This window comes from Desulfovibrio sp., from assembly GCF_047607245.1.
Classification (GTDB): domain Bacteria; phylum Desulfobacterota; class Desulfovibrionia; order Desulfovibrionales; family Desulfovibrionaceae; genus Desulfovibrio.
The window spans coordinates 1-40,945 of record NZ_JASGDK010000093.1 but is presented as its reverse complement, the minus strand read 5'-3'; the positions used below and the strand labels follow the sequence as shown (position 1 = coordinate 40,945).

Genomic DNA, 40,945 nt, shown 5'->3' with positions numbered 1-40,945 from the left:
CTGCCCTTGGGCCTCATGACAACGAAAAGCGTTCCTTCAATCCACGCTCCCGCACGGGGAGCGACAAAAGCTCCGAAGGAAAGGACGGGCGCATCTTCTGCCTTCAATCCACGCTCCCGCACGGGGAGCGACTGTGGATCTGGATACGAGCACCCCGCGTCAGCAGATCTTCAATCCACGCTCCCGCACGGGGAGCGACCCCTCACTGTAATAGACCATCGCAGCAGCGTATTTCTTCAATCCACGCTCCCGCACGGGGAGCGACCTGGCCTGATGTCCCACGATGGCGGGATGTGTGTTCTTCAATCCACGCTCCCGCACGGGGAGCGACTTCCTTCAGCCAAGCGAAGCCACACGCAAAATAGATCTTCAATCCACGCTCCCGCACGGGGAGCGACCCGCCCGTGTGTTGTCGCTTATTGCTGGACGAGTCTTCAATCCACGCTCCCGCACGGGGAGCGACGTGACGTTAACAGCCATAGTTTCTCCTCTTGGATTTCTTCAATCCACGCTCCCGCACGGGGAGCGACCAATTTTCGATGACAAGACGGTGTTCGACGCTGCCTCTTCAATCCACGCTCCCGCACGGGGAGCGACTGTGCCCCTTGTTTTGCTTTGGCCAGCAATGATTTGCCAGCCCTGTTTCGAGCAGGTCACAAGACTCGAAACGCAATGGGGTTTAAACACGGTGAACATAAAAATATCGTAATTAATTTCAATATATTATAAAATCGAGAACCTCCCGGTAATTACCTGTGCGCTACAGGTTCTCGCAAAACATTGGCCGCACTTTTCACACACTGCCACACGCTCTTGTCCTTCTAAGGATAGCCATTGTTAGATGATGCTGCCCTTCTTCCAGTTCACAAAGGTGTAAAGACATCGCGGTGTGCGTGGTAAAAAATTGCCAGAGCATGCCGCTGTAATATTTTCTGGCCTGCGATTGTATCAATCTGTTTTCGTTTATAAATTAATACAGCCACATCGATAAAAATAAATATTTCTATTCAAAACCAATGCACGGTGCATTGCCTATAAAATCAATGTTCCCTGCGGATCATAAGAGGGTTTTGCACCCACATGCTCAACACGATTTTTCCAACTTGCGCCCAAAAAATAAAATCGCAGGCTGTCTTTCTCCTCATCCATACACCCTAGCAGATTGTTTCGCAGAATTACCCATTGAGCGGGATCCACCACGCACTCAAATACCGAAAACTGCACTCGTTGCCCCCAGTTTTCGCAGTGGCGGGCAATTCTGCGTAAACGGCGTTTACCCGCAACATCCTGAGTATTTACATCATAGCTGACGAGAACTAGCATAGCATCACCGGATCACAAAAGGTGGATATGCATCCAAATCACCACGCAGATATCGAGCCAGCAACCGCGACTGACAATGGTATAGCAGGCCTGATGACATTTTTTCCTGCAAAAATGGATGTTCCACTGTTTCCTGTTTTCGTTCTTGCCAGGCGGTGATCACATCCTTTCTTGTGGCTTCATCCATAATAACAGCGCCAGATTCCGTACGCCGAAAGCCTTTGGCCTTCACCTGCCCCCGATTAATAAGCGTGCAGGCAAGTCTGTCAGCCAGATATGGACGAAACTCTTCCATAATATCCAATGCCAAACTGGGGCGTCCGGGCCTGTCGCGGTGCAAAAAACCTACAGCAGGATCAAGCCCACTACTTTCAAGTGCTCCACGAACGTCGTGCGCCAATAACGTGTATAAAAAGGAAAGAAGACAATTAACGGCATCCAGTGGTGGGCGGCGGTTACGTCCTTCAAAGCGGAAAGCTGGATCTTTAGCCTGGATAAGATGAGAGAAAACGCCAAAGTACGCCTGAGCGGCTTCACCTTCAATTCCACGAACCAGATTAAGTGGCAAAGGTTCACGCAGCCGCAAAAGGCTTTGGGCCAGCCGGGCAATGGCTGCATCAAGCTCAGCATGGGGGCGTTCACGCGCGGTGCGCATAAGCACTGTGCGGCAGTTGGCTACTTTTCCAATAACCATAGAAGCAGCAATGGCGGCAGAAGAATCGTCTTCATCCGCTCTGCGATACTGCTCTCGCCGCAGCAGCACATTGCCGCTTACTGGCCCGTGCATGGATGCCAGAAATCGTCCGTTTTGGGTCAGCCACGATACTGTCACGCCGTTTTCCGCACAGTGGCCCAACAAAAAGGGACTGCACGAAATTTGCCCAAAAAGCACCAGACCGCCGAGCGTGTGGATGGGGATTTTTCCCTTGAGCATATCCCCCTGATAAACAGCTACACATTCGCCATCCTTAGCGAGATAACTCTCTTGAGTAGTAACAAACAGCGTATTGAGGAGCGGTTTCATATGCCCTCCATCACGGATTGCAGATAGCTCGCAGCAGAAGTCTGCGGAGCAAGGGGCAAGCAGACATCACACAGCGAGCACGCCGGGCAAATGTTGTTGGCAACTTCGACGGGGGGAGGCGGAGGGGTAGCCCCCTTGCTCAGCAAATCCTGCACGGCAAGGATGGTGGCGCGGGTTTCATCCCGAAGAGCTTCGTTGAGTGTCACTACCTGCCGCCGCCGGGTTTTGCCGTAAAAAAGCGCTCCTTCAGAAATGAAAACGTGCAGCATTTCTTCCAGGCAGAGAGCCTGCGCGCAAAGTTGAATGCGGTCTGCGGCCATGCTTTTTGGGCGGCCGCGCTTGTATTCTACGGGATACGGCTGCCAGGCCTTGCCGAGGCGATGGAACTCCACAACATCAGCTTGCCCGGTCAATCCAAGTGTATGCGAGCACAGCAGCAAACCTGAAACGGTTTTGCAGTCGCCGCGGGTTTCCGCTTTATTGCTGTGGGCTTTTTCGTGCAGTTGACGCCCCTCGGCAGTGTACACGTTCTCTGTCCAGAGTTGCTCCAGATGGATAAGCGCGCACTGCCGGGGGCAGAACAGATAATGCTGCAATGCCGATATAGGTATGAAATCGGCTGGGGGGTGGTGATGCATGGTGGCTTCCTTGACAAAGGATTAGTGCCCCCTCCCGAAGGGAGGGGGCCTGTCTGCCACAACTAATCAGGCTATACTCGCTTCAATCCACGCTCTAGAGTCCAGAGCGACTCGCAATCCAACAAGGGCGCTAGCGAGCTACATTCGTGGGAACACATTCCAGTTCAAAAATAAAAAAATTAGGTGTGTTTGCCCGCACATTGACAGATTAGGCAAACACACTTAAAAAACAGGAGCTTCTAGAGCCTTCCGTATGATCGATCAAAACCTTACCGGAAGGCTCTCTTTCTTATACGGTGACTGCCACGCTCCTTGAGAACAGTCACCTGCTACTAATAAAATACGCATATCACAACCCTCCGAAACTTTATCCCAAATTAAAAACGAATCCCTCGTTAGGATTTTTTAGCAGAGGATCGGATTTATCGCAATCATTATCTTTGAGTATAGTCTAGTTAGGTGTAGAGTTAAAAACCCAGAATAGTTTCAGCCTTCAAGCCCGGCGTGGCCTCATTATTCAACATGTAACTGCCATCGGGATTAACCGTAAGGCTTTTATGCACCTTTGCCGAGGAATATTGCCCAGAAGCGCAGTTATGCTGCCACCAGAACACATGATTGACGGCCATGCTGCCCTCTGGCCGGGCAGAAGAAGCATCGTTTTCAAACAATCTGGGCAAAATGGCCTTAATCACGGCTGCATCTTCATCACTAAAGCCCGTACGAACGGCAAGCTGTGGATTGATGCTGCCGTAAAAAACATACACGCCCTTGTCCACACGGTGCTTCATGCCCATTGTGTCAGAACCGCGTTTGCTGCCATCACCTTCGCCACTGACGCTTTTAGTAATCTGGATGCTGGCCACGCTGACAGGCTCAACGCTAAAGGCGGAGTGAATGCTTACCGGGCCGCGCACAGCAATGGAAACCCCCGCAGCGTCACCATCTTTGCCGAAGGCAAAAAGCTGACCAAACGCGCGCACGTCAAACCACTTTGCGCACGCTTTTTGAGCGGTTTCTTCCTTGCTGCATTTTTTGGGGTTAAAGGCATCCTTGCCAAGACCATACTCTGCGGATTCAGCCCTTTCCTTAAGTGAAGCCATAGTGTCCAGCTTACGGTCGTCGGACTGTACAAAAACTTGCGTCCCTTTGTGCTCCATAAGCCGATCACGAATCTTGCGCTTAAGGCAAACGTCGCTGATTTCACCGTAACCGTCGTAGTCAGTACGGGGGCGGTTGCCGTTGAGCGGGTCGCCGTTGGGGTTCGCGTGATCTACGGTGAGAATAACGGCGAAATCGATCTTGTGCTGCAGGCTCATGTTACACTCCTTGCGGGTCATTGGCTTCAGTGGCGTTTTCTTTGTTTGCCTTGGCATACAAGGCCGACAACTGACAATGGTAGCCCAGCAGAAATTCCCCGCTGAGTTTGTCGGAAGAAGTAAATTCATCAGGAACAAAATTTTCGTAAATTTCTTTCCAGATTTTTTGTGCCCGGCTAAGCAGCGCAACGCGGGAACCGCTTTTCAACCTCTGAATATACGGCTGTAACTGCAGTTCGATCTGCCGCCAGGTAGCAAAAGGATGGTCGGCAAAGCGCTGCATCAATCGCTCGGCATTGGTTGGGCGTTTTACCTCTGCGCTATCCAAAGCTGTGCGCTCAATATATTCTGCAACTGCCAGAAGCCGACCAAAGAGGTAGTCACGGGATTTACGCGTTTCATCAAGTGACATGCTGTATTCCTTTTCTATAATGTGCCTAGCGAAGTAGCCCCTGTACATGGCGCAAGCAACGCCCAGCACCTCAGCCCATTCCCAGGCTTCATGCGCCGCACGGTTGCATGCCCGGCGCACGCAGCTTTCAACAATATCACGCGGCAAAGATGCCCCATCAACAATACACGGCAACAGCCTCTCTACCGTGGCTTTGAGCAGCTTATCGTCAATACGTCTGCCGTAAGCAACGCGGGCAATAACTTCTGGCGTAGGAGCCTGGGCTAGGTAGAAGGTGCGCATTTTGCGTCTGCTCTGGCCGTCGCCCTCTTCGGCAATCCGTACTGGCAGTACCCATGCGCAGTCTTCTTGCCATTTTTCCAGATTATGCAGGTAGTCCCTGACCATCTGCTCACGATAAAATGTTACGGAAAGCCGACCGGGACTGGCGGCATCCATAGCCATAATGATTATGCCATCTGTTTCTGTAAGATCAGCCTTGTACCCCAGCATAGCCCTGTTCAGCCTTTTGGCAAAAGACAGCGCCATATTTGCTGGAGGAACAAAGGGCTGTGAAGCGGTATCCACATCTACTTGAACCGAGGGAGCGTCGTCACGCAAAAGATCATCTTCATCCAAGTCGAAAAAATCTTCACACGGATTGGGCACAGATGTGCCGCTGACAGCCCAAGCTACAACAGCCTGATCGCCATTGCGGTAGCCTTGCCGCGCGATAAGCCAGCGCAGTGCGTTGTGGGCCTTGTGACTTACCTCATAGCCGACAGTGCAGGCCTGTTCCGGCTCCAGAAAACGTCCACGGTAGGTAAAATTTGCGGAATCATTGGAAGAAATAAGTTTTGCGCCATCACCAGGGCGGCGAATATTGCGCGGGTGCTTTGTAGCAACAGCGCAATCCAATCCCTGCACCATGCAGAATCCCTTTTGGTCCATCATAGATGCATCGTATGCCATCCAAGCCTGCTGCAAGCTGACGTCCTTCCAGGTGCGCGGCTCCATATCATCAGGCAGGTTGACCACGCTCCATATAACCAAGGCATCGCCTTGATCGCGTACTGTGAGATTGCCAATTTTTTTGGGTTGCAGTCGGTTAAATATACTGTCTTTACCGCTTTCTTTGTCTGCCTCGGTCGGCTCAGTTTGCAGATTTTGTGAAGATTCACCGCGCAATACGCCGCATTGCAGCAAATCTTCTACCAAATGCCCCTTTGAAACGTAGGCATATACAGCCTTGGCTTTTGGATGACTGTAGGAAGAGTCGCACCATGCCTGCAACTGAGCAGCATAAAGATTATAAAGATTTTTTTTGCCACCTGAATAATCTTTGGCGCAATAGTGGATTTTGTCACCCAGTGGATGAGGGGAATCACCACTGGTACGCCCGGCTGAATCTTCCGTTGCCGGAATAATAAACTGCATCTTTAAAGGCAGAAGCTCCGCCCGCACAAAAGTACCATCCCCATCAATCACAACATGGATATGCGCCTGCTGGCTGGTATGGCTCACAGGCATAAGAGCAGGGGCTTCTTTGCCTCCGTTCTCCGCCTGTGGCGGATCTATAAAAGCGGGATTTTGGGAGCAAACCTCATAGGTTTCAAAAAGTTTTTGCATCCAACTCACAGTGTACCCCCTTGTGCCCCCTCAGAAAGCAGATCTCGGGCGTCAGGGTAAGCCACGGTTTCGGGCTCCTGCAATAGGCGGCGCAATTCTTCTTCATCACAACCCGCATAGTTCTTGTCGGGGTGGAAAACCTTGGGCTTCATCTCACGAATTTCTTTGCGCAAAAGTGATGCGTCATCTGGCGGGGGAAATTCAATAACCCCTTTGCACATCACAGGTATCCAGAATCTGGCGCCAAAGTTGGAGGTTCCTGTTTCATCAGGGTAGTCAAAGCCGTGAAACATGAGACCAAACGCCAGCTCTTCCAGATCGTCGTACGCACCCGTGCCTTCGCCAAACCTGCAAGGCTCAACATATCCTTGGCACTCGCGCGTTCCCAAAAAAATATCCTGTCTGCCGCCGCGCGCAAGCATGCGCTTGGCTATCTCATAATGCTTGCCTTCTATGCGGTCTTGCTTCAATTCCGGCCTGTGCTCGTTCCAGATAAAGCGGGCCTTTACCTGATACGCAACGTCTGACAGATAGGTATAGATGGAAAGATCATTCCCACCTGTTGTGGGTCTGATTGGCTTTACGCCTTTGGTTTGCGTGCGAAAAGGTTGCAAAACACGCACCTTTTCAATCACCCAAATCAGGGTAGGCTTCCAATATATAGATTTTACTATACCTTTAAGAGCTTCATATGTGGGGATGTGATAAGAACACTTTTCTCCACCAACTCGAGTTACCGGATCGGAAAAAAGGGCGTAACGCCCATAAACAGTAAAGGATATGTCGTTATTCACTCAATCCTCCTATCAAAAATTACAAAGATCGAGATTATGCACTGGTTGCGTGACTACGCCTTGATCGTTGCAGTAAAAGTTTGGCTTCAAAGCAAACATGCCACTATCCTGCACCGGATACAAGGCGCCTCTCTCAATAAGTTCACGCTCTGTATGAGGAAAGATGTTTACAGAAAACCGTTGCGCTCTACGTAAAAGCTCATACTTTTTATACAGCAAATCTGATGAACAAAGATCAGCAATAATGGCCTTGCCCTCTCCATAGGGAACGAAAATACTTTTGGCTATTGAATCTATTGGCTTGAAGAGTTTTGCTGCTGAGCTGAATGACTGACTCAGCATGGGGAAACGGCTTTTACCTGTAGCAAGCCTGTTACTTCCCAGCATATCAAGCAATGAATTGCTATCCCCGGCAGCATAAGAAAGCAGTGCTCCCCTGCGATGAAAATAATAGTCAAAATATGTTGCAACCAACTGCGGCATGGTGAGGTCATACCCTGATGCCAACAGCTCATCGGCATACCTCACACGCACAGTATCAAGAAAAGTATCCCGTCCTTCCTTTATGTCGTTAAGCCAGCTCAAATTTTCCAAAGCAGCGTCCACACGCACCACATGCACTCTACCCGGTTCGCTTTCGCCATGCCTGTTACAACGACCTGCCGCCTGTAGGATGGAATCCAAGCCAGCAGCCAGACGGATAACAGACCGAAAACTGATATCGACACCGCACTCGATAAGTTGCGTGCTTACGCAAAGCACAGGATGGCCGTTCTTCAAATCAGCGCGCATGGCCTCAAGCTTTTCCATACGGTGCGCTGGGCACAAATTAGTGCTCAGATAGTAGTAAGTTACGCCATCTTCTTTCTTACAGAGCGTATAAATTTTTTCTGCCAACCCCTTGGTGTTGCAAACCACAAGGCACGAACCCTGCTCCCGCTGCTCTTTCTGCGCAAGGGCGACAATGTCTTCGGCGGTCATATCGGTATGGCAGTGATCAAAAAATACTGTGCGCTTCAGGTTTGTAAACAACTCTGGAACGTCTGGCACAATTTCCATGTGGGGCTTCAAGTTTAAACTGCCGCGCAGCGGGTGCGGCAAACTACCCAGGCGGGGTTGCGTTGCGGTGCAAAGCACTGCGGTAGAACCACACTGCCCGGTCAAAAAATCCACCGCATTGCAAAACATGCGTAAACAGCGCACAGGAACAGTTTGCACCTCATCAAAAATAATCACGCTGCGCGCGAGATTATGCATCCGGCGAACAGAGCTGGTGCCTGCACCAAACAGACTTTCCAGAAACTGCACCATCGTGGTGAAAACAACAGGAGCATCCCAATTTTCAGATAATTTTTCCCATTGGCTGGCGACCTCTTCAGCATTCGCGCTCTCATCGGGCATGAAGTTGGAATGGTGCTCAAGCACTATTGACCCGGGTGGTTCATCCTGCTCAAGGATTTTTCGGGCTACATCGGCATTTTGGTCAATAATAGAGGTGTATGGGATAATGTAGATAACCCTGTCCATCTGATGCTCTTGAGCATGCAGCAAAGCAAATCTGAGGCTGGCCAGCGTTTTTCCACCGCCAGTGGGTACAGTGAGAGAAAAGATTCCCGGCGCATCCTGGGCACGCCGGGCACAATGGGCAGAAATGTCGCCCCGAATACGATCAATGGCATGTTGCTGACTTTTTTGAGCCAGGTCTGCTTCCAGCCGCTGCACCAACACATCCCAAGAGCGGCATGGCCTGCCTGCCCGGATAGCTGCGACATTTGGGTCTTCAAAATCGGCACTGTCAGTACGGTCTGCGTCAATCAGAGAGCTGAACAAAAATCGCACCAGCAGGCCCAGCTGAAAATCACGGCTGTTCTCACAATCAGATTGATCATTGCTGCCTGCTTTGACTTGCTGCCTGCCCATTACCCTGTGTTGCAACTTTTTAAGGCCAGCAAATACTTCCAGCAATAACGCATCTGAAATTTCACTTTCTATTGCTGAAAAAATTGCGGGATCGCACCGTTGCTCGCACTGGTCATGATGCGTTTTGCTCTCTGGGCGTACCATATAGTCATTGGTAAAAGCATGTTTACCATCTGGGGTTACGCAATCTTTTAAGCCGGAATGGTGTGACAGAATGCACAGGGCGAGCATCTGAGCAATCGCTTTTTGGGTATCATTGCCTTGCAGAGACTTCCAGAGGTGCTGTCCCCCTGCAAAGGCATGATTTATTTTACCCTTGAGAGCGATGTAATCGGTATAGCCTGGTTCATCAGATGTGATATTGCCAGCAGCAGAAAGGATATAGTTTTGAAATTCAATTGAATATTTACCAAAGTCATGCAGTAAGCCCACAAGATGACCTGCCAGAGGTAATCCGGCCTTGGCTGCTGCAACAGACGTTAACTCCGCCACGTTACACAAATGCTCAGAAAGAGGTTGTGCCCGAACAGAAGTATCAGCTTTGAACTGAGCAACATGAGCTACACAGCAACCTGGCAAATCTGCCATAATGCCCCCTTAAGCCCCTTTGAAAAACGTGTCATGCGACGCAATAAATTTATTTAAAATGCTATTATCTTTATTGTGTTAGTGTCAATTAACAAGGCTAAATTTCCTTCAAAATGTGAGGGGCAGATGCCCGGAAACAAAAAAACTCTTAAGATATATCATTAGAGACTAACTTTATTAATTTACATTTCAAAAATGTATTTATCACCCGGCGCGTCCTAAGTGACGGCATCAAAACTTTGATTCAATTAGCTGATAGTATCAGACGAGATCCAATATAGCTAACGACGTCCGCAATGAATCAAGCCAGACGCAAAATTCTTCCACCTTCTTTAAAAACAGAACTTTCATTTCCTGCATGGAATATTAACGGTATGAAGCATAGAACTGCTGATGCAATTGCCCAAGCTTATTCCATTTAATGCCGGGCTCGGGCATTTCCGGGATGCGCCCTTCTTGTTCCTCTTTTTCCCACTGTTGAATGAGGTTCATCCAACCTAACTGGTAGGCAATGTTCTCATAAGGAGTTCTTTCTCCCTCTTCCTAGGTACATTTTTTTCTGATTCACCAACAACATCAAACTCCTTGATATACAAAAAAGCGCTGCTTTTAATGGAGTCAATGAGTTGCTGCTTGCCAGCATATTCAACCATAGTATTCTCTTTCACTAAACGGGATAAAGCACTGTTGTAACACAACTAATCTCCCTCAGCTAGTCGATACACTTCTGGTCTGTTTAAATGCCCCTTTCCGCGCCTTTTATCACTCCCGGTTCATTGGCGAACAGCCTGAGTAACGCTGCTAATGAAATTTGAGCGCAGCTCTCCAGTTGATCCCTTCAGGGCCTTAAACCCTACCTTGGCTATTCAGGGTACAGAGCCCGACAAATGCACATTTGAGCCAGCAGGTTGAGATTAACAAAAGGCAAGCAACTGACATAACCCACACAATAGAAATTGAAATTCATTTTTAATTTGGGGCATAAAAAATCCCCTTACGGGCAGTCATATCCAGCAGCCTCGTGTAGTTTCTGCATCACACTTTTCATACACGCACTCTAAAACCCGCAGAGAAGTCGAGCTATAACATGATTGAAATTGTTAGATCAAAGCTGCACGGCCTTCATGTAACTGGTTGTGACCTTGAGTATCATGGCTCAATAACACTTGATCCGCTCATATGCCGCCAGGCTGGCATGTACCCAATGGAATTCGTTTATATATGGAATAAAAACAGTGGTCAGCGTATTTCAACCTACGTCATTTATGGTGAACCAGGATCACGCTGCTGCGTCCTCAATGGCGCGGCAGCCCGTACCTGCCAGAAAGGCGATGCCGTAATTATTTGCGCATCCATGCAGGTTCAGAATCCTGATGAACTTTATACCGTCAGACCCAATGTTCTTACATTCGACAATCAAAACAATATTATTGAACATTTTCAGTATAATGTATTCAAGTCAAAAGAGTTCGAATACGACTTCAGAATAGACAGCGTTTCGTAGCACAACCCGTGAAAATTGTTGTGGCAAATGTATACGAAGTTCTGGGAGCATCCACAGCCCTCCTTCATGCAGAGTTGAAAAAAAGTATCGCGAGCGCCCACCATAACAGCCGGATTGCGCACGCCTTCCGTCAGGCAAATGTTTGCCTCAGCTTGGAGGAGCAGCAGAAGGCTCTGCGGTTTCGTTTCGCCCGCGACAGCCTGCTGTATGCGCATGCCCACGCACTGCTCCGCCACGAACTCAGCAACAAGCATCCTGAGACTAAACCGGCGGCATGGCATTTTTGTGCGGGAAACTGCGGAAAACCATACCTGACAGGACGTTACAGACCCCTATGGTTCAACCTGTCACACGCATGGCCGTTCATAGCTGTGCTTACCTGCTCCGCAGGGCGGTGCGGTGTTGATATTGAGTGTGCGAAGACGCCGCCAGCATACAACGAAATTTCAAAACACGCTTTACATGCCGACGAACATGCTGCTGTCCATAAAAGCAGCAAGCCCGGCACGCTTTTTTTGCAATACTGGACCATGAAAGAGGCTGTCTGCAAGGCTATTGGGTGCGGAATGCCACGAGGTTTTCCCGCGTTGCGCGTTCAGCCGGACTTTCAAACCGTAATACTTAACGGGCGAAGGCTCTTCGCACGCCTCGCTTCCACCGTGGATGCAACAGCTGGCTATGTTCTGGCGGGTTGTTGCCTGACAAGGCGAACAGGCACCTGTGAAGTGACAAGCGTACGCCTTGAGTGCCTTGGAAGAACATAATTCACTTTTGAGGGATGTAACTACACTCTGCACCATTTGCAGCACAAGCTGTTGCGCGCGGCCTGCCGCCGCCAGTGCAATTTCGCTTAACCCTCTTTAAATGATTCTTAACCTTTCCGGGGGTGCATCTTGAGTGATCAGCCAGCCTTTTCACCTCTGCTGCGGCGACTGGACCGCATCGTTACGGAATACGGCGCTACTCCTGCTGTTATCGATGACAAGTTCACGCTGAGCTATGCACAGCTGGATCAGGCAGCCGATGCTCTGGCCCAGGAACTTGTTCGTCGTGGCAGCCCCGTAACAGGGCTCTACCTTGAACGCTCCGCAGAAAGCATATTGGCGGTGATGGCAGCGGCCAAAGGGGGTATCACCTATGTTCCACTGGGGCTTGACTGGCCGGACGCCCGCATTGAGCGCGTCATCACCCGTTGCGGCATCAAGGCGCTGTTCGCCAACCCCGAGAACATGAAGGGACGCGACTGGAGCACGCCCCTTTGGCAGTGCGCGCCTGGTACATTTTTTGACAAGAAACCGCACGCTGCCCCCTTGCCGAATCCCGACGCAGATGCCGCGCTGTATATCATGCATACCTCTGGTTCCACAGGAGAACCCAAGGGCGCACGCATTTCGCATGCAGGCATATACTCCATATTTAGTGATGTGGAACGTATCGGCTATTGGCCGGGACGGATAATGACGCATGGCGCTTCTATGACCTTTGATATGTCTATTATGGAGGTATGGGGAGGCCTGCTCAACGGCTGCTCCCTTGTAATCACCGACACGCAGAGCATGCTTGACAGTGCAATGCTTGAAAAACACCTCATCAGATACGGCGTGGAATTGCTGCTTTTACCTACCAGCGTTTTCAACGTGGTTAGCGCGCAAAATCCCCAGACGTTCCGGCGGCTAAAATCATTGTGCTTCGGCGGCGAAATGCCCAACAGAGAAACCATCCGCCGGGTGCGTGAGGCATGCCCTGGCCTGGAGCTTCACAACTGCTACGGTCCGACAGAATGCAGCGTAATGGTAGCTACGGAGACCATCACTGAAGATTCTTTAAGCGCCGCGCGCATCCCGGCGGGGCGAGCCCTGGGCGACACGAACTTTCTGATTATGGACGACACGGGGCGCACTTTACCCGCCGGAGAGGAAGGCGAACTCTTCATCTGCGGAACTTGCGTCGGGCTTGGCTATGTCAAGGGCACGGCAGACAGCTCCCAGGCGTTTACCAGCCGGGCGGATACCGGCGAGCGCCTTTACCGTACCGGAGACAGGGCGGTGCTGGACGAAGCTCATGTGCTGACCATACTTGGCCGCAATGACGACCAGATAAAAATATCCGGCTGCCGCGTAGAGCCTGGCGAAATCAGCGCCGCCATTATGGCATTTCCTGAAGTGCATGCCGTGCATGTGGGCATTGTCAAAGAACCGCACCCGGAACTGGCGGCCTACGTTGTACCCGGGCACGAAACAACAGACGACAACGCCTTTATCGCACGCCTGAAAGCATTCCTGACTTCGCAGGTTCCCGAGCATATGATTCCACGGCACATCCTGCTGCTGGACGAACTGCCCCTGCGTGCCAGTGGAAAAGTCGACACTTCACGACTCCCGGCTCCTCACAAAAAGCAGACAGTGTCTGACGACGCCGTTCTCGACATTTTTCGCACAGTGCTTGCGGACTCGTCTTTTTCCTCCGAGGACTCGTTTCTTGAAGCTGGGGGAAGTTCCATTATGGCTGCCAGACTCATCGCGGCCCTACGCGAATTTTCCGGCGTTGCCGTACCCTTCCATCTGATCATGGAGCCGCGCACAGCTGCCATTGCCAATCTGTATATCGAGAATGCCAAACTGGGCATGCGGCAACATGCCCTCGATGCTGCGGCAACAGGGTTCTCCTCCGGCTCAGAAATCACAGCGAGAATATAATGTCCGCAGTTCCAACCTATACAGATTATGACCATCTGGCATTTATGCTTGAGCTGCGCCGCCAGGGCGTTACCCTGCATGCCGAGAGCGGGGAGCTTGTTTGCCGGGGCAATGCGTCTGTTCTGACAGATCACGTGGTGGAGCAACTCAGATGCCATAAGCAGGCTATCCTTGCCCAGCTGGCGTCAGAACAGACGAGTGAGGGCATGGACCTGCCCCGCCTCGTCCCCAGGCCGGAAGAAAAGTATCTGCCCTTCCCTCTTAATGAAAATCAACAGGCGTACTGGATGGGCCGCGATGCGTCCGTGGCCTTTGGCAGTATTGGCATACACGCATACTTTGAGCTGGAGATACGTAAATTTGACGCCCAGCGATTTGAATACTGCTGGAACACGCTTCTCCAGCGGCACGACATGCTCCATGCTGTTGTGCTTACTGACGGCACCCAGCGAATCTTGCGAGATTTTTCAAATTTTTCCCTGAAAATTAATAATCTTACACACATGAACGCTGTTGACGCTGAGCAGGTTCTTTTTGCGGAACGCGCAACGCTTTCCCATTCCTGCTATCCTCTTGAAGCCTGGCCCCAAACAGAATTTCGTGCTTTCGCCCTAAAGGATGGGGCTACCGTGCTTATGGGCAGCCTGGACTGCTGGTGCCTGGACGGGCACAGCCTTCAGGTTCTCATGCGGGAACTCACCCTCCTGTACGCTGGTGAAACGTTACCGCCCGTCGCTGATTTTTCTTTTCGGGACTACGTGCTTGCACTCGCTGACTTCAAAAACAGCCCCACCTATGCACGAAGCCTTGCCTATTGGCGGGAAAAGGTGCGCACTCTCCCCCCAGCGCCCGCCATCCCTTTGCGCTCAAACAGAGGCTACGGAGCTGCTGTGGAGCCGATTTCCACTATGCCAGTTCACACAGCGCCCTGTTTCAAACGGCATGAGGTTCGGCTTGAACCCCAGACGTTCGCCCAGCTGACAGAAAAACTGAGACAGAACGACCTTACCCTGTCCACGCTTTTGCTTGGGTGTTATGCGGAAACCCTCGGGCACTGGAGCTATGAAAGCAGATTTACCATCAACGTACCACGGGTAAACCGCCTGCCAGTTCACCCTGACATAGAGCGCTGCGTTGGCGAGTTCGCCAGCTTTTCCCTCACCATTGTAGATAATACGCAAGCAGACCGCCCCTTTGCCGCAAGGTGTCGTGAACTGCAACGGCAAATCTGGCAAGATCTCGAACATGAGCATGTTTCCGGCGTAACAGTTTTGCGTGAATGGCGGCAGGCCACGGGCGTAGGCCCGGAAACCGGCATGCCCTTCGTTTTTACCAGCGAGCCGGAGAGCAACGCACGTAGCCATGCCTCTTCCTGGGTAGGTTCTCTGGGAAGTCTGGGTACAGTACGCCAGACTCTGACGCAGACGCCGCAAGTCTGGGTAGACGCCCAGTACGGTATGATCGACGGCGCACTGCATCTGTCGTGGGACGTTCTGGAAAACATGTTTCCCGAGAATCTGCCCGAAACCATGTTCGATACCTTTGTCCAGCTGGTGCAATCCATTGCGGCTGACACAGCCGCATGGCAGTCTCCTCTGCCCCTATACCAGATACTGACGCCCCGGTGCTCATACAGTACCGAATACGGCCCCAAGGTGGATATTGGCGGCGATGACGCCTTGATCCGCCTTGAAAAACAGGCTCAAAAAATGGGACGGCAATGGGCACTGGTGGACCATCAAGGGCAAATGCTTTGGCAAGATGTATACGAAGCCGTGACCCGGCTGGCAGCCCGACTGAAGAAAGCAGGGCTGCCCCGGCATGCGCGCGTGGGCATGGCCCTGCACAAAGGCCGTTGGCAGGTGATCGCGCCCTTCGCAGTGCGAGCCGCCGGGGGTGTTACCGTTCCTCTGGACCCCGAAGCCCCGTCAGAACGCTTGCGCGGCATCCTGCACGACTGCGGTGCAAGCCTTGTACTGACAGACGGCTCGGCCACGGCCCGAGCAGCAGCCTCGGGAATTCCCGTCATGGATCCCCGCATGGATCAGGATGGTGATAACGTCCTGTTGCCGCCGTCAACTGCCATGTCTGCCTTTGAAAATGATATTTTCAGCGTCATATATACTTCTGGCAGCACAGGCGTGCCCAAGGGTGTTCTTGTTCCCTACAAGGGAATTCTCAACTGCATATCGCAATTTTCTTCCTTCTGCCCCCTGGGGCAAGAAACTCCTTCCCTGGCGCTGTCGCCCTTCCATCATGACATGGCCGTTCCCGATTATGCGGGCAACGTGCTTCTGGGCATGCCCACGGTTTTTCCGGAACACTCGCGCCGCAAGGACCCCGCCCACTGGCTTGAACTCATGCGTGAACACCGTGTGAGGTTCTGGAACAGCGTGCCCTCCATGCTGACCATGCTGCTGGATTTTTGTGCAACAGATCCAGCCCCGGGCTTGGAAAATCTGCGTCTCGTCTCCCTCGGAGGCGACTGGATACCCCTATCCACGGCACGCGCCCTGCTTCAACGCGCCCCTAGGACACGCTTGGTCAGCGTTGGTGGCCCTACGGAAATTTCCGTGGCCAATATCAGCTATCAGGTGCGCGACATCGCGCCCCAGTGGGACAGCATCCCCTATGGCAGGCCCTTCCAGAACGCCGGGTACCATGTGCTGAATCAGTTGGGGCAGGTTTGCCCGCGGGGAGTGGCCGGTGAACTGTGCTGCACAGGCCCCTATATGTCGGCGGGGTATCTGAACGACCCCAAGCGCAATGGTGCCGCCTTCGGTTTGTTGCCCGGCACGGGCGAACGCCTTTACAAAACCGGCGACATGGGACGGATGCATGAAGACGGCGTCATAGAATTTCTTGGCCGTCGGGACAGCCAGGTAAAAATACATGGTTTCCGTATGGAACTCAGCGAAATCGAGGCACAGGTACAAAGGCATCCAGACGTCAGACAGGCCGTAATTTTTCTTTCGAAAGGCAGCAAAAAATTGTGCGCCTACGTTGCCCCGCACCCCGGCAGCGACCTCAGCGTGGAAGACGTCAGGGCTTTTCTGAAAAAACGCCTGCCCTCCTATATGATTCCGTCCTTCATCGGCCAGTGCGAAACCTTTCCACTTTCCGCCAACGCCAAGGTAGACCGTGAAGCCGTCAAACAATGGCCTACACGAGCCCAGCGCACTGATTTTATTCCTGATACTCCTACAGAAAAGGCGGTCGCCCAAGCTTGGAATGCCGTGCTCGGTGCACCGCCGGAAAATGCCGATGCCAATTTTTTTGAATCTGGCGGCGACTCCATTGCGGCCATTCGTTTGCTGAATCTGCTTCGCGGGCAGGATTTTAACGGGCTGGGCGTTATGGACATCTTCCGGCATCCCACGCCAACGGCACTTTGCAGCCACATGAACGACCTGCGCGGCAACCACGAAAATAACATCCCTCCCGTGCTTCCCTCAAGACGGCGCAGCCAGCCCTCTGCCCCTGACGGAGGAAAGGTCTTTCCAGCCTCTCACGCGCAAAAACGCCTGTGGATAGAAGAAACTCTGCATCCCGAAACGGCCAGATACATTCTCGCTTTTCGCGTGAAAATTTCAGGACACGTCACAGCAGGTGTCATTGAAAATGCCTTGCAGAGGGTTGCCGACAGGCACGAGGCGCTTCGCACCACTCTGCATTGCCGTCACGACGAGGTACACGGTGAAACCGCCGACACGCAGGTATGGCAGCGCGTCCATCCCCGCCTGGCCGTGCCCTTCGCCCATGTGGACGCACACGGTCGTGCCGCGGAGGCACAACAGACGCTTTCTGACAAAGCATACCGCGAAATCTCGCAACAGACTTTTGATCTCGCTGTCGGCCCCCTGCTGCGTGCATGCCTTGTGGAACGGGATGCGCCAGAAACGGGAGCAGATCTGTATCTGGCCTTCCACCATGCCGCATTTGACGGGTGGTCCATGCGGCTGTTCATGAACAGTCTGCACGAAGCCCTCGATGACAAAGGCGTTCTGACCATCTGCCCAAGCATTGATTACGCTGATATGGCCGATTGGGAGCAGTCACAAAGTATGACGCGGCTTGTTGCCGAACGTCTGAAGGGCATGAAGAAAGAACTGGCGGATGTCACGAGGCCAGAACTTCCCAGTTTCGCGTCTATTTCACAATATGTAAAATCAACGACACAACACGGCAAAGCTCCAGCCGAAGCCTACATTACCTATCCCCTGCCGGACGACCTTGCCGTTGATTTACGGCAACGGGCCGTAGCCAGCGGCGTCACGCCGTTCATACTATGCTTTGCAGCCTTTTCGCTGCTTATTTCGCGCTATTCGGCTAGCAACAATCTTCTTCTTGGCACCTATGCCGCACAGCGGTTCACGCCGGAACTGGAAAATGTTGTGGGCATGATGGTCACCCCCCTGCCGCTCGCAATTCGTCTGGACAGGGCGAGCACCTTTCGAGAATTGCTGACCGTTTGCCGAGAATCCCTCATCCGGGCTGGAGAAAACTCCATTGTGCCTTTTGACAGTCTGGTCAGGGAAGTTGAAGCCCACCGCCAGCCCGGACGCCATCCGCTGTTTGATATTGCTTTCAGCCAAGACAACACAGAAGAAACCGCATTTTCAGTCAACGGCATGGCTGTACGATTGGAGCCAGGGGGCAGGCATGAAAGCGCTATGAGCCTGGATATCTCAATGCGAGATGGTCAGGGCGCTCTTGTTTTTGAAGTCACGGCTGATGCTTCCGTGTGGCCTCTCGCTGCCTTGACAGTCATGCTTGACCGCCTGCGGTGGATACTCCGGCAGGTAACGGACGCGCCCGGTCTTGCGCTGGAAGAAATTTCCCTGATCCCTCCAGAAGAGCAAGCCCCCCTTGCTCAATGGCGTCAGGGTGAAACTCCCGGCCTGTGGCCCTCTCTCTGGCAGCGCTTTGAGGATATTGCCGCCAGCCATGCCGATGCCCCCTGCCTGACCTACGGTTGCGGCCAAATGCTGAATTTCGGCCAGCTGCACAAATTGAGCACTGCCGTTGCCGGATGGATTGACGCCGTCTGCCCTCAACGCAAGCCTGTAGCTCTTTGCCTTGAGCGCGGACCGCTATGGGTGGCCGCTATACTTGCGGCCTGGCGTGCTGGCCGGGCTGTGACCCCTGTGAACCCCGGCATGCCACGCGAGCGCTTGCGTGACATACTTGCTCAGTCCCGCGTTGCAGCCGTGCTTATGGATACGCGGTGGCACGAATGGTTCGAGTTCGACTCACAAAATACCCCTATATGCCTTGATGTAGCTGAATTTGAAAAAAACTCTGCCATCCGCAGCGCCAATACTTCACCTGTGATGCAAAGCGATGCGGATACACCGATGCTCACGCTGTTCACCTCTGGCTCAAGCGGGCGTCCCAAAGGAGTATCCATCGGGCAGGGGGCACTAATAAACCGCTTGCAATGGGGTGGCGAAGCCATTCCCTTCGAGCCGGGCGAACAGTGCTGCGCCAAAACCGACACAGGATTTGTCGATGCGGTCACGGAACTTTTTACGCCGCTGCTGCACGCCGTCCCCGTGCACATTGTACCCGATGCCGATATACGGCGCATGGATGCAGTCTTGCACGCTCTGGAACAACACGGCGTGACACGGCTGGTGGCCGTACCAAGCGCTCTGCATGCCCTGACCGGGCTTGCCAGCCACACCCGTGTGCCCCTGCCTGCCCTGCGCCATATCATTTCCAGCGGCGAACCTTTGTCCGGCCATCTCGTCAGCGAATTGCACAAAGCCTTTCCCAACGCTGTTATCCACAACTTTTACGGTAGTACCGAGGTTTGCGGCGAAGCTGTCTGGCGCACAGTTTCCCCCCACGATGCCGAAGGCATGGCCGTGCCGTTGGGTAAGCCCATTTCAGGTGCAACCGTCATGATACTGGACGCAGACGGGCAGGAACTACCCTGGGGTCTTCACGGAGAAATAGCTGTTCAGGGAAAAGTTCTGGCCCAAGGATACCTCAACCCGCAAACCGGAAGCCTGGAGCAAAGCGGTGGCTTTACGCCACAGAGCATCTCCGCAAAAAACGCCAGCCGGACGTTCCGTACTGGCGACAGGGGCGTATGGACTGCCGACGGCCTTCTGCTGGGTCTGGGCAGACTGGACAGGCAGATCAAGATCAGGGGGCAGCGCATTGCACCGCAGGAAGTGGAGCAGGCTCTTCGGTCCCTCCCTGAAGTTCATGACGTTGTGGTGGTAATGGTAGGCGCAGATGAAACAGCCGCGTTGGCAGCTTGCGTTATCCCCGAATCCAACCTTTCTTTCGATGCTGCCACAGTACAGTGCAAGCTGGGAGCATGCCTGCCCCCGGCATTCATACCCACCATCTTTCTCACGTGCGCCACCTTTCCCCTGACCTCAAGCGGAAAAGTGGATGTGACTGCTTTGAGAAAAGATCTCGAGCAACAGGCAAAAATCAGCCAGGCGGAATCCGCGTGCGCCCCCGTATGCGAAGATGCGCATGGCATAGGCGCGGTACTGGCCGATTTATGGTGGATACTGCTGCACCGCAAGCCCAAAAGTAACAGCAATTTCTTTCAAGAGGGCGGCCATTCGCTGCTGGCCATCAAACTGGCGGTGCTGCTTGGTCAGCGCCTGGATGCGGTTGTCGATGTGCGCGTAATTTTTGAACAACCGGTTTTCGAGCATCTGGTCAACCGCCTTGCGGGAGTGATCCTCCCGGCTGAAGCGAACGCGGAATGGGAAGAACTCTAATGCAGATTGCCAAACTTCTGGACCTGTGCGCCCGAAAGGAAGCCTCGCTTGCCCTTCAAAACGGCAGGCTACGCATCAGCACGCCCAAGGGGGCTCTGAACGAAGATGAACTTCTGGAACTGCAACGCAACCGGCGCGCGCTGGTCCGTTCTCTGGCAGGTGCAGAGACACGCCGCCTCCTGACAAAAAAATGGAAAGATCGCCTCCCAGCTTGCCATGAGCATGCGCACCATACGCTCACGCCCTATCAGGATGTTTTCCATCTGCTGAGCCGCAATCAGGAAAACATCACAGTAGTCAATCAGGTTGGCGTGTTCCAGTTGGATGACCTGCCGTTAAAAATGAGTGATGCCATGCACAACGTGTTCGGCATACTGATGGCGCGGCACGAGATGCTGCGGGCTTTTTGCAGCACACCGCAGGGTGGGGCTCCTCTACTGCACATCAGCAAAGAATGCGCCATACCGCTGGCCGTTCACACCATACCTGACGCCCACGAACGTGAAAAAGCCATTGCCGGGTGCGTTCATAACTTTCGCTTCACCCCCTACGACCTTGCCGCTCCTCCACTATGGCGCGCGGCCGTGTTCACGGGACAGGCCAATGAGGCCGTTCTGGTTCTAGGGCTGCACCATCTGATCATGGACGGCTGGTCTATGGGTGTACTTGCCAGAGAGGTAGGGGCTTTGCTTAACGCACATCTGCAAGGCACAGAGCCAAACCTTCCCCCCCTCGTCGCCAATTATACGGAGTACGCCGCGTGGCTGCACGCCAGCGCCCTGCCCGCCATAAAGGAAAGACAAGCTGCCTTCTGGCGGAATACGCTTGCGGGCATTCCCCCCAGGCACGCCCTTCAGCCTGACTTTGTGCGTGGCCCCATTCCTCCCGTACCAGATAAAGAGGGAACTGCCCTTTCAGACTCTCATCCCCGTCATGCCCTGTGCGCCGTCGACATAGACGCGGCTCTTGCAAAAAAGATCAACTCATGGGCCGCCCGGCACGGATGCAGCTTTTTTTCGGCCCTGCACACGGCCCTGCGGCTGTTTCTTTACCGGGAGGAGGGAGAAGCCGAAACGCCCATTCTCACTGTGGTGGCCAACAGGCCGTTTTCCGGCCTTGAGGATATTGTGGGCTGCTTTGTCAATGTGCTGCCATTGGTCGCACCTTTTGACCCGCAAAAAACAGCGGTGGAAACGCTGCTACAAAGCCATGCCTGCCTTATGGAAGCTCTCGACAATCAGACGCTTCCCTTTCAGGATATAGTTGCCGCCAGCGGCGTACGACGGCACAGCAACAGGCATCCAGTCAGCCAGATATTTCTGACGCTGCAAAACGCCTTCGGTATGTCCGGCGCGATTTCTATGACGCCGCGCATCCCGGATTACCCCATCTCAGCCTATGATTTGGCCTTTGTTGTCTGGGATTTCGGCGAAAGAGGGCACAGGCTCCATCTTGAATATGACACAGCGCTGTTCACCCGCGCCCGCATGGAAGCATCGGCGGCGGCATTTCTGCAATGCCTGGCAACGCTGACGGAAACCTCGGGAACTCTGGAAGCTGCGCTCAACCCAATCTATGCAAAGGCCCCAAGCCGAATCGGTGCGGCCCAAAAACTGGCAGAACTGCTTAATTTTAGCGCTTATGACGGCATTGTCTTTGAACAAACCGCTGCTGATCCTGACGGTTTGCTCAGTCTTGCAGCCGCCGAAAGCGGTGTCCCGGTTCTTGCATCGCTTAGCAAGGTAACAGCCAGCAGCCTTGTATGCCTGACCCGCTGGCCTGCGGAAAAAGTATGGCCCGAAGCGGCCCATGTCTGCATTGTAAACCACCTGCCTTCAGGCCTGCCCATTTGCGGGGCGAACGACAATATACGCCTGCTATTGCAGCTGCCGGAAACAACTGTTTTTGCTCTGGTTGACCGCTTCAACCCCGTAGAGGCAGACGCTACGGTGGCAGCACGGCTGCACAGGGATTGCCTGCCCGCTGAATCCGCACCCGGCGGAACTGCGGCCTTCAATCCCCAACTGCGCCTTCGCCTCCTGACCCGCGACACCGTAGCCTTGCCACTTCCCGGCTATGGCAGCCCCCTGCTCTGGCGTCAGGGATATGCCGTCAACCTGAACCATGTCGCCTCAAAGCTGACTGGAAAAAGCCTGCCGGAGCTGGCATTGGGCATTGTTGCTCCTGCCCGCCGCGAAGGGCAGAAATCCCTGCTGCATGATGAGGGAGAGTTAGTCGCCTGGTACGGAGACGATTTTCCTGCACTCTCATCCAAAAAACTTGAAGAGGGCTTTACAGGCCTGCCGTTGCCACTGCGCCCGCAACACCACATGCGTGTGCGCCGCCTGCCAAGGCATGCGGACGGCAGGCTGCGGCGGGATCTGCTTCAGGAACTGCCACTGTATACCGCAAGCATGCTTCAACGCGCTTTTGCCGCAGGGCATGCTGACCTGCGGGAGACCGCCCCGCAACCGGGCAAGCATACGCAAATATACACGCCAAGCGGTCCGTCTGGAATGAAGCTGGCTTTTCCAGACTGCCCCGCGCCGGACTGGGACATTCCCTTTGCTCCTGACAGGTGCTGCATGGTGCTGCTCTCCGGCTCTGATGTGGATGCCCCCTGCATTGCCGCACTGTTACGCAAGCCTGAAACGCGGCTGTGGCTGTACGGCGCGAATGCGCACGAAGTGTGCCGCCTTTTGGACCAGCCCGAACGGTTACAGTACGGCGGAGAGCTGCCGGACCATACTGCGGCCCGCGCCGCCTTCGGAGTATCACCGGGAGGTCTTGTTCATATTCTTTCCCTCAATGCAGCAACCATTGAGCCTGATCGTATTGCTCAAAAAAGCAAAACCGCGGCACAAACTTTTCATGCCCAACTTCCAGGGGTGCCCCTTGTGCGCTGGCTGATAATAGATACGGACGCCGTATTGCCAGCCGCCACACTATTCCAATACCTGCACGGCGACGCCGTTCGGCATAACACCAGGGCTCCGCATACGGATATCCTTGTAGCCATGCCCCTGCAGCAAGAACATCACATGCTTTCCATGCTGGAGCTAGCCCTCAAGTCCGGAAAGGACGCACTTCTTGCAGGGGCCGATCCGTCACGGATCGGCAGACACCTGCTCTCCCCACACGTACCTCAGCCTTCCTGCACGCTGGTTCTTTACCCGGAAGCCGCCGTAGTGCCGGGCCGCCTTCCGCATCCTTTGTGCAACATATGGGGAGAGCCCGGGCCGTATGAGGTTCACGCGCCGTCACCCGGCACCGCTGAAAACACGCACCAGAGCCACAAGGCGGAAGCGCTACGCGCCACAATGGCAAACATTTGGGCCCAAACCTTGTGCACGGACGCCGCCGATCCCGAAGCAAACTTTTTTGACCTCGGCGGAACTTCGGTCATGGCCCCGCAACTGCGAGAACGCATACAACAGGCCTTTGGTGTGGACATGGGCGTTGCCGCCGTTTTTCTGCACCCCTGCCTGAGCGAATTGACAGACGCAGTACTGGAAAAACTGCCTTTAAACGCCCACTCGTCTGCGCCGGAAGCTACCCCCGATTCTCTGACCACACTGCCACAAAATGAAAAAACGCGTTCCGACGCCCAACGTGACGCCCGCAAAAGACGTAAACAGCAAGCGAGTATGCGCCCATGAGATCATCCCCCTGGCTTGACGACGCCTATAGCAATGCGGTTGCCGTTGTCGGCATGTCCGGCCGTTTTTGCAACGCGCCGGATTTGGAACAATACTGGCAAAACCTGTGTTCCGGCTTTGAAGCCGCGCGCCGCCTTTCTCCTGAGGAAATCAAAACCAACGGTTGCCCGGCGTCCTACGCTTCGCATCCTTCCTATGTTCCTGTATGCGCCCAGATGGAAGATGTAGACAAATTTGACGCTGCGTTTTTCAACCTGAGCCCTGGCGAAGCCCGCGAAATGGACCCCCAGCTGCGTCTGATGATGGAATCTTCGTGGCATGCCTTTGAAAATGCGGGCTATGTGCCCGGTAACCCCGACATGCAAAACTTGCGAGTAGGCGTGTTCGCCGGAGCCGCTCCCAGTTCTTACTGGCTGTGCAATGTAGGGCCGGACGCCTTCAACAACACGGGTACCGCCTTTCACCGCTCCGCCATCGTCAACGGGCAGGATTTTCTCAGCTCCTGGATCTCGTACAAGTTCGGTTTCACCGGCCCCAGCCTGAATATTCAGACAGCCTGCTCCACCGGGCTTGTTCTTGTGGCTTCGGCCTGCCAGCACCTGCTCGATTACAGTTGCGACATGGCTTTGGCCGCAACGGCCTCTGTTATCAACCCTCGCGGTTGGGGTTATGTGGCGGAATCTGGCGGCATTCTGGCTCCAGACGGTCACTGCCGCCCCTTTGACGCCGCCGCCGGGGGAACCCTGCCGGGCGAAGGAGCAGGCGCGGTGGTACTGAAACGGCTGGCCGACGCCATTGAAGACAGGGACCACATCCAGGCCGTGATCAGGGGATACGGCATCAGCAACGACGCCCACCGCAGAGCCGGATTCGCAGCCCCCTGCGCAGAAGGACAGGCAGCAGCCATTCGTATCGCGCAAAGCATGGCCAATGTAGAAAGCCGGGATGTTGGCTATGTAGAAGCACACGGAACAGGCACCTATCTTGGCGATCCCATAGAAATCGCAGGACTTTCCCAGGTATTCGGCGAACGTTCGGAACCCTGCGTTATTGGTTCGGTCAAAGGAAACCTGGGGCATCTGGGGAATGCAGCGGGCATGGCCTCACTGCTCAAGGTCATACTAATGCTCCGCCACAGATATATTCCGGCCACAATCAACTTCAACATGCTCAACCCGGCCATTGATCTTGATGTACGGCGCTTCCGCATCGCACACGGGGCGGCGGCATGGCCCGAAGGGCTGGGAAATATGGCTGGTGTCAGCGCATTTGGCTTTGGCGGTACGAATTGCCACGTGGTTCTCGAACGTACCCCCGAGTGGGCGCAAGCAGAGGCATCTGCCAACATGCGCCACGGCGTAATGGCTCCTCTGTGTTTCAGTGCGCCTGACGCTAACGGGCTGCACCGTCTTATGAAACGTTGGGGAAAGTTGCTTGAAAACGGGTCAAAAACCGCACTTGAAGAAATGGCCTGGAACCTGCGCCACACGCGCAAGCTGTTTCCTTGCCGCTATGCCGTAGCTGCCAGTTCCGCCAATGAAGCCGGAACTATTTTGCGTGAAAGAGCCTATGAAAACACGCCTTGCAGCGATGCACCGCAACTCGTGCTCCTTTTCACCGATGCCGTCGACGCAACATTTTTAAAAAGCATCACTTCCCGGCTGCAACGGCATCATCTTTGCCCCGCAGTTGTGGCCGCTTATGGCGAGGGCAGCGCTTCAGCCAAGGCGGCACGTGACCTTTTTGCGGAAGCGCCGCTGTATCTGTATCTGGACGTTGATCATGCCTCGAAAAATGCACCATGCAGCAGCACGAATATTTCAAACTGTGTATGCCTGCACATACCGGGGAATGCCCACATTGCCCCTGAAATCATCGACACCCTTGCGGCACGGGGTTTAAGGCCATTCCGCTGGCTGCCCTTGGAAGCACCGACCCCAATTGACGGCTTGGACGATATTTTTTCCGGGCTGGTCGCTGAATTTTTCATGGCAGGGCTTAACCCAATCATCCCTCGCGACGGCGCACGTCGACTGGTGCTGCCGGAATATCCATTCACTCGCGAATCTCACTGGCTTTCGCTTAAGACGAACCAGGCCGCAATGCAATCTACGCAAGACGACACAACTGAACCGCAACAGAACTCGGCAGAAGCCCTTGTGCTCGACATCTGGCGCGAAGCATTCAGTGTTCCCTCGTTACTTGTTGATGACGATTTTTACGTCATGGGCGGAACCTCAATGACAGCCGTGCAAATTCTGGCCGATGTCGAAAACGTTTTCGGAATCCGCATTTCCATGACGGAATTCAGCAGCATCAGAACGGCATCCCAAATGCTTGATACCCTTGTCAGGAAGGCAGAATGAACAGCCATCTTACGGAGGCACAGCCCTCACCCGATTCTTGCCAAGCCAACAGCGCTACGCCTGCCCGGAACCGCCAAAACAAGCTCGGCGCGCTGGCTGCCAGGGCCGCTGAGCGCAAGGCTAGTACGGCAGCGTATCCACACGTTATGGCTCAACCGGAACTGCGGCACGAGCCCTTTCCTCTCAGTGACATGCAGCAGGCATACTGGATTGGCCGTGCTGCCGACCTGCGCGGCGGCGGCGTGGCCATGCAGAGCTATGTGGAAATTGAATGCCAGGCTCTGGACCTGCAACGCTTCAAAACGGCGTTAAATGCCCTTGTGGAACGCCACGAGATGTTACGTGCAGTGGTAACGCCTGAGGGGGAACAGCGAGTGTTGCCCCTGCCCCTGCTTTTCCCCGTCGCCGTGACAGACATGTCTGCCCACGACAGCGCCGCGCAACAACGGCACATGAATGAACTGGCCGCACACATGACTGCCACAGTCAGCGATCTTGAGCACTGGCCTCAGTCAGAAGTACATTTTACCCGGCTGGCGGCCAATCCTGATGGCACCGATAACGGCGTGCTGCACTTCCGCTGGGACATGTGGGCCACAGACGGCCGCAGCTTCCAGATACTGTATGAAGATCTGGCCGCGTTGTACCTTGATTCTGAAGTGTCGCTGCCTGAGATTCAGGCCAGCTTTCGCGATTATATGCTTACACTGAAGAAGTTTGAGCAGAGCCAGGCATACACAAACAGCCTCCAGTTCTGGAAAGAACAGTTACGCACACTTCCTCCGGCACCCACATTTCCCAAACCGGCAGAAAAATCCCCAGCCGACAGCATCATGCAGGAGCCCGGCGTTATAAAACGCTACGAAGCCGTGCTCACCGTCCAGCAAACCACTAATTTACAAAAAGAATGCGCCCGACGCGGATTTTCACTGACGGCACTGCTTGCTGCCGCCTATGCCGAAGTCATTTCCCTGTACAGCGGTTCAAGACATTTCACTTTGAATATGCCCCGCTTTAACCGCAATCTGCACTGGCATGAATCCATCAATCACATCATGGGGGAATTTGCCACTTTTACTCTGGTTCCCGTTGATTTGACAGGCGACCACATGGCGGCACATGCGGCTGCCCTGCAAAAAACGCTCTGGACAAATCTGGAACATGCCGAAGTTTCCGGCGTGCGCCTTCTGCGCGAGATGGCGCAGATGCGCGGCGAAATGGAGACTGAAGTCATGCCTGTGGTTTTCACGGCTATGCCCGACAGACGCGCCGACGACACTGGCGTGGAAAAGGTGCTGCAGGCCTTTGGGAGCGTGCGGCGCACGCACGGCTCCACCCCGCAAACCAAACTCGACTGCCAGTACACCATTTTTACCAACGCCCTGCACATTTACTGGGACGGCAAAACATCCGTCTTTCCTTCGGGCATGGTGGACGACATGTTTGACGAGTATATGCGCATACTGCGTCTGCTCGCGGACGATCCGAAATACTGGGAGCATGGCCGGATTGCGGCACTGCCCCTGCAGCAGGCACAGCGGAGGGCTGCACGTAACAACCGCCCCATGCCTCTTCCACAGGGGACTGTTTGCGATATTTTTTTGAAGCGCGCGGCGGAAACTCCAGAAGCCGCGGCCATCATAGCCCCGGACAAAACCCTGACCTACGCGGAGACACTCGGCTACGCGCTGCTTGTTCGGCAGCGCATACTTGAACATACAGGCGCTTCGCAACCCCAGCCGCACAATGATGTGGCTACGGTGGGTATCGTTCTTGAACGGGGTTGGCAGGCCATTGTCTGCATCCTTGGCGTCCAGCTCGCGGGCATGCCCTATCTGCCACTGGACAGTGGCAACCCGCCATCACGGCTCTGCACAATGCTCGAGGCCGGAAGAGCTGTCCTGACTATCACGCACGGTCACATGGGCAAAAGCCTGGCTGGCGCTATTCCCATACTTGACGTGGACGCCCTGCTCGAAGACTGCCCAGAAGCGGTTCCCCATAGCGACGCCGTGAATGCCACGCTGCCTGACCAGAGCGACCCTGCGTATGTGATGCTGACATCCGGCACCACTGGAACCCCCAAAGCTGTTATCGTCAGCCACCAGAACCTGCTAAATCTTGTGGTCTACACCAATGAGCGCTTCGCCCTGAAGCCCGAAGACAGGATTATGGGCGTCACATCGCTGCACCACGACCTTTCGGTATATGACGTCTTTGGGACGCTTGCCGCAGGGGCCGCTCTGGTGATTCTGCCGCATGAAGACGCCCTGCGCCCGGACGTATGGGCTGACACCGCACTACGCCATAACGTTACCTTCTGGAACAGCGTGCCCGCTTTCATAAAAGCGCTTGCGCGGCACAGCCTTGAGCACGACGTTACGCTACCCATACGTATTTTTGTGGCAGGAGGGGACTGGGTAGAAGCCAGTTTGCCTGGTGAAGCCCAAAAAGCGGCTCCCGATGCGGAATTTTACTCCATCGGCGGGCCCACGGAAACCACAGTATGGAACATCATGCACAAGGTTGAGGGCCTGCCCAAGGGATGGGGCGTCATACCCTACGGCGCGCCCATAGCAAACAACAGCTATTACATTCTGGATGAAGATCTGCGCGATGTTCCTGACTGGGTTACAGGTGAAATGTACTGCGCGGGTGCCAACGTTTGTTTGGACATCCTTGCATCGGACGCCAGCCCGAGGCTTATCCATCACCCTGAAACGGGCGAAAGACTGTACCGCACGGGTGATGCTGGCCGTTATCATGATGACGGGCTTATTGAAATTCTTGGCAGAACAGACTTTCAGATCAACATCGGCGGCTTCCGCCTCGACCCTGTGGAGGTGGAAACTGTTATCGCCAGGCATCCCGATGTAGGCAGGGCTGTTGTCATTCCCGTAAAAACTGGCAGCGATGTTCCCGGCGGGCAGATACTGGGCGCTTTTGTGCTTGCCCGACAGAACACTGCCGGAGGTCCCGTTGACGCAACAAGCCTGCAGGCTTGGCTGCAAGACCGCCTGCCGCCTGCCATGCTGCCACGGATCTGCCAGTTTGTGGACGAATTGCCCCTCACAGCCAATGGCAAGATAGACCGCCGTGCCCTGATTGAAAAATACGCACATGAACAGCCTGAAAACGAAGCGGCAAAAGACGTTTCTCCTATCGACGATCATGCTCCGCAAACTCCGGTGGAATGCCTGCTTGCCTCACTATGGCAGGAGGTGCTGCACGTAGAGGTCACAGGCGTGCGTTCCAACTTCTTCCGGCTTGGAGGTGATTCCTTGAAGGCAGTGCAGGTACTTGCCCGGCTTAAGGAAAAACTTCCAGTTCCTCTGCCGCTGTCAGCATTTTTCACAAATCCGACCATTGAAGGTCTGGCCAAAACCCTGCTCACCCTCATACGCGCACGCACAAGCAATGCGGCAGGAGACACCAGCCGATGATAACAGCCGTCAATACCGCATCGGTGACACCAGACGAAGCGCTTCCAGAAGAAACTTTTTCGGGTATGGCCGATTCTCTGGAATCTCTGGACATAGCACAACTGGCCCAGCTGTTGCGCGAGGCGGACACGCAATCGCCCAGCGCTCCTGAAGACGGCATGGAAAGTATCCACGCCATCAGAGCCGACCCTCCGCGCCTGTCGCTGGCGCAGGAACGTTTGTGGTTTATGGACCAGCTGGCGCCGGGCAATCCCTTTTACAATATTCCGTTTGCTTTCCGGCTCGGGGGAACAATTGATGTTGAACTCTTTCAACGCGCGTGGCTGGCCGTTATGGAGCGGCATGCCGCACTGCGGATAAACATTCGGCCGGACACCAAAGGCAAAATTTCCGTCATAACACGTCCCCATACGCAATATATTCTTGGATTCAGAAGCGCCCCGTCCTTCTCTCTTGTCCAACAGGCCATGCGGCATGAGGCCGAAAAAGGATTTAACCTCACGAGCGATCTTCTTATCAGGGGATGCCTGTTCCGCGAGACGGATGACAGCCATGTGCTGCTTTTTACCGCCCACCATATAGTGTTTGACGGCTGGTCCATCGGAATTTTCCTGCAAGATCTGATGCAGGCCTATACAGACCTTGCCCGGAACACGGTTCCCGAGTGGGAACCTCTGCTTGTCACGTATGAACAGTACGCCGTGTGGCACAGAGACCGCGTACTGCGTTCGGCAGAGTCCGAGTCCTTGTGGTGGCGAGAGCGACTTGCGAATCTTCCTGATCTGGCATTGCCCACAGACTTTCCACGCCCCGCTGCACAAAGCTTCAAGGGCAGCATGCACCAGTTCGTCGTGCCACGCGAAATTGTTGACGGCATTGAATCTCTGGCTGCCCAAGAAAACACAACCCCTTACGCGGTCTGGCTTACAATTTTTTCAATGGCTGTATCACGGTTTTCGGCTCAGCGCGATTTTGCCGTTGGCAGTTCATTTGCCGGGCGTTCACATGCGGCCATCGAACCTCTTGTGGGGTTTTTTGTTGAAAATCTCAGCATACGCATACAGACAGACCCGCAGCAAAGCCTGCGCGCCCTCATACAAACAGTACAGCGGGCGATTCTTGAAACGTTGGAACACGCCGATCTGCCCTTCCAGATGCTGACCGAAGCACTTGGCCGTCAGCGCGACCTGAGCCGAAACCCCATATATCAGACGGCCTTCACCTACCAGAACATGCTTTCGGGTGATATGGGCTTTGATGGTATAAGTATCGAAAATCTACCCATGCCCTCATGCTCAACGCATATGGACATGGAAATTCTTGCATGGCCAGGGGCTTCAGGTCTGGACTGCACCCTGCTGTATGCCTCAGATCTGTTCCGCCCTGAAACCATGCACGGATTTGCCAAAATGTTTACCGCGCTCGCCCGCGAAGCGGCACAAGGCAAAAGCGCTCTGGACGCGCCCTCAGCGCGGTTCGGCTTCAACACGGCGGTCTCGCTGACGCACGGGGCCGCACGCGCGCACCACGCAATTGCACCCTGGAAAACCTTCACCGAACTTTGCAACGCAATGCCGGAAGCAACCGCCGTAGTGTCTGTTGCCAAACCCGGCACATCCGCTGCTGAATACCGAATGACCAGACACGAACTGCTGAACGCAGCTGATAGCCTGGCCTCTCACCTGGCGGCGCAGGGCGTAAAGCCCGGCTCCTCCGTACTTCTTCGCCTGGAACAGGGGCCGGAATTACTAGCGGCAATACTCGCTGTATGGAAGCTCGGCGCGGTCTGGACTCCGCTTGCTCCGGGCTATCCGGAAAGTCTGGCGCGCTGGATTGCTTCTGACTGCGGGGCTGTCTGCATCCTCACTGCCGACTCGGCATGGAAAGTGGACGGCCCTGCCGTGCTGAACATCAGGGAACTCCCGGCGGAAATGGGGGGTCAGGTGGCCCCGCAATCTCCGTATTACCCCGAAAAAGAAGATACTGCCTGCCTGCTTTATACATCTGGTTCAACAGGTAATCCCAAGGGTGTGCGCCTCAGCTATGCCGCTATTGCCAACCGCCTGCGCTGGATGTGGGAACAGTTCCCTTGGGGCGCAAGCGAGGCGTGCTGCCAAAAAACCTCTCCAGTTTTTGTGGATTTTATTTGGGAGGCCCTTGGCCCGCTGCTTTCGGGTATCCCCCTGCTCAGCCTTCCCGACGGCTCCGCAGCTGACGTTCCGTGGCTGCTGGACCAGCTGGAACGGCACAAAACCACACGTCTTGTGCTGGTTCCCTCGCTACTTGCAGAAATGCACCGCACTGGCCTTGCCGGGCGTCTGCCCGCCTTGAGGATACTGACGGCCAGCGGCGAAATTCTGCCCCCTGATATTGCCTCAGCAACTCTCAAGGCCTTGCCGTCCATACGGTTGCTCAATCTGTACGGTTCGACAGAAGTAACGGGCGACGCCACGTTTTACGAGGTGACGGGACAGGAAAAGGGGGCGGTGCCCATTGGCGCTCCCGTACACAATACCACGCTGGCCGTGGTTGATGAGCAGGGCTCCATACTGCCAGCCGGAGCCGTGGGCAGACTTTTTGTAGCGGGCGGCTGCCTGGCCTCGGGATACCACGGGGCAGCGGCGACTTTCAGTTCTGCATGGGTGGACGAACAGCGCCATGAGGGCATGACTGACGAGGATTTTCAGGATCTGTGCCGTGTGGGCGGGCACCGCAGGTGGTTCAATACCGGCGACATGATCAGGCTCGATACTTCGGGCATTGCGCATTATTATGGCCGGATCGACCGACAGATAAAAATCCGGGGCATCCGTATTGAACCGGAAGAAATTCAGACGGTTCTGGAGGCGCACCCGCTGGTGGAAGAAGCGCGGGTACTGGCCGTTTCCGGCCCTTCGGGCGGTGATGCCGCCGTCTGGACAGAACAACGCCTTGCTGCCTACGTTATTCCCGGCAGAGAAGACGCCTCCAGCGAAACAGCCGACGGCAGCCGGGCACGGTGCCTCAACCAGTGGGAATCCCTGTACGACAGCATGTACACTTCTGTACGGCGCGAGGGACAAATACTGGACAACTTCCTTATATGGGAAAGCAGTTACACCGGACAGAAAATTCCAACGGATGAAATGCGCGAATGGCTGGCTGCAAGCCTTGCGGCCATACATGAGCACGCGCCGCGAAGCGTTCTTGAAGTGGGCTGCGGCCAAGGTTTCCTGCTCATGGACCTTGTGCGCACCTGCGAACGCTACGTGGGCCTGGATATTTCCGCACAGGCTCTCGCCTGCCTGAAAGATATCCTGCCCGGCGGGGAGCACCCGTCTACATCCGGCACGGACGACATCAAGGCGAAAATACTTCTGGCCCAAAGCAGCGCCACAGAATTGCCCCCACTGGAGGCGATAGGTGGAAAAGCCTTTGACACCGCCATATTCAACTCCGTTCTTCAGTATTTTCCCGACCGCGAGTACTGCGTTGAAGCCGTGCGACAAGCCGTTGAACGTCTTGATAGGGGCGGGCGCGTCATCCTTGGCGACATACGCAATTTCGACAGCCTGGATATGTTGCATACAGCTATCCAGATTTATCGATGCGATGGAAAAAACACGGCACGGGAGCTTCTTGACCGCGCCAATAGCAGAAAGCGCATGGAGAGCGAACTGCTGCTTTCACCTGCGTTTTGGCACGCGTTGCCACGCCTTATCCCACGTATCTGCCATGTGGAGGTACGCCCGAAGCGCGGGCACAGCCATAACGAACTGACAGAGTTCCGCTATGAAGCAGTGCTTTATTGCGATCACAACCCATTCCGGCCCTTTTTCGGTCCTGTACTGTCGTGGGGCGATACGGGTGCGGCGTCCGCTGAAGACCTGCAAGCCCTTTTAACAACGTTGCGGCAGGAGGCGTCTTCTGGCGAGCAGGCTTTTGGCGTGTCGGGCATTCCGCATGCGCGCCTTGCGGTCTATCAGGCCGTACGGCAACTGGCGGAGGAAAGCTGCCTTTCCGGCATGCAAACCAATCTCGACTCTCTGCTGGGCGAAGCACAGGCCCTGAAGGAAACAAACCAGACTGTGCGGGGGCTGAACCCGGAAGACATTCATGCAATGGCGGAATCCCACGGCCTTGAAGCCGCAATTTCGATCGACCTGCGCGACGGCGTGAGCTTCAACGTCCTGTTCCATACCCCGGGAAGCGCCCCCTGCCTGAATATACCTTGGCCTGGAGCAGAGGATGCCTTGAACCGTCCCCTGGCCTATCTGGCCAACGCTCCTGCCTCAAGCCGTGATGAAACGATGCTGCGTTCGCACCTGCGGGACTACCTCAAGGAGCATCTTTCTCCAGCGATGGTACCCGACGTTATTCTCACGGTTCCGCAATGGCCGCGCACCCCGTCAGGAAAAATAGACTGGAAGCGCCTGCCCAGCCCCAACATGCGCCTGTTCGCAAGCACAAGCGGCATGCAGTTGCCAGCCACGCCAGAGGAAACCCGCATCGCGGATATCTGGAAGCTGGTCATTGGCCTGGATGAAGTCAGCATTCACGACAACTTCTTTGAAATCGGCGGCACCTCTTTGCTGCTGACCCAGGTGCATCAGATGATTCAGTCCGACCTGGGCAAAACGTTTCCTCTTTCCACCCTGTTTCAGTACCCGACCATCCATGCGCTGACCGAATGGATGCATGCCCCGGAAACCCCGCCGGGAAAAAATGATGCCCCACCGAACGCGCGCGAATCCCGCATGGAAAGGCAACGCCTTTCGGGTGAAAGACGCGCACGCCGCCAGAGCCCCAACGCAACCAGCCTGTAGCAGAGCGCTATGCGCAATCTGCTCTTTCGGCAGGACAATCCAAGAGGAGCAACCAGCCTGTGAACAAAAAATATGAATACGATGAAGGGTGCATCGCCGTTATCGGCATGGCCGCGCGCCTGCCCGGCGCAGGCGATGTCAATGAATTCTGGGAAAACCTGACGGCCGGGCGGCAGAGCATGGAGCCCATACCAGACGAAGCTTTGGCTGCTGGCCTGCACGCCCAAAGCAGACACGCACCGGACTATGTGGCCATGCGCAGCACATTGAAGGACTACGACCTTTTTGACGCTGATTTTTTCGGATTTTCGCCCCGCGATGCCAGTGTGATGGACCCGCAGCACCGTCTGGTACTGGAATACGGCTGGCGGGCATTTGAAAACGCCGGGTACGAGCCACGCGACAGTAACGGCCTACGCACCGGCGTTTATGCCAGCTCCGACATGAGCGGCTATCTCACTGGCTATCTGTACCACCATATTTTGTCTGGCGCCGTGGATGTAACCGAAGCGGTTATAGGCTGCGACAAGGATTACCTGGCCACGCGCATCGCCTACAAATGCGACCTCAAAGGTCCGGCCATGGCGGTTCAGTCTTCCTGCTCTTCCTCTCTGCTCAGCGTTCATGTGGCTTGCCAGGCCCTGTTGGCGGGAGAGTGCGACCGCGCTCTTGTGACGGCCTGCACTGTCATGCTTCCGGAAAATCTTGGCTATATTTACCTGCCCGGTGGTATGCGTTCGCCCGATGGCCGTTGCCGCCCCTATGACGCGGATGCTAACGGCACCATTTTCGCCAATGGCGTCATCGCGGTTCTTTTCAAGCGCCTCGCCGATGCTCAAAAGGATAAGGACAATATTCTCGCCGTGGTACGGGCCACTGCCGCCTCCAACGACGGTTTTGACAAGGTGGGGTACGCTGCCCCCAGCGTCAATGGACAGGCAGACGCCATCAGCGCGGCACTCTCCCTGGCGGGAGTTGCCCCGCAGGATGTCGATTTTGTCGAAGGGCACGGCACAGCTACGCCCCTTGGCGACCCAATCGAAGTTGCCGCGCTTAAAAAAGCCTATGGGCCACATCATGACGGCCAGCAGCACCCCATTATACTCGGCTCACTCAAGGGCAACATAGGCCATCTGGACGCGGCGGCAGGCTTGGCCAGTTTCGCCAAAGCCACCTTGTGCCTGCGGCACGCCAAGGTACCTGGTACTGCCAACTTCATCACGCCCAATCCCGCCTTTGGCGACCTGGGCCCATTCGCCATCCGTCAGGATTGCGTCAATCTGCCCCCCGGCGGCGCTTCCCTGCTCGGCGGCGTCAGCGCCTTCGGCATCGGCGGAACAAACGTGCATGCCATCCTTCAGGATGCGCCCGCAGTTCCAGATAGAAAACCGAACCGTGCCCGTCTGCCCCTCCTGTTCAGCGCCCACAATGATGCAGCATTTGTCCTGACCCGCGAACGGCTGGCCGCACATTTCTCCGGCGTGGCCGATGGGGCCTCTCTTGAAGACTCCGCCTTTACACTGGCTGTTGGCCGCAGGCACCAGACACTGCGGGGAGCACTCATGGTTCGCACTGCGCAAGAGGCCTCCCAGGCACTCGCCGCAAGCCCTGTACATCCTCGCGTGGTTGAAGGATCCGGCCAGCCTGTGGCCTTTCTTTTTCCCGGTCAGGGAAACCTGCATCCACGTATGGCGCAAACATTTTACGCCGAGGAAGCGGACTTCAGACGCAATATGGACGAACTTTCGGCATTGTCCGTTGCCGCCGGCGGGCCGGACCTTGTAGACCTGCTCGAGCGCTGCTGGAAAGAGGATCCCAAGGCTGTTGACGCCCTGACGGAAACGCAAACCGCACAGCCCCTGCTTTTCGCTCTGGAACTCGCTCTGGCACAAACGCTTCTTGGCCGGGGCATCCGCCCTGCCTGCATGATCGGCCACAGCCTCGGCGAATACACCGCCGCCTGCGTTGCCGGAGTTTTTTCAGCCGAAGACGGGATGCGGCTTATTGTGCGCCGCGGAACCCTGATGCAAAGCGCTTCGCGCGGCAAGATGCTCGTCGTGTCCCTTCATGCCTCGCGCGTTCGTGAGGTGCTTGGCCCAGCCTTTGACGGCATTGAAATCTCGCTGATCAATAGTACCGCCAACTGCGTCCTGACTGGACCTGAGGAGCGGCTTCGCGTCTGCGCCGAGGTGGTCGCCGAGCACGGTCAAAGAGCCACCTGGTTAAAAACGTCACACGCGTTCCATTCCGCCTCAATGGAATCTATCATGGAGCCTTTCCGCGAAATGATGCGCGGCATGAATCTGCGTAAACCGGAAATACCCTATGTCAGCAACCTTACCGGAACATGGATCGGCGACGAGGCAGCCAATCCTGACTATTGGGTCAAGCATCTGCGCGGCACCGTGCAGTTTGCCGGAGGTCTTAGCGTTCTTCACGAGCGTGCCCAGGTAGGCATTGAGGTCGGCCCGGGCAACGTTCTGCGCTCTTTGGCCTCGCAACAACTCGGGGGCAAGCTGAAAATAATTCCCGGGCTGGACCCACTGGGAGTCTCCGCAACTGGAGTTACGCCCACAGATCTGCCTGAAAGAACGCTTGCAGACATTGGCGCAGATGTGTGGCTGCTTGGCGGAGACGTTGACTGGCAGGCGTATTACGCCCCAATGGATGTGCATCGTGTCCCACTGCCCGAGACTTCCTTTACCCCCCGCAGATACTGGATCAACCCCGGCGGAAGCGATGTACCGGGAGCAAGTGAGACGGGCGAAATGGACAAATACGCCCGCTCATGCCGCGACGCCTGCATCCCCCCCGATACAGAAGTTGAACGCACCCTGGTAAAACTCTGGCAGGAATTATTGTTCGTAGATCATATCGGCATCAGGGACGACTTTCTCGAACTGGGCGGCAACTCCATCCAGGTTATGCAGATGGTTCGTCAGGCTGCCGGAATGGGACTCAACTTTACCTCCAAGGATGTTTTTGAAGCAGGAAACATTCAGGAACTGGCAAAGCGTGCGCATACTGGAAAAATCCTTCGGGAAGCCACGCCCGGGCCTGTGCCCACTCCCGCCTATCTTGCGTCCCTGCTTGCTGACGGGAAGGATCAGGCCTGCCACTACCGCCTTTTCATCTGCCCGGACAATTTTAATCTCACACAAGCAGGAGAGCTGGCGCAGGCGCTCGCCGCACGTCACGACGCCTTGCGTATGAGTTGGGCGAACGGCAACCTCAGACTGGCCGGAACAAAAGAAGTTGACTGGGCTCTGAACAACGTTGACGACCTCCGTGCCGTGGCGGCCGAAGCTCCCGACTTGCCCAATGATATCATGCGCGGCGATTGCGCAGCGCCCGCCACGCGGCTTCAACCAGAACGCCTGAAAGCCTGGAGCCTGACTCTGCTGCCTGGCGAAAATGGCGGAGCACCCCGTCTACTTCTGCTGATTCGTGCGGCCATAGCCGATATGCCCTCTCTGAGCCTGCTGGAGCAGGATGTCCTCCAATTTATGCGCGACGGCTCTTTGCCGCCCCAGACTTGCGGGTCGTGGAAACTCTGGCTGGAAGACCTGCCTGCCGCCGAAGCACCGGACAGCAAAAAATCAGCAGAGCATACCTCTGCCAACAAGGATGCGGCCAAACCGGGTCGCCGCATCTTTGGGGACCCGGGGCAGGAATGCGACCGCAACCATATCGACGCCACCTCTCTTGACGGAACATATCTCCGTCTTGAAAAAGCGGCGGCAACCTGCCGCTCTTCGGTAGAAGAACTACTGGCGGCGGCCTTGGGTCTGTGCCTTGGCAGCGACGAACTCACCTGCCCCGTTGCACATTTTATGAGCGATGGCCGCCACCTCATCACCGACTCGGCTAACCCAGTGAACATAGTCGGCTCCTTTGCCCTGCGGCATGCCGTGCCCGTAACTTCGGGCATGGGAGCCAGTGAGGCCATCCCTCATTTCAAGGAAATTCTGCGGGCTATTACCCAAAGAGGATCCGCACCTTGGCTGGATGTGCAGAATCAGTACCCCGCGGATGTCACATTCTTCTGGATGGGGAACCAGGCTCTCGGACATGCCGAACCAGACACCGGACCTGCCCTGTTGCGGGCCGGATCCTGGCGGCCGCCTTCCTCCACACGCGACAGCGCAATCGAGCTCATCTGCTGGGCAGAAAAAGGCAAACTGCACGCGCGCGTCGCATATCCCGCCCCGGCGGAAGAACAGGGGAACGCCTTTCTGCGGGTTTTCATGACAGCGGTAGAAACAGTAGCCGAATCCGGCATGGGTGACAGTCATGCCGCACGCTACGTTGTTGCCGATTTCGCCGATTCGGATCTTTCCGAGTCCGACCTTGATGTCATCCTCAGCCAAATCAATGGATAGCGTATGTCAGCCAGCCAAAAAGAACTTCAGGAAATATTCTCTCTCACACCTGTGCAGCGGTTCATGCTGGACTGCTCAGAGCATACGCCCAGCGGCCTGGCCTTTCAGCAACAGTATTCCTACTACCTTGAAGGAAAGGTTGACCCTGAGCTGTGCCGTAAAGCCTGGGAAGTGGTGATCACCAGACACCCCGCCATGCGCACTTCCATCCATCACAAAGACACCAGCCAGGCCTTTCAGGTTGTGCATGCCGAACCCACTATGTTTTTTGAACTTCGCGATGTCAGCCTGCTGGATGAGGACGAGCGCAATGGACGCGTACTGACCTTTCTGAGTGAAGATGCCAGAACGCCCTTTGACATCAGCAGGCCACCCCTGATGCGGTTATGTCTGCACAAAATGCGGGACGACCTCTTTGTTCTTACACTCACCCTGAGCCATCTCATTTTTGATGGATGGTCACTGGGCGTGGCCTTTCGTCACTTTGCTCAAGCCTACGACGAACTTGCGCAAGGGTTTGCGCCAGATGTGACGCCGCTGCCTTCCATGAGAGACTATGTTTCGTGGTTTAAAAAGCGCGATCAGAGTGAAGATCTTGCATGGTGGCGTGAAAAACTGGCCACTGCACAGATGCAACCGCTCCCCTTCATGCGCCTGCCAGAAGAATCGCGCCCTGTGGAAGCCGACCAGATATACCATATGGTGTTCAGCGAAGAAGAGACAGCTTCCCTTGATGCGGCGGCTCGCAAACTGGGGGTCACCCTCAATGTTCTGTATCAGGGTGCCTGGGCTCTGATACTTTCACGCCTTTCACCGCAAAGACGGGCTCTCATGTTGACCGTTGCGGCCTCACGGCCTGTTGAAGTATCCGGCATTGAACAGGTTTTTGGCCTGTTGATTGACGGCGTACCTTACAATGTCGACTGCGCTGGTAATCAGACGGCTTCAACCTGGCTTGAAGGGCTGCGCGGGCTGCAACTGGAAAGTCTGGAGCATCGCCACGTACCTGTGGATACATGGCTGCGCCCCTGCCAGAATTCGGACATGATTCCGTACAATTCCTATCTCATCTTTGAAAACATGGCCACGGGCGAAGGCGGTGATACGAAGGCGGATTTCTCTATCCGGGCGGCCTATATGAATTCCAACCTCAGCTTTCCTCTCTCCATGATGGTTTTCCCGGGCCCGGCCCTGCGTGTGGCCTTCATCTATTGCAAAGATTTCTTCACGCACGAGACCATCATTAAATTTTCCGAACTTATCCGGCGCACACTGATCACCCTGGCCGAAAATTCCGGCGAAACGCTCGATCGCATCAGTGAACTAGCCGACCTCAACGAAGAAACCATACGGTGACCCCTTATGGACATGCACTACCAAAAAACCTTTGTAGATACTGCCAGCACCCCCGCCAGAGCTCTGTCAGGTTCCGTCGGCCCGTCCCCTTGGCTGCCCGGCTATGAGCAACAGCAAAATAGCCTGCCGCTGCTTTTCTGCTTTTCCTATGCAGGAGGTACAGGCGAACTGTACCGTCAATGGCAGCGCCCCTTGCAGCAGTCTTGCCGCGTATGCCCGGTGGAACTGCCGGGCAGGGGTTCGCGCTTTGGCGAACCCTTTATCAAATCCATACCTGAAGCGGCGGCATCCATTGCTGCCGCCATAGAGCCGCATTCACACGTCCGCTACGCATTGTTCGGGCATAGCCTGGGCAGCGT

20 protein-coding genes and 1 CRISPR repeat array are annotated in these 40,945 nt (G+C 55.2%); of the genes, 11 read left to right on the top strand and 9 right to left on the bottom strand.

Translation table 11 applies throughout. The features are described from left to right. Positions 1–33: 33 nt before the first annotated feature. Positions 34–597: a CRISPR direct-repeat array (repeat unit 32 nt; unit sequence TCTTCAATCCACGCTCCCGCACGGGGAGCGAC). Between the two features lie 435 nt (positions 598–1,032). From cas2 to QM579_RS07505, 9 genes are all read right to left on the bottom strand, one after another. Further along, positions 1,033–1,323, bottom strand: a complete 291-nt coding sequence (gene cas2, locus QM579_RS07545) for a CRISPR-associated endonuclease Cas2 (RefSeq protein ID WP_414998556.1) — start codon at positions 1,321–1,323, stop codon at positions 1,033–1,035. 4 nt (positions 1,324–1,327) lie between these two features. Further along, positions 1,328–2,347 (bottom strand): type I-C CRISPR-associated endonuclease Cas1c, encoded by a 1,020-nt coding sequence (cas1c, locus tag QM579_RS07540; protein ID WP_414998555.1) that lies wholly within the window; start codon positions 2,345–2,347, stop codon positions 1,328–1,330. Further along, positions 2,344–2,985, bottom strand: a complete 642-nt coding sequence (gene cas4, locus QM579_RS07535; RefSeq protein WP_414998554.1) for a CRISPR-associated protein Cas4 — start codon at positions 2,983–2,985, stop codon at positions 2,344–2,346. Before cas4 ends, cas1c begins: the two co-directional genes overlap by 4 nt. Before the next feature lie 467 nt (positions 2,986–3,452). Further along, complete coding sequence (gene cas7c, locus QM579_RS07530) at positions 3,453–4,304, bottom strand: type I-C CRISPR-associated protein Cas7/Csd2 (protein WP_414998553.1); 852 nt, start codon at positions 4,302–4,304, stop codon at positions 3,453–3,455. A 1-nt stretch (position 4,305) separates the two neighbouring features. Then, positions 4,306–6,324: a type I-C CRISPR-associated protein Cas8c/Csd1 gene (gene cas8c, locus QM579_RS07525; protein WP_414998557.1), complete on the bottom strand. Its 2,019-nt coding sequence runs from the start codon at positions 6,322–6,324 to the stop codon at positions 4,306–4,308. A 5-nt stretch (positions 6,325–6,329) separates the two neighbouring features. Continuing rightward, positions 6,330–7,118, bottom strand: coding sequence for a type I-C CRISPR-associated protein Cas5c (cas5c, locus tag QM579_RS07520; RefSeq protein ID WP_414998552.1), 789 nt, complete (start codon positions 7,116–7,118; stop codon positions 6,330–6,332). Between the two features lie 12 nt (positions 7,119–7,130). After that, positions 7,131–9,626, bottom strand: coding sequence for a CRISPR-associated helicase Cas3' (gene cas3, locus QM579_RS07515; RefSeq protein WP_414998551.1), 2,496 nt, complete (start codon positions 9,624–9,626; stop codon positions 7,131–7,133). Between the two features lie 366 nt (positions 9,627–9,992). Next, a complete protein-coding gene (locus QM579_RS07510) occupies positions 9,993–10,118 on the bottom strand; it encodes a ClbS/DfsB family four-helix bundle protein (RefSeq protein ID WP_414998550.1) in 126 nt (41 codons plus the stop codon). 5 nt (positions 10,119–10,123) lie between these two features. Beyond that, positions 10,124–10,279, bottom strand: a complete 156-nt coding sequence (locus QM579_RS07505) for a hypothetical protein (RefSeq protein ID WP_414998549.1) — start codon at positions 10,277–10,279, stop codon at positions 10,124–10,126. A gap of 434 nt (positions 10,280–10,713) precedes the next feature. On the opposite strand from QM579_RS07505, the gene panD reads away from it, so the two are divergent. From panD to QM579_RS07450, 11 genes are all read left to right on the top strand, one after another. Further along, positions 10,714–11,130: an aspartate 1-decarboxylase gene (panD, locus tag QM579_RS07500; RefSeq protein ID WP_414998548.1), complete on the top strand. Its 417-nt coding sequence runs from the start codon at positions 10,714–10,716 to the stop codon at positions 11,128–11,130. A gap of 8 nt (positions 11,131–11,138) precedes the next feature. Next, positions 11,139–11,894 (top strand): 4'-phosphopantetheinyl transferase family protein, encoded by a 756-nt coding sequence (locus QM579_RS07495; RefSeq protein ID WP_414998547.1) that lies wholly within the window; start codon positions 11,139–11,141, stop codon positions 11,892–11,894. A gap of 129 nt (positions 11,895–12,023) precedes the next feature. Then, entirely contained in the window at positions 12,024–13,826 is a 1,803-nt protein-coding gene (locus QM579_RS07490) for a non-ribosomal peptide synthetase (protein ID WP_414998546.1), read from the top strand. Beyond that, on the top strand, positions 13,826–20,575 hold the full coding sequence (locus tag QM579_RS07485; RefSeq protein WP_414998545.1) for an amino acid adenylation domain-containing protein: 6,750 nt from the start codon (positions 13,826–13,828) through the stop codon (positions 20,573–20,575). Before QM579_RS07490 ends, QM579_RS07485 begins: the two co-directional genes overlap by 1 nt. Further along, a complete protein-coding gene (locus QM579_RS07480; protein WP_414998544.1) occupies positions 20,575–24,234 on the top strand; it encodes a condensation domain-containing protein in 3,660 nt (1,219 codons plus the stop codon). Before QM579_RS07485 ends, QM579_RS07480 begins: the two co-directional genes overlap by 1 nt. Further along, a complete protein-coding gene (locus QM579_RS07475) occupies positions 24,231–26,600 on the top strand; it encodes a beta-ketoacyl synthase N-terminal-like domain-containing protein (protein ID WP_414998543.1) in 2,370 nt (789 codons plus the stop codon). Before QM579_RS07480 ends, QM579_RS07475 begins: the two co-directional genes overlap by 4 nt. After that, complete coding sequence (locus tag QM579_RS07470; protein ID WP_414998542.1) at positions 26,597–30,043, top strand: non-ribosomal peptide synthetase; 3,447 nt, start codon at positions 26,597–26,599, stop codon at positions 30,041–30,043. Before QM579_RS07475 ends, QM579_RS07470 begins: the two co-directional genes overlap by 4 nt. Continuing rightward, positions 30,040–34,848, top strand: coding sequence for a condensation domain-containing protein (locus QM579_RS07465; RefSeq protein WP_414998541.1), 4,809 nt, complete (start codon positions 30,040–30,042; stop codon positions 34,846–34,848). The genes QM579_RS07470 and QM579_RS07465 overlap by 4 nt, the downstream gene beginning before the upstream one ends. 59 nt (positions 34,849–34,907) lie before the next feature. Continuing rightward, on the top strand, positions 34,908–39,230 hold the full coding sequence (locus tag QM579_RS07460) for a type I polyketide synthase (RefSeq protein WP_414998540.1): 4,323 nt from the start codon (positions 34,908–34,910) through the stop codon (positions 39,228–39,230). A 3-nt stretch (positions 39,231–39,233) separates the two neighbouring features. Next, complete coding sequence (locus QM579_RS07455; protein WP_414998539.1) at positions 39,234–40,586, top strand: condensation domain-containing protein; 1,353 nt, start codon at positions 39,234–39,236, stop codon at positions 40,584–40,586. Positions 40,587–40,592: 6 nt separating this feature from the next. Next, on the top strand, positions 40,593–40,945 hold a 353-nt coding region (locus QM579_RS07450; protein WP_414998538.1), incomplete at its 3' end, for a thioesterase II family protein.

Coding starts and splice junctions, on each gene's coding strand:
- QM579_RS07470 (WP_414998542.1), top strand. CDS start 26,597: ATGAACAGCCATCTTACGGAGGCACAGCCCTCACCCGATTCTTGCCAA.
- panD (WP_414998548.1), top strand. CDS start 10,714: ATGATTGAAATTGTTAGATCAAAGCTGCACGGCCTTCATGTAACTGGT.
- cas4 (WP_414998554.1), bottom strand. CDS start 2,985: ATGCATCACCACCCCCCAGCCGATTTCATACCTATATCGGCATTGCAG.
- cas1c (WP_414998555.1), bottom strand. CDS start 2,347: ATGAAACCGCTCCTCAATACGCTGTTTGTTACTACTCAAGAGAGTTAT.
- cas2 (WP_414998556.1), bottom strand. CDS start 1,323: ATGCTAGTTCTCGTCAGCTATGATGTAAATACTCAGGATGTTGCGGGT.
- QM579_RS07475 (WP_414998543.1), top strand. CDS start 24,231: ATGAGATCATCCCCCTGGCTTGACGACGCCTATAGCAATGCGGTTGCC.
- QM579_RS07485 (WP_414998545.1), top strand. CDS start 13,826: ATGTCCGCAGTTCCAACCTATACAGATTATGACCATCTGGCATTTATG.
- QM579_RS07480 (WP_414998544.1), top strand. CDS start 20,575: ATGCAGATTGCCAAACTTCTGGACCTGTGCGCCCGAAAGGAAGCCTCG.
- cas7c (WP_414998553.1), bottom strand. CDS start 4,304: ATGAGCCTGCAGCACAAGATCGATTTCGCCGTTATTCTCACCGTAGAT.
- cas8c (WP_414998557.1), bottom strand. CDS start 6,324: ATGCAAAAACTTTTTGAAACCTATGAGGTTTGCTCCCAAAATCCCGCT.
- QM579_RS07505 (WP_414998549.1), bottom strand. CDS start 10,279: ATGGTTGAATATGCTGGCAAGCAGCAACTCATTGACTCCATTAAAAGC.
- QM579_RS07510 (WP_414998550.1), bottom strand. CDS start 10,118: ATGAACCTCATTCAACAGTGGGAAAAAGAGGAACAAGAAGGGCGCATC.
- QM579_RS07465 (WP_414998541.1), top strand. CDS start 30,040: ATGATAACAGCCGTCAATACCGCATCGGTGACACCAGACGAAGCGCTT.
- cas3 (WP_414998551.1), bottom strand. CDS start 9,626: ATGGCAGATTTGCCAGGTTGCTGTGTAGCTCATGTTGCTCAGTTCAAA.
- QM579_RS07455 (WP_414998539.1), top strand. CDS start 39,234: ATGTCAGCCAGCCAAAAAGAACTTCAGGAAATATTCTCTCTCACACCT.